Below are 54,756 nucleotides of genomic sequence, written 5' to 3'. Positions count from 1 at the left end.
CTCGGCATGCGTCGCGGCAGCGACCCGATCCACGACACCAGAGTCGCTATCCGCCGCCTGCGCAGCACCTTGCGCGTATTCGGTAAGCTGCTCGACCAGAACGCAACCGGGCACGTCGAGGGTGAGCTCAAGTGGTTCGCCGGACTGCTCGGCGAGGTCCGCGATTGTCAGGTGCAGCGCGCCCACTTCACCGACATGCTCGCGAAACTGCCACCGCAGCTCGTGCTCGGACCCGTTGCCAGCCGGATCAACACCGACTTGCAGTCGCACCAATTGCGGTCGCGCAAAGTGGTCGCAGAGGCGATGGATTCGCAGCGCTATCTCGATCTGCTCGCGACGCTTCAGCAGTGGCGTACCGATCCGCCGCTGATCAAAGCACCGAGACTTGCGACTCTGCGCAAGCGGGCGCGCCGCGCCGCGCGCAAGGCTGATCGACGTCTGGCCAAGGCCGTCGAGTCGGGCGATGACGCGCTGCTGCACCGTGCCCGCAAGGCCGCCAAGCGGGCACGCTATGCCGCCGAACTGCGGGCACCCGTGCACAAGGATGCGGCGCGAACGGCCAAGCACTACAAGCAGTTCCAACGTGTGCTCGGCGATCACCAGGACAGCGTCGTCGCAACCGCGACGCTGCGAAGGCTGGCACTCACGGCGGGCACCACCGCGGACGAGAACGGCTTCACCTACGGTCTGCTCTACGCCCGCGAGCAGCAGGGCGCGGAGGCCGCCCGAAGGCGCGTGCGCGAACTGGTCGGCTAACGGTATTTGTCGGCCAACGCACACACCCACTCCGCGGCCGCACCGGCGTCGTCCGGCGGAGCGCCTACGATGACGAGTTCGTCGACGCCGAGTTCGGTGAGCCCAGCGACGTCGTCGACCTGCAGATCGCGCAGCGCCACCGCCAACCGGAGTTCGGCACGCCCGCGGCCGCGCTCGGCACACAACCGGTCCAGGACATCGATCCGTTCGGCGACTTCGTCCACTCCGTCGAGATTGAACCCGTACCAACCGTCGCCCCATGCCACCACCCGACCAAGCGCGGCGTCGGAATTCCCGCCGACGATGATCGGAATGCCATTGCCTGCAATAGGTTTGGGGTTGACCCTGATCGCGTCGAACCGGACGAACTCACCGTCGAATGAGGCGATGTCGTCACGCCACAAGGCGCGCATCGCCGCGACGTACTCCGCCCTGCGCGCCGCGCGCCGCTCGAACGGCACGCCGAGTGCCTCGAACTCTTCTCGGGACCATCCGATGCCGACGCCGAGGGTGAACCTGCCGCCGCTGAGGGTGTCCAGCGTGGCCGCCTGTTTGGCAATGAGCACGGGGTTGTGTTCGGGTAACAGCAATACCCCGGTCGCGATGCCGATTGTCGATGTGGCGGCGGCGGCGAATCCCAGCCCGATCATCGGGTCGATCCAGTCCGCCTCCGCAGGCACCGCGATCTGTCCGTCGTCGGAATACGGATAGCGTGACGACGAGCGGTCCACCATCACGACGTGTTCACCCGACCACAGCGTCGCGAAACCGGACTGTTCGGCCGCCACCGCAACGGAGTCGATGACAGCGCGGGTTGCTCCGGATCCGATCCCGAGGGCGTGTAATCCCAACCGCATCGGGCGATCGTCTCACGCGGCGAGCAGCTAAAGACCTGCGATCAGGCGGCCGATGCCAAGAGCCGGACCAGCACCGCGACGTGACTGAGCTCCAGGTCGCGGGTGGCGGTGACCAGAGTGACCCGACCGGCGCGCACCATGTCACGCAGTTCCGCCAGTGCCTCGGCGCCTTCCCCGGTCGCCAACTCCGCTTCGTATCGCGCGGCGAACTCGTCGAACCGTGCGGCGTCGTGGGAGTACCACTTGCGGAGCTCGGTCGACGCCGCCACCTTCGGCAGCCACCGGCCCACCCGCGGATCGTCCTTGTGGAAGCCGCGCGGCCACAGCCGATCGACGAGGACGCGCTGACCGTCGTCGGGGTCTGGGGCGTCGTACACGCGCGCGACCCCGATGCGGCGACGAGCACTCATGACGTGGAATCGTAGAGCCATGCACATCGATCGGACCGCGGAACTGCAGCGCTGGCAGGACTCCGGCGCGGTGTGGCAGGTCATCACCCGCAGCCAACACAGCGTCACCGTCGGATTGCTGCGCTGCGACGGAGGTGAGGAGGTCGACCGGTTCACTTCCGATGACCCCGGGTTGCTGGCCTTCATCGGCGATCGCTGGAGCAGCGCGGAATGACGATGGATCTCGGCAAGCTCGCGTTCGTTGCTGCCGACGACGCGCCCGACCTTGTCGCCGACGCGGTGCGACCACACCTGCGCGACGGACTGCTCGTCAGCGCGATCGATCCCGACCTGGCCGACACCGCGGCATTTTGCGAGCACTACGACATCGGCATGGACGTCTCGGCCAACTGCGTCGTGGTGGAGGCGCGTCGGGCCGACCGCACCTGGTACGCGGCCTGCGTCGTGCTCGCGACCACCCGCGCCGACGTCAACGGCGTGGTCCGCAAACACCTTGGGGCACGCAAGATCTCATTTGCGTCGATGGATGACGCGGTCGCCCACACCGGCATGGAGTACGGCGGCATCACGCCTGTCGGGTTGCCACCGGATTGGCCGATCCTGGTCGACGCCAACGTCGTCGATCAACAGCGAGTGGTCATCGGCAGCGGCATTCGCGGTTCGAAGCTTCTCGCTGACACCAGCGTCTTGGCGTCACTGCCGAACGCCGAGGTGCTGGACATCGCGATGCGCCGAACGTGAGCTTGTGCGCGAAATTTTGGCTGATAGTCGAGCACGACCTCACGTTCGGCCGGCGAACCAGCGAGAGCTTCGTGACGTCGTATCGACGTGGCACCCGACTGGCCGTTCCTCAGCACCGAAGCGTTGGCTCGCGGTGAGCTCAACCGCTATCAGTTGAGTACGCAGTATGACGCGGTGCTTCGCAACGTATACGTGCCGAAAGGCCAGGTATTGACGGCTGCCGACAAAGCGGTCGCGGCGTGGCTCTGGTCGGGGCGCCGCGCGACGGCGGCGGGGCTGTCAGGGGCAGCCTTGCTGGGGTCGCGATGGATCGACGCGGCGCAGCCGGCCGAACTTGATCAACCGAGTCGATACAAGACAAAGGGCATCGTCCTGCACAGTGACGCGTTGGCGGACAACGAAAGGTGTTTCATACGCGGGATTCCCGTCACGTCACCGGTGCGAACAGCGTTTGACCTCGGGCGGCGTCGCGGGCAGACGATGGCGGTCATCCGCATCGATGCCCTGATGCAGGCCAACAACGTCAAACCCACAGAGGTCGAGTGGATCGCCGCCGCCACCGCGGAGCGCGCGGGACGATCCAGTTGCGCGAGGTATTGGACCTTGCCGGTGCCGAGTCACCGCAGGAAACTCGCACGCGGCTGATCCTGACCGACGCCGGATTGCGGCCACATCGCACGCAGATCAACATCTTCAACGACTCCGGTCGATTCGTGCACCGGATCGATATGGGTTGGGAGGACTGGAAGGTCGGGGTTGAGTACGACGGCATCCAACATTGGATCGAGCCCGCATCCGCGCCTACCTGATCGTCTGGCATGCCGAGGCGATGGACCTCGGCTGGCGCATCGTCCGCGTCAGCGGCGACATGATCCGCTATCGACGCGCGGCGCTCTGTGCGGCCGGGGCCGCCACCTAGGTGTAGAACGTGAACGTTCAGCGGCGTCGGGGTTAGACGGCGACGTCGTCGTGGTCTGTCGAGATGGCCAACTCGCGCCAGGCCTGCTGCTCCTCGGCGACGAACTGAAGCTTCTCCGCGACCGCGCCAAACGAATCACGACCCAATTGAATGCGCAGCGGTGGCCGCTCGGCTGACGCGATCTCCACGATCGCCGCGGCCGCTTTGACCGGGTCGCCCGGCTGCGCGTGGTTGGCGTCTGCGGCGTGCTGTCTGACGGCACCCGCGGTCTCGGCGTAGTCGTCGATGACCGTGCCCTCGGTGCTGAGGCTCGACGCGTCGAGAAAGTCGGTGCGGAAATAGCCCGGTTCCACGATGATGACGTCGATGCCGAGCGGACCCACTTCGCCTGCGAGCGCTTCGGAGATCGCCTCGACGGCGAACTTGGTGGCGCAATAGATGCCCCAGCCCGCCGACGACCTGAACCCGCCTATCGAAGACAGGTTGACGATGCGGCCCGACCGCTGTGCCCGCATCGTCGGTAGGACGGCGCGCAGCACATTGAGGATGCCGAAGACGTTGGTATCGAAGACCGCTCGTGCGGCGACGTCGCTGGCCTCCTCAACCGCCGACAACAAGCCACGGCCCGCGTTGTTGACCACCACATCGATGCGCCCGAACCGCTGCACGGCCGCGTCGGCAGCCGCTGCCGCCTGCGCCTCGTCGAGCACGTCGAGCGCCACCGGCAACAGCCGGTCATCGGCGTCGGGGAACCGGGCGTTGATGCCGCCGGGATCACGGGCGGTCGCAACAACCGAATGCCCGGCGGCAAGGGCTTTCTCGACGATCTCCGCGCCGAATCCGCGGTTCGCACCAGTGACAAACCAGACGCTCATGACACCACTTCCCTTCCGATTAATGAACCCGGCGTGGCGGCCACACCGGTGATCCCAGTTCACGCGACACCGTGCGTGCCGTGTCGCGCAACGCGTCGATGGCTTCCGGATCCAGCGGCCAACGTGCCGCGGGAGCCACCAGGCCGATGGCCCCTGTCGCCTCGCCCGACGAATCGAAAACCGGTGCGGCTGCGGCACATTCACCCAGCACAGCCTCCTCGACCTCCGTCGCGAGCCCTGACGAGCGGATCTTCTCCAACTGGTCGGTCAACACCGCCGAGTCGGTGATCGTCTCCCCGGTCATGCTGCGCAGTTCACCCGACTTGTAGTCGGCTTGAAATGCCAACAGCGCCTTACCCAGAGCGCTGGCATGCGCCGGGATCACGATGCCGACCTCAGGCATCTGACGCGTACCGTCCGGCCTCGGCTCGTGGGCCACGACCACGACCTCGTCGAACAGCAGTACCGCTGTCCGCACCGCACATCCCGTCCGTCGCGCCAGACCTTCAGCCCAGATCGCGACACGTGAGCGCAGTTCGAGTGTGTCGAGGTATACGTTGCCCAGCCGCAGCGTGGCGGGCCCGAGTCGGTAGCGGCCCGAGTCGAACTCCTGCTGCACCATGCCGTGCGCCAGCAGGGTCCGGACCAGACCGTGGACGGTGGACGGCGCCAGGCCGATGGCGGTCGCGATCTCGCCGAGGCTCATCCGACGGCCGCCCTGCAGCACCGTGAGGATGCGCAGCGCGCGATCCACCGCCTGGATCATGCCTCCACCTTTCCTTGAGAGCCCCGGAATGACCTCTTGTGATGACCGAAGCATAAGCGTATGGTCCAGATCACATTCGACATTATCGAATGCTATCCGAGATAGTCGACCACCGGACGGAGAACGTGATGGACGAACCCTCGCTCACCCAGAAACTCGCCGCCGAAGCGTTCGGTACCGCGTTCTTGGTGTTCATCGGCGTCGGATCGGTGCCCGCGACGATCATCGTCAATGGGGATGCGCCGTTCACCATGGCCGATCTCGGCATGATCTCGTTCGCGTTCGCGACCGTCGTGGTGGCAACGATCTACGCGCTCGGCCACATCTCCGGCAACCACATCAACCCCGCGGTCACACTCGGACTCGCGGCGACCGGCAAGTTTCCGTGGTCCCGCGTGCCGGCCTATATCGCTGCACAGGTGATCGGGGCGATCGTCGGCGCGGCGGCGATCATCGGCGTGCTCGGCACGGCCGCCCGCGACGCCGGCCTGGGAGTAGCGACCTATTCCGGGAACGTCAGTGCGGTACAGGCCTTCTTCGCGGAATTCGTGGGTACGTTCATTCTCGTGTTCACCGTCTTCGGCGTGATACACCGCAAGGCCTCGGCCGGATTCGCCGGTGTGGCCATCGGTTTGGTGGTGTTCGCGGCGATCATCCCGGTGGCACCCACTACGGGCGCGTCGATCAACCCGGCCCGCACATTCGGCCCGATGCTCATCCAGCAGATCGCGGGCGGCTCCGTCTCCTGGAGTCAGTTGCCGGTCTACCTCGCGGCCGAATGCCTTGCCGGTGTGCTCGCCGCGTGCGCCTACGTCGCGATCTCGAAAACCCGGGCCGACGAGACACCCGCCGCTGTCCCGGTTCCCGCCGACGCCACGACCGCTGCCTGAGGAGACCGGATATGAAGAAGCTCATCAACGATCCCGCCGACGTCATCGACGAAGCCCTGCGCGGGATGGCAATGGCGCACCCCGAACTGCGCATAGACCACGCCAACCGGATCGTCTACCGCGGCGACGCACCGGTGTCCGGCAAGGTGGGGTTGATCTCCGGCGGAGGATCGGGTCATGAACCACTGCACGGCGGCTTCGTCGGGCAAGGCATGCTCGACGCCGCCTGTGCCGGTGAGGTTTTCACCTCGCCGGTGCCCGACCAGATGCTGGAGGCCACCAAGAACATCGACGGCGGAGCGGGTGTGCTGCACATCGTCAAGAACTACACCGGCGACGTGATGAACTTCGAGATGGCCGCCGAACTGGCCGACGCGGAAGGCATCACAGTCGAATCGGTGGTCGTCGACGACGACGTCGCCGTCCAGGACAGCACCTACACCGCGGGGCGTCGTGGCGTCGGCGCCACCGTTCTGGTGGAGAAGATCGCAGGCGCCGCGGCAGACGAGGGCCGCAGCCTGTCCGACGTCGCAGACGTCGCCCGCCGCGTGAACTCGACGTCACGCAGTATGGGTGTCGCGCTGACGTCGTGCACGGTGCCCGCCGTCGGACATCCGACCTTCGACCTGTCCGACACCGAAATCGAGGTCGGTATCGGCATTCACGGTGAGCCAGGCAGACAGCGGATGCCCATGCAATCCGCGCGGGCGGTGGCCGAACTCATGCTCGAACCGGTGCTCGCCGATCTCGACTTCTCGGGCGATGACGGCGTGATCCTGTTCGTCAACAGCATGGGCGCCACCCCACTGATCGAGTTGTACGTCATGTACTCGGAGTTCGCCGCGATTCTCGATAAGGCGGGGGTGAGAATCGCGCGGTCGCTGGTGGGTCCGTACATCACCAGCCTCGACATGGCGGGCTGCTCTGTGACGTTGCTGCGCGCCGACGACGAGATGCTGCGGTTGTGGGACCACCCCGTCAGCACGCCGGCACTGCGGAGGGGATGCTGAATGGATCTGGCCCAGCTCACGTCGTGGATTCGGGAATACGCACGGCTGATCAACGAAAATGCCCAAGCGCTCACCGATCTCGATGCCGCCATCGGCGACGCCGACCACGGCATCAACATGGATCGCGGCATGACCGCTGTACTCACAGCTCTTGATGACGCGGCACCTGCCGATATGTCCGCGCTCTGCAAACAGGTGGGCATGACGCTGGTGAAGTCGGTCGGCGGCGCCAGCGGCCCGCTGTACGGCACGTTCTTCCTGCGGATGGCCGGTGCGCTCGGAGCCGACGAGCGAGTCGACGCGGCGACGTTCGCGAAAGCGCTGCGCGCAGGCGTCGAGGGCGTGGTGCAGCGGGGTCGCGCCGAGGCCGGCGACAAGACCATGTTCGACGCTCTGGCACCCGCGCTCGACGCGCTCGACGCCGCGTTGGCCTCAGGAGAAGGCCTCGCGGTCGCGCTCGCCGACGCCACCGTGGCGGCCGAAAACGGCCGTGATGCCACCGAATCCATGGTCGCCCGCAAGGGCCGTGCCAGCTACCTCGGTCAGCGCAGTGTCGGCCATGTCGATCCGGGCGCCACGTCGGCGGCGATGCTGATCGCGGCGGTTGCGTCCGCCTTCGCCGCAGGCGGGTGAGCCGGTGACCGTCGGGATAGTCGTTGTCTCGCACAGCCGGGCGTTGGCGCGAGCCGCGGTCGCATTGGCGCAGGAAATGTTGCACGGCAAACAGATTCGTATCGCTGTCGCCGCAGGTCTCGATGACACCACCTTCGGGACGGATGCAGCGCAGATCGTCGATGCCATCATGTCCGCGGACCAGGGCGCGGGCGTGGTGGTGTTGATGGACCTCGGCAGCGCGGTGCTGTCGGCCGAGTTGGCGCTCGAACTTGTCGACGACGACGTCCGCGACCGGGTGGTGCTGTGCCCCGCACCGCTGGTGGAGGGCCTGGTGGTGGCGGCGGTGGCGGCGGCCAACGGCGCCGACAGCGGCGAGGTGGCCGCCGAGGCCGCAGGTGCGCTGGCAGGAAAAGTGGGCCACCTCGGGCCTGCGCAGGCCGCCGTCGACGACGACGATCATGACGCCGACGAACTCGTTGGCAGCTTTGTCGTCAACAATCCACACGGCTTGCACGCCCGCCCTGCCGCCCGGCTGGTGCAGGAGGTCCGCCGTCGCGACGCACACGTCCGGATACGGAATCGGCGGACCGAGTCGAAATGGGTTGATGCAGGAAGCCTTTCGAAGATCGCCACACTGGGTGTGCGGTCCGGCGATGAGGTCGAGGTGCGGGTCTCCGGCAGTCAGGCCGCCGAGTCCCTCGACCACATCTTGTCGTTGGCTGCGCGCAACTTCGACGAGACGTCCGGCGAGGCGGTGCCCATTCCCCAGCCCGTAGCGCGGCTGACGCCGATCGGCGCCGGGTCCGGATTGGGCATCGGGCCCGCGCACACGGCACGGTCGGGCGCCGTCCACTATCCCGACACACCCGCCGGCGAACCCGCGGCCGAGTGGCGTCGGGTCAGCAAGGCGATCGCGTCGGTTCGGCGCACCATCAGCCAGTTGCGCACCCGCACCGCTCGTGACGTCGGAGAGACCCAGGCCGCGATCTTCGACGCTCACCAACTTCTGCTCGACGACGCCGCATTGCTCGACAGTGCCCGCGGCCGGATCGACGACGGGGTGTCCGCCGTTTCGGCGTGGTCGACCGCGGTAGAGGAGCTTGCCGCCGAGTTCGCGGCATTGCCAGATCCCTACCTGCGGGCCCGGGCCGACGATGTTCGCGCCGTCGGCGATCAAGTCCTGCGGGCGATGGTGGGCGGTGCCGAGAATTCGCCCGGGCCGACAGGCGTGGTGATCGCGGCCGACCTGACGCCGGCGGAAGCCGCCGAGCTTGATCCCTCACGCGTGAATGCGGTGTTGCTTGCCTTCGGCAGCCCACATGGACACAACGTGATCCTGTTGCGGGCGAAGGGCATTCCGGTGATTGTCGGCGCAGGCCCGTCAGTGCTCGCGATCGCCGACGGCACGGTTGTCGCGGTGGACGGAGGTAATGGCGAGTTCATTGTCGACCCGCCGCCGGATGCCCGCCGGGCGTTCCAAGAGCGGGTGGACGCACTGGCGCAGCGCCAGCGGCAGGCCCATGCGCACGCCGCCGAACCGGCGACCACGCGTGACGGCGTCACGATTCCGGTCGGCGCCAACGTCGGTTCAGTGGACGACGCGCGTGCTGCCGCCGCGCACGGTGCCGATCTCGCCGGACTCGTCCGCACCGAATTCTTGTTCCTCGGCAGACAGGATGCGCCGGACGTAGAGGAACAGGTCGCCGTCTACCGCAAGATCGCCGAATCTCTCGAAGGACGGCGAATCACGTTGCGCACATTGGACGTCGGTGGCGATAAACCATTGGAGTTTCTGCCCGCCCCCGCCGAACTGAACCCTTATCTCGGCGTGCGCGGCATCCGGATGTCGCTGGCACATCCGGATCTGCTGGCCGATCAACTGTTGGCGATGGTGCGGGTAGCGCAGCAGACACCCGTCAGCATCATGTTCCCGATGATCGCCACTCTCGGCGAATTGCTGTCAGCTCGTGAACTTCTCGATACCGCGATGAGTCGCGCGGGTGGCTGCCCGCCGACCGGATTGCAGGTGGGAATGATGGTGGAGGTGCCTGCGGCCGCCCTCAAGGCTGCCGCGTTCGCCCGTCACGTCGACTTCTTGTCCATCGGCACCAACGACTTGACGCAGTACACGCTGGCCGCTGACCGCAACAACGATGCGGTTTCGTCCATCGGCGACGCCTTCGATCCCGCACTGCTGCAACTGATTCGAGCAACCTGCCGGGGAGCGGCAGGCAAAGCGTCGGTATCAGTGTGCGGCGAGTTCGCGGCCGACGAGCGCGCGACGGCCGTGCTGCTCGGATTGGGCGTCGATGGGCTATCCGTCACTCCCCCAGCCATTCCCGCCACGAAGGAAGCCGTCCGTGCGGCAGACATCGTCGAGGCTCGACGGATCGCAACAGAAATGCTGTCCAGCGACAGTGCGTCGGCCGTGCGGACACGGTTGGGTCGAGACGGCTAAGGCAGGGTCAGAAAGCTGCCGTTCCACCACACGCCCCATGTGCTGAGATCCGTGTTCCACACCACCGGCAGCCACGGCGCCCAGAACGGTGGCGGCGGGGCGGGCGGTGCCCACATCGGCACCACCGCGTCCTGAGGTATCGGGCCGTCGTGTCCCGGTACCGGAACGGGTGGCGGTGGTGTCGGTTGCGGCGGATCGGCTTGCGCCATCCCAGCGCCGAACGTGGCCGCCGCAAGGCTCACTACGCCAACGAGGGTCGCTTCGGCCGCGCTTCGCTTCCGCTTCACACGTACTCCTTCGCATCGGCTAACCCCTCGAACGCAAACGGCTACCCCACGGATACTGTGAACTAAACCGCGGAGTGCTGAAAATGCGCCGAGATGACCGACACGTAAATCAGTGAGCTCACAGAGCGGTTCCAGTGATCATTACGGTCGGAGCGCAACGATCCCGATATGAAGACGAAACGAACGGCTAACAGTCGTCGCGGTGTGAAGTTGGTGGGAGCCATCTGCGCCGCAGCAGCAGTGATCGGTGCAGGTGTCTTGACCGTCGTTCTCGACAACGGTAACTCGGGGCACGTCAACACGCTGGCCGGATCCGGGGACGGATCGTCCGGCGGCGTCTACGTCCAGCCTTCCGTGAGCAATATGAACGTGGGAGCAACGGCCACGTTCACGACACCTGCGACGGTGGAGCCCACCACCGAAGCTGTCCCTCCGGTCAAGGCGGGCTAGCGATGAGTTGGGCGCGCCCTGTATGCCGGGCGGGCGCTGTCGCGACAGGCCTTGCCGCGGTGGCTATTTCGGTTAGCGGCGTGGCTACCGCGGCTACCGATGTGACCGGACAGAAGTACTCCGACGCGCAGAGTTCACTGAGTAGCTCTGGCTTCAAGCCCGTCGTGGAATCCGTTGTCGGCGACCAGAAGTCGTGGCCCGACTGCGTAGTGACCCATGCGCAGAAGCGGACGGTCCAGCCACCACCCAACAGCAGCGGCTCGGCGACCAACGAGATGCTGGTGTCGTTGAATTGTGAGGCAGGAGTTGCCTCGGCGACCACACCCGGCAATTCGGCCGCCAGCCCAGAAGGCAAGGCTGCGGCTGCCGCCGCCGCCAAGCAGGCCAGCGGCGGTTCCGGCTAGCCCGCCCGCCCAACCAGGTCGGTGAACGCTTTGGCCGCCGCATCGACGCCGGCCTGATCCTCGGTGCCCACCAGATCGAGAAGCAGGCCGCGCATGACCGCCAAACCGAGGCGGCCGAGCGCGGGATCCGCAGCGTCTGCCAGCCACAGGTCAACGGCTCCTGGCAACATGCTGGAAAACGGCGCCTCGCCCTGGACGCCGCGCGCGTAGCACTCGAAGAACAGCCGCTCGAACGGGCGTAGTTCGGGCCGGCGAAGGTTGGCCCACATCGCCGCGACGGCCGCCGCGGGTTCGGTTGGCAACGTCGGTAACAGCGCGCGTTGACGACGCTCGACCTCGTCGACGATCGCCAGCAGCAGTTCGTTTCGTGAACCAAAGTGGTGCAGCAGCATGCGGTGGCTGGTGCCGACGGCTGCGGCGATGTCGCGCAGCGAGCGGTCCCCGATCCCGCGCTCGGCGCACTCCTTCACCACCGCGTCGAGCAACTCCTGACGCCGGACCAGATCAGGCGGTCGGGCCATCTACGCGCCGCTGCTCGCTTCGGGCCTTGAGCCCAGTCGCCTCCAAATCCAAGTAGCGCCTTGTCATCCCACGCATGAGCACGCCGACCAGTGCGCCGATCGGTCCGCGCTGATCCAGCTGCTGGCGGACCTTGGTGCGGCCGTCGGACTCGGCGTTGACCTCATGGCGTGCCACCGTGCTCCCGCCGGGCGAGCGCTGCACCCAGGTCCACGACTCGCCAGGAGTCAACTCAGTGACCTCCCAGACAAGCTTGGGCATCCGCGGTTGTTTGATCTCGAAGCGCTTGCCGACCGCCAATCCGGGCCCGTCGAGCGCCACGATTTTGGTAACCGAGGGAGTCCATTCCGGCCAGCGTTCGACATCGCTGAACACCTCCCAAACCACCTGGGCCGGCGCATCGATGTCGACCCCACAGTCAGTAATCATGTACCAGATGGTACAGCTAGATTTCCTCCGCGAACAGACGCAGAAGCCCACAAAATCGGGTGTTCTGGAACCTTCTGCGTCTGCTCGCGGGTAAGCAGCGGTCAGCCATGCAACGCGCGGTACGCGCCGATGGCTGCCTCGTGCAGTGGGATGACACCGGTCTGAATCATCGACGGCGGCCCGAGGTACTGCAGGCCGCGAACGTAGGGAGGTACCAGGCGCGCTGCGTCGGTCGCCAACACGTCGACGACTGCGGCCACCAAGTCGGCCGCGACGTCGTGCCGGACCAGAAGCAGATCGGGCACTCCGATGGAGCGGATGCCTGGCGGGACGTACCCGCCGGCAGGCACTCGGTGGACGAAGTACGGGTAGCCGGCACGCCGGCTCATCGGCCCGGCGATCGCACCGATGTCGAGCATCCGAAGCGGCAGCTCCTCGTCGAGTTCGGCGATCGCGGGCGTCGGCACTCCACCAGACCACACCAGCGCGTCGATGCTTCCGTCCGCCAGGTGGGCCAGCCCCTCCTTCAGTCGATAGTTCACCATCACAACGACGCCGCCAAGACCTGCGGTCTCGAAGAGCAACTCGCTGGTCGCCGCGGCGCCCGATCCGCTGGGGCCGATCGAGACACGTTGACCCTTGAGGTCGGAAAGTTGTTTCGCGGCAGCGGTTTCCCGCACGATCACCTGCAGGTAGTTTTCGTAGACACGGGCCACCGCCTTGGGCGCGGTGTCCGACGTGCCGGTCGCTCGATCCTGCTCGGCGACGTCGGCAAGAGCGAGACCGAGGTCGACCCGTCCCGCGCGCAGCAGGGCGAGGTTTTCCACCGTGCCCTCAGTGGCCAGCACGTCGACGGTGATACCCGGATAGCGGGTGTTGAGCTGCTTGGCGAGGAGTTGCGCGAACGCCAGGTACAGCCCGCCGGGATCCCCGGCCGCCAGCCGCAGATGCCCGCTCGGTTCGGTCCGGATGGTACAGGCTGCGGCCAGCGTGGCCGTCGCGAGAAGGAATGTGCGACGGCTCATTTCGACCGATTTCCTACTCATGCGACTCACCTGTTCGCGGCAGACGGTAGCGGACCAGCAGGCCGCCTTCGGGAGCCTTTTCGACGGTGATCGCCCCGCCGTGTCCCGCGACGATCTCAGCGGCGATCGCCAAGCCCAGGCCGGTGCCCGAACCGTCGTCCTTACCGCGCCAGAATCGTGTTGCGGCCCTTGATATGTCGCTGTCGGGCAGCCCGCAGCCGTTGTCACTGACCACCAGGTCGACGGTCGCGCCTGCCCGTTCAACCGACACCTTGACGGTGACGCCCTCCCCCGCGTAACGCAGCGCGTTCTCCAGTGCGACGTCGAGCAATTGCTCGACATCATGTCGGGCGAGCGCGACGACGGGCCCGGGATGCTCCGAGTCATCATGCAATTGCTGGTCTTCGCTCGCGAGAATCGGCTGCCAGTACGCGACGCGTTCTGCGATCACGTCAGTGAGGTCCGTCGACTCCGCCGCCGTGGACAGCCCGGCTTGCCTTGTGCCGCTGACCTGCTCGGCGCGCGCCAGGCGCAGCAGTTGTTCCATCAGGTTCTCGAAGCGGTCCAATTCAGCGGTCATCGACATGTACGTCGACCCACCCGCGTCGGTCACGTAGTCCTCGAGAGTGTCTGCACGCAACCGGACAGCGGCGAGCGGATTGCGCAACTGATGGGCCGCGTCGGCGACCAGACGCCGCTGACGCTCCAGCGAGGCACGCACCACCTGAGCCATCGTGTTGAACGCCGACGTGAAGTGGCGCAGTTCCGGCGGTCCCGCCACGTTGGCCGGCGGCCCGGCCACCCCCTCGGTCATCTCCGCGACGGCGCGCTCGAGTCCGTCGAGCGGACGCAGTACCCACCTCGTGAGCGACCACGCGACGACGGCGGCCAATACCAGAAATCCGAGACAGCCAACGGCCACCCACAGCCACCCGATGCCGACATCGCGTGCTGCGGCGGCAGGGTCGACGGCCAGGACGACTGCACCGACCAGTTCGCCGTCGCTGCGAATTCCGGTCGCGGCGAGAAGGTGGCGTCGATCCCACGGCAGTACGCGCGTCCATCGCTCCGCGGGCGCGTCGACGAGGGCGTGACTGGCCGCCGTCGCGACATCGGACTCAGTGACATCCAGTGCGTGTGACGCCAATGGCCTGCCGTCGGAATTGACGATCAGCAAGCCTTCGCCGTACACCTCGTAATAGCGGTCGACGAGGCGTTGCAGTGGCGCGTCGGGCACCGCCGCCGCATCGGCCAAAGCCGACAGCTGCCTGTCCCGTTCTGCGGCAAGCGTCGCGGTTCTTCGGTCCGCGAGGCTCAATCCCAACGGCACGGCCAGTGCGGCGATCGCCAGCAGCGACAGCACGACCAGTACCGCACGAACCCGCAACCCCATGTCAGGTGTCCAGCCGGAAGCCGAAGCCGCGCACCGTTTGCAGTGGCAGTCCCACCAGCTTCGCCCTGAGCTGTCCGATGAAGAAGTCCAGCGACCTGGACCTGCCGACCACCGCCGTGCCCCACACCTCCAGCATCAGTTCTTCGCGGCTGACCGCTTCACCCTGGCGGGAGGCGAGTGTGGCGAGAATCTGGAACTCAGTTCTGGTGAGCGCCTGCGGTTCTCCCTCGAGCGTTACCTCGCGACGTTCCCGGTCGACGGTGACGGGTCCGGCGACGACCGGGCCGAATGTGGGCGCGGCGTCGCCGCTGCGGCGGATACGTCGCATCACGGCGTCAATTCGGGCCATCAGCACGGCTTTTCGGATCGGTTTGACAAGATAGTCGTCCGCTCCGGCGCGAAGACCGAGCACCACCGCGCCGTCGCTGTCCCGGGCCGTCATGATGATCACCGGCACCGCCGACGCCCGCCGCAACGTGCGCAGCACATCGAGGCCGTCCATGTCCGGCAACCCCAAGTCCAACAACACCAGATCGCAGCCCTTGACGCGGTGAAGCGCGTCGCCACCGCGGGCGGTTCGGACGACCGACGCGCCGGCCTGGCGGAGAAGCTCGGCGAGAGCCGACGCGACCCCCTCGTCGTCCTCGACTAGCAGCACCTGCATGGCGCTGATGCTAAGCAGGGTCGGCCAGAACCTCATCGACTTTGGCCTGTCCGGGTTCGGCTGCCCGCAAATGCCGCGTCTCGCGCTCAAGCTGCGAGCTGCGCGACGACTCGCCCATGAAGACGTAGACCAACAACGAGATCAAGCCGCAGCCCGCGACGTAGAAGAAGAACCAGTGCTCGTGACCGATGTTCTTCAGGCCAAGCGCAACGTACTCCGTCGTACCCCCGAAAATGGCGACGGTCAGCGCGTACGGCAGGCCCACACCCAGCGCGCGGATGCGGGCCGGGAAGAGCTCGGCCTTCACCACGGCGTTGATCGACGTGTAACCCGACACGATGAGCAGGCCGATCATCATCAGCGCGAACGCAGGCAATGGCGAGCTGGCGTGTGAGACAGCAGCAAGCAACGGGACGGTGCACACCGCCGCACCGATACCGAATGCGATCAGTAGCGGGCGGCGTCCGATCCGATCCGACAAGGCACCGAACGCAGGCTGGACGCACACGAAGATCAGCAGTGCAACGAAGTTGATCCACGTCACCTGTTCCTTCGGCAGGCCCGCGGTGTTGATCATGAACTTCTGCATATAGGTGGTGAACGTGTAGAACGCGATGGTGCCGCCGAGCGTGAGGCCCACGACGGTGAGGCACTCCCGTGGATAGGAGAGCAATACCCTCAGGCTTCCCCGTTCAGAGTTCTCGGGGCTTTCGCTGACGGCGAGCTTGTAGTTCTCCGACTCATCCATCGTGCGCCGCAGCCACATCACGGTCACCGCGGCCGCCGCCCCGATGACGAACGCGATGCGCCAGCCCCAGCCGTGCATCTGCTGCGGAGTGAGCACCTGCTGCAGGACGATCTGCACACCCAGCGCGAGCAGCTGGCCGCTCGTGAGCGTCACGTACTGCAAGGAGGAGTAGAAGCCGCGTCGGTGCGGAGTCGCAACCTCACTCAAATAGGTTGCGGAGGTGCCGTATTCACCACCGAGGGACAATCCCTGCAGCAGTCGCGCGGCGACGAGCAGAATGGGCGCCAGAGCACCGATCTGCGCGTAGCCCGGCAGGACCGCGATGCCCAGAGAACCGATGCCCATCAGCGTGACCGACAGCGTCAAGGCGGCGCGGCGGCCGAATCGGTCCGCGTACCTGCCGAATATCCAACCGCCGAGCGGCCGGACAAGGAATCCGACCGCAAAGACGCCTGCGGTGTTCAACAGCTGCGCGGTTTGATTCCCCGAGGGGAAGAACACGCTCGCGAAGTAGATGCTGAACGCCGCATAGGCGTACCAGTCGTACCACTCGATCAGGTTTCCGAGCGACCCCCGAATCACGTTGGCGGCCACCGGCCTCTGTTTCGTATCCATGTTCCCCCAATCCCCTCATTACTGGTTGGTGTTCAATTCCACACGCCTGCACGGATATTGGTGACGACGCCGTGTATCTCCGCGACGCGTGTGTGATCGAGTCCCCACGGTTGTTCCACGCCGACACGCTCGTCGAGATCCCACAGCACACATGTTTCGCCGGGTCTCGCGACGAACTCCCATGCGATGACCGTCCTACGCAGTTGCTCATCCATCGGATCCGACGCCGCCGCAATGGCGTCGGGTGCGCCGCCGACCGGATGGTGATGCATGAACTGTCCATACGCCTTGAGGCAGAACGCCTGATACCGGGCGGTACACAAGATCAGGCCGTGCCAAGCCTCGTCCACCGCATGCGAGGGCATCCCTATCATCTGCTTGTCATGCAGCCCCGCGGCGCAGCAGCGCAGCCATTGGCGCAGACCGGTCTCGATGAGGTCGCGTGGCTCCCACGGGCACGTCTTGAACATCCCGGGGATCAGCTCGAGTTCTGCCACCGCCCGATGAGCACGATCAAGTCGCTTGTTGTATCGCATCTGTCCCACCTCCCCCCTAACCGCCGCAACCGCCGCAGCCACCGCAGCCTCCGCAACCGCCTCCGCAGCCGCCACAGCCTCCACTGGCGCCCACCGCGCCAAGGCTCATCCAGGCGCCAGCCTTGGTAGCCCGTGAATGCGTGGGGTCCGAATCCTCCCCGGCCGACCAGACGGCCGCGGAATGACGCCTCAAGACTTGAATGTCTTTGCGATAGCGTGCTTCCGCCGTCACCGGTTCCCGATGCCGCGCCCGCCACACCAGTACGCCGAGTGCAAGCGCCACCCCCAGCGCCACGATCACGGTCAGCAACATGATGGGCCCCCTCCGTTGGAGATGCTCCGATCATGTGAGCCCAGCCGCAGGACCTGAAAGGGAAATGGCCGCAGTGGGGTGTTTCCTTGCACAATCCACAGGTTCGGTAGGCCGCGATCAGCGGAATCTGTGGATCGTGCAAGGAAACAGGGCGCTTGACCCCTCTTCACTTATGCGGACGACCACACCGGTCACACCATGGCTGTAACAACGGCATGGGGGGAACCATGGCAATGGAAACGACACACCAGCACGAGACGGTCTACCGCTACCGTGCGACAGCCCACGACAGCCTTACCGATTGGATCGACAAGGCTGCACACGCCACCGCTTCACGATGGTGCGGCGGTCATTGCGTCGTTGCCTCGATAGGCCACTTTCACCTAGACAGACCCATCAGAGTCGGCGAACTCGTCGACGTGCACGCCACTCTCGTCTATACCGGGTGCTGTAGCATGCACATCCTCGTCACCGTCTATTCAAGCGGTCAAACCGCGCAGTGCCCAGTCATTTTCGTCGCTGTCGACGACACGGGTAGTCCTGTCGAGGTGCCAAAGTGGGTGCCCGTGACGATGCTCGACCTCCAACGGCAGCGACAGGCCAGGGTGCGGATCGGGATGCGCAAACGCATCGAAGACGCGATGACCGCCCTGAACCACTCCGTGGCGGGTGGCACGACACTGCGTTTCGGTACCGGCGATTGCGACGTCGACCCCAACGGCCGAGTGCGCGCCGGTCGCGTCATGCAGTGGATCGACGAATCCGCGCGCGCGTGCGGAGCCGATTGGACAGGCGCCGAAGCCATTACGGCCTACGTGACCGGTATCCGTTTCTGGCGTGCCATCGGTCCTGGCGACACGGTGAACGTCAACGCACGAGTCATTCACACGGGACCGCGCAGCGTCCATACCAGCATCTACGTCACCACCTCGCGGTGCCCCGACCCTGTGGCGCTCGGAGCGCTCGTCGTCGTCGCACTCGACGAACGCGGGCAGGCCCGGCGTGTGCCCGCGTGGCAACCGCGATCCGCCGAGGACCGCCGATTCGATGAGCTCGCGCGGCACCTGATCGAGCTACGACAGTCCAACGAACCCTTCACCACCGCGGTCGCCTGACCCGGCACGCATGAAGTCAGAACCACCCCTCGGGGGCGCGGCCGGACAGCGCTTGGGTCAACTGCCGCGCCGAGGCGCGGACCGCGTCGACCAGAGCAGGCAACTCGGTATTCGGGCGGTCCTCGCGACGTGTCGCGCTGAACGCGGCGACCGGACGGCCCGCATGGTCGAACGCGCACGCCGCCACCGACTGCAGGCCGTCAGTGATCATGCCTGCCTCCTCGGCCCACCCCTGCTCGTGTTCAACCCGCAGGAGTCGCCGCAACTCGGCAAGTGAGTTGGGCCCACGTTCGGTGCGACGGATGAACGACGCCGACGAGGGAAACAGCGCCCGCACCTGAGCCGCCGACAGGTGGGCGAGGATCGACCGGCCGTTCGCGGTCAGATGGGCGGGCAGTCGCACACCGACGTCCGTGACGAGCGTGACGGGGACGCCAGCTGTCTGCGGTTGCTCTTTCAGCAGATAGACACTCTCCGCGCCGTACAGGATCCCGAGGTGAGCCGTCTCGCCGACCGCCGCGGCCAAGCGCCTGAGAATTGGCCGGGCGATGTGTTCGAGCGGTTCGTGGCGCAGATATGCCGACCCGACCTCGAACGCCGAGAATCCGAGCGCGTACGCACGCTGATCGGGCAGGTGCACGACGAACCCACGGTCGATCAGCACCTCGAGCAGGTGGTAGGCCGACGAGCGCGGCATGTCGAGATCGCGGATCAACGCCGAGCCCTGCACCGGTCCCGGCCGCGACGCAAGGTGCAGCAGCACATCGAGGGCCCTGCCGACCGCTGGTGACGTGCTGGACATCGCCTACCTCCGCACTTCGCTTGCCGAGACTGCGGAGAGATCGCGGTTTTCGGCGAGACGGCGATCTGGCCGCAGTCTCGGCGCAACGGCATACTCCCCGACGTCTCGGATACGAGACACTATCCCGCGATTGTGCCTACCGCAACCGCGCCGCGTGCGGTGTGCTGATAGCACCACAGAGTTTGGACCAGCGGAAAGAGAACACCATGACGTCCACCGCGCGCCTTGTCCGCGCCCCGCACGGCACCGAGTTGTCCTGTAAGGGTTGGCCACAGGAGGCCGCGCTGCGGATGCTGATGAACAACCTCGATCCCGAGGTCGCCGAACACCCCGAGGATCTGGTCGTCTACGGCGGCACCGGCAGGGCCGCCCGCAGTTGGGAGGCCTTCGACGCGATCGTCAGGACCCTGCGCAGCCTCGAGAACGACGAGACCATGCTGGTGCAGTCCGGCAAGCCGGTCGGCGTGTTCCGCACTCACGAGTGGGCGCCGCGGGTGCTGATCGCGAACTCGAATCTGGTTGGCGACTGGGCGAATTGGGAGCAGTTCCGCAAGCTCGAGGCCGAGGGCCTGATGATGTACGGGCAGATGACCGCGGGTTCGTGGATCTACATCGGCACGCAAGGCATTCTGCAGGGCACCTACGAGACGTTCGGCGCGGTCGCCAAGAAGCGGTTCGACGGCACCCTGGCGGGCACGATCACACTGACCGCCGGCCTCGGCGGCATGGGCGGCGCACAACCGTTGGCCGTCACGATGAACGACGGCGTGGCGATCTGCGTGGACTGCGACGAGACCCGCATCGACCGCCGTATCGAGCACCGCTACCTCGACACCAAGGCCGTCGACATCGACGAGGCGCTCCGGTTGGCCATCGAGGCCCGCGACGCCAAGCGACCGCTGTCGATCGGGCTGTTGGGCAACGCCGCCGAGGTGCTTCCCGAGATGTTGCGCCGCGATGCGCCGATCGACATCGTCACCGACCAGACCTCGGCGCATGACCCGCTGTCGTACTTGCCGATCGGCATCGACTTCGATGACATGAAGAAGATGGCCGACAAGGATCCCGTGTACTTCACCGAACAAGCGCAGCAGTCGATGGCCAAACACGTCGCCGCCATGGTCGGCTTTCAGGACCGCGGCGCAGAGGTGTTCGATTACGGCAACTCGATCCGCGATGAGGCCCGAAAGGCCGGCTATGACAGGGCTTTCGACTTCCCTGGCTTCGTGCCCGCCTACATCAGGCCGCAATTCGAAGAGGGCCTCGGCCCGTTCCGGTGGGCCGCGCTCTCTGGTGATCCGAAGGACATCGCCGCCACCGACCGCGCGATTCTCGAGCTTTTTCCGGAGAACAAACACCTCACCCGGTGGATTGAGATGGCAGGCAAGATGGTGTCGTTCCAGGGGCTGCCGGCACGCATCTGCTGGCTCGGCTACGGTGAACGCCACCGCGCAGGGCTGAAGTTCAACGAGATGGTGGCGTCTGGTGAACTGTCCGCCCCCATCGTGATCGGCCGCGATCACCTCGACTCCGGATCCGTTGCGTCGCCGTACCGGGAGACCGAGGCGATGCTCGACGGATCCGACGCGATCGCCGACTGGCCGCTGCTGAATGCTCTGGTGAACACCGCGTCCGGCGCGACGTGGGTGTCGATTCACCACGGCGGCGGTGTCGGCATGGGCCGGTCCATTCACGCGGGCCAGGTGACCGTCGCCGATGGCACCGCGCTCGCAGCGGAGAAACTCACAAGGGTGCTGACCAACGATCCCGGCATGGGCGTGATCCGTCATGTCGATGCCGGCTACGAGCACGCGACAGAAGTAGCCATCGAGCGCGGTGTGCGGATTCCCATGCGGGAGAACGCGTGACGACATTCGACGCGCTGTGGCCGACGATCTCGGACGTCGGTAGGCATACCTCCACCGGCGGCTATCGCCGTTACGCGTGGTCGGATGCCGACATGATGCTGCGCGAATGGTTCACCGGATGCGCTGCCCAGCGCGGGATGGACGTCGAGGAGGACCGCAACGGAAATCTGTGGGCGTGGTGGATGCCGCCAGGCTGGACTGGAGATCCGACCGACGCGTTCGTCACGGGCTCACACCTGGATTCTGTGCCCGACGGCGGCGCCTTCGACGGGCCACTGGGCGTGGTGTCCGCGTTCGCGGCCGTCGACATCATCCGCGAGCGCGGCATCGTGCCACGCGTTCCCATCGCGGTCACCGCGTTCTCCGACGAGGAGGGCGCGCGGTTCGGTGTGGCATGCGTCGGGTCCCAATTGTCGACCGGCGCACTTGCCGCCGACCGGGCCCGCGGGCTGCGAGACATCCACGGTGTCACGTTGAACGAGGCGATGGCCAAATTGGGCCGCAACCCCGAACATCTCGGTCCCGATCCTCGGATCGGCGACCGTGTCGGGGTCTTCGTCGAACTGCACGTCGAACAGGGCCGCGCGCTTGACCTGATCGACCGTCCCGTGGCGGTCGCGTCGGCGATCTGGCCGCACGGCCGGTGGGAGTTCACCTTCCGTGGTGAAGCGAACCATGCAGGCACCACCAGGCTCGCCGACCGGCGCGACCCGATGCTGGCGTTCGCATCCTCCGTACACGCCGCGAGATCACTGGCCGCCGCGCGGGATGCCGTCGCGACCTTCGGCAAGGTGATCGTTGCACCCAACGGTGCCAACGCGATTCCGTCGTCCGTGCAGGCCTGGCTGGACGCCAGGGCCCCCGACGAGGCGACGCTGCGGTCGCTGGTGGACGAGATCGGTACCGAGGCCCACCGGCATGCCGCCGCCGATGGCATCGACCTGGCGGTCGAAGCCGAATCGGTCACCCCCATCGTCGAATTCGCCGAGGCGCCGCGGGCCCGACTGCAACGTGCGCTCGGCCATCTCGGGGACATCCCGGTACTGCCCACCCAGGCTGGCCACGACGCAGGCATCCTGGCCGCCGTTGTGCCTACAGCGATGTTGTTCGTACGCAACCCGACCGGTGTGTCGCATTCACCGCAGGAGTTCGCGGAAGCCTCCGATTGCAACACCGGAGCGCTGGCCCTCGCGGACGTGATGGCGGATTGGGTGACATCGTGACCGACACGTGGTGGTGTGAACACGCCTGGCTGGGCGGCGACACGGTCACCGGCGGTGCACTTTTCACGGTCACCGACGGGCGCATCACCGGAATCGAGACCGACATGGCGGCGCACCCGGACTCACACCGGTTGCGTGGCCTGGTCATCCCCGGGTTGGCGAACGCGCATTCGCACGCCTTCCACCGCGCACTGCGCGGCCGCACCCAACATGACCGCGGATCGTTCTGGACATGGCGTGATCTGATGTACCGCGCCGCCGATCGACTGAACCCCGACAGTTACCGCCGATTGACCCGCGCGGTCTACGCCGAGATGCTGCTCGCCGGAATCACCTCGGTCGGTGAGTTCCACTACCTGCACCACGACGCCGGCGGCACTCGCTACGCCGATCCCAACGCCATGGGGCACGCCGTGATCGACGGCGCTGCCGACGCCGGCATCCGACTCACGCTGCTCGACACCTGCTACCTGAGTTCCGGACCGGACGGTGCACCGCTGGCCGGCCCCCAGCAGCGATTCGGCGACGGCTCGGGCGACGGGTGGGCGGACCGCGTCGAATCGATGCGCCAGCAGGTTGACAGTCCTTCTGTCCTGCTTGGCGCTGCGCTGCATTCGGTCCGCGGCGTTCCCCTCGAGCACATGCCCGCCGTCGTCAAATGGGCTGAGATCCACGATGTTCCGCTGCACGTGCACTCATCGGAGCAGACGCGCGAAGTGGAGCAGAGCCTGGCGGTGCATGGCCGCACCCCGATAGCGGTGCTGCGTGACGTTGACGCACTGGGGCCGCGAACCACCGCCGTACATGCCACCCATCTCTCGGCCGACGACATCGCCGATATCGACCGCACGTCGACCGGGGTGTGCTTCTGTCCCACCACCGAACGCGACCTCGGCGACGGCATCGGCCCCGCACCCGCACTGCTGGCAGGCCGTGGGATGTTCTGCCTTGGCTCCGACAGTCACGCGGTGATCGACCTCTTCGAAGAGGCCCGCGCGGTCGAACTGAACGAACGCCTCGCCTCGCGTACACGCGGCACCATCGCGGCCGATCGGTTGTTGCGGGCGGCCACCTACGATGGTCACCGCGCGCTTGGCTGGGCTGATGCGGGCGAATTTGCGGTCGGTGCGCGGGCGGACTTCGTTGCCGTGCAGATGGATTCGATTCGCACCGCAGGCGGCGGCGCCACGGTGCAGAATCTTGTGTTCGCCGCGGCCACATCCGACATCACTGATGTCGTGGTCGATGGTCGTGCCGTCGTGGTCGACCGCAAGCATGCCGGGGTCCCCGACGTCGAAGCCGAACTGTGCTCCGCCATCAGCGAATTGATGGACTGCCGATGACCGTTCTCTACACCGATATCCGGGAATTGGTCACCAACGACCCCGCCAACGCCGACGGCGATCCGCTCGGCATCATCGCCGACGCGGCCGTTGTCGTCGACGGCCCGCAGATCGCGTGGGTGGGCCGACGTGCCGAGGCGCCCGACGCCGACGAGCGGGTCAGTTGCGAAGAGTGCAGCGTGATTCCCGGATTCGTGGACAGCCACGCTCATTTGGTCTTCGCGGGCGACCGATCGGCCGAGTTCGCAGCGCGGATGAGCGGCGAACCCTACGGTGCGGGTGGGATCGCTTCGACGGTGGCCGCAACCCGGGCGGCCGATGACACCGCCCTGCTCACCTGGGTGCAGCGCCTCGCCGATGAGCTGCTACGAACAGGGATCACCACATTCGAATGCAAGAGCGGCTACGGGCTCACCGTCGACGACGAGGCCCGCTCGCTGCGCGTCGCGCGGGCTGTCACAGAAGAGACGACGTTCCTTGGCGCGCACGTCGTTCCGGCTGAATTCCGTGACGACCGTCGGGCGTACATCGATCTGATCACCGGCCCCATGTTGGGCGCTTGCGCACCGCACGCCCGCTGGGTGGATGTGTTCTGCGATCGAGGCGCCTTCGACGTCGACGAAGCCCGCCACATCCTCACGGCGGGCATGGCCGCTGGTCTCGGCGCCCGACTGCACGCCGGCCAGCTGGGGCCCAGCGCGGGTATCCGGCTCGCCGTCGAACTGGGCGCGGCGTCGGTGGATCACTGCACGTATGCCACCGACGATGACGTCGACGCGCTGGCGGACGCCGCCGACACCACCGTCGCCACACTGCTGCCGGGAGCCGAGTTCTCGACGCGCGCACAGTATCCCGATGGTCGGCGACTGATCGACGCGGGCGCAACGGTGGCGCTGGCCACCGACTGCAACCCCGGCAGCTCATACACCACCAGCATGCCGTTCTGCATCGCCATCGCGGTACGGGACATGAACTTCACACCGGCCCAAGCGTTATGGGCCGCCACCGCGGGCGGCTCGGCCGCGCTGCGCCGCGACGACGTCGGTGTGCTCGCCGTCGGGCGGCGCGCCGACTTCGTCCGGTTGGCCGCCCCGTCGTACATCCACCTGGCGTATCGCCCCGGTGTGCCGCTCGTCCGCGATGTGGTGCGGGCCGGACAGCACCTCTTCGAGAAAGTCGAGTCACGATCGTGAACAACCAAACCGTCGTAGTCGGTGTCGGCCCCGTCACCCCCGACGAACTGGTGTCCGTCGCCCGAGACGGTGCCACGGTGAACCTTTCCGATGAGGCACTGGACGCGATCACCAAGAGCCGGGCTCGCATCGAGGACCTCGCCCACGACCCGAAGCCGGTGTACGGGGTGTCCACCGGGTTCGGGGCCCTGGCCAGCAGGCACATCCCGCACGAACTGCGGACGCAGTTGCAGCGCAGCCTGATTCGCTCACACGCCGCAGGCTCAGGTGCAGAGGTCGAGCGCGAGGTCGTCAGGGCCATGATGCTGCTTCGGCTGTCCACTCTGGCCACCGGTCGCACGGGTGTGCGGCCCGAGGTCGCCCAGACCTACGCCGCGATGTTGTCCGCGGGGCTCACCCCCGTGGTCTACGAATACGGCAGCCTCGGCTGTTCCGGCGACCTCGCGCCGCTCGCGCACGTCGCGCTGGCCGCGATCGGCGAGGGCGCCGTGCGCACGGCCGAGGGGGAACTTCTGCCCGCCGCTGACGCGTTGGCACGGCACGGCATCGAACCCCTCGTGCTCGCCGAAAAGGAGGGGCTGGCGCTGATCAACGGCACCGACGGCATGCTCGGCATGCTGGTGCTGGCGCTGCGCGATCTGGACGGGCTGCTCAAACTGGCGGACGTCGCGGCGGCGATGAGCGTCGAAGGACTGCTCGGCACCGCCCGAGTCTTCGCGGAGGATCTGCACGCCCTTCGCCCGCACCCTGGGCAGGCGGTGGCGGCGGGAAACATGCGCCGGGTGCTTGCCGACTCACCGATCGTCGCCAGTCACAGCGGGCCGGACTGCTCGCTGGTGCAAGACGCGTACTCGCTGCGGTGCGCGCCTCAGGTGGCGGGCGCGGCGCGCGACACAGTCGAGCACGCCCGCACCGTCGCGGGCCGCGAATTGGCCAGCGCGGTGGACAACCCCGTCGTCACGCTGGACGGACGCGTCGAGTCGAACGGCAATTTCCATGGGGCCCCGGTCGGCTATGTGCTCGACTTCCTCGCGATCGCGGCGGCTGACATGGCGAGCATCAGCGAACGCCGCACCGACCGATTCCTCGATGTAGCGCGCAGCCACGGGCTGAAGCCGTTTTTGGCCGACGATCCCGGCGTGGACAGCGGCCACATGATCGCGCAGTACACGCAGGCCGCGATCGTTTCGGAACTCAAGCGTCTGGCCAACCCTGCGAGTGTCGACTCGATTCCGTCGTCAGCCATGCAGGAGGACCATGTCTCGATGGGATGGTCGGCCGCCCGGAAACTGCGCAGGGCCATCGACGGGCTGCGCCGCGTGCTCGCGATCGAGGTCTACACCGCGGCGCGCGGCATCGAGTTACGCGCGCCGCTGGCGGCGTCGCCCGCGACCTCGGCTGTCATCGCCGCGGTCAGGACAGCCGTACCCGGGCCAGGCACCGACCGCTACCTGGCACCGGAGATCGATGCAGTCGTCGCCCTGGCGGCGTCCGGGCAATTAGTGGCGGCCGCGGAGGGAGTCACCGGCCCATTGGGCTGAGGGCTACCGAAGGATCAGAACACGCTCCACCCGTAGTACTCGGCCCGAAGCTCCTTGATGGTGCGCAGGAGATTCTTGTCCCGCATGGACCGGGCCAGCTCTTCGGGTGTGGGCAGGCGCAGTTCACGCCCCTCGAAGACAGACAGCCCGCTGCAGTTGGCGCATACGGAGATGTCACCGTCGTGGGGGGTGTTCGCAGGATTTCTCGGGTCGCGATACGTATTCACAACGTGCTTGCAGAACGGACAGCGCCGCGCCTCAACGACCTGGACATTCATCTGACCAACAGTAGGCCGGTTGACCAACCCTGCAAATGCCTTGCGCGAAACCAAAAATGTATTCTTTGCATGTGAAACGACTTGTCGCAAGCGTCAAAATCGGTTGCGGCAAAGCCGATTTCGCATGCGTCAGTTTGTCGAACAGCGCCGCGGGCGACGAACAGTCCAAATAGCGAAACTTCATCTAGGTCGGCGTCGACGTGCCGGTATCCAAAATCCGCCCGACAGCCTCGCCCACCGAGCAAGCGAACTTGTGGTCGTCGACGCCCTCCAGTCCCGTCGAGGCACGGAGGAAGTCACCGAAAAGGACCCAACCGAGTTGCAGTGCCACGGTGTGCGCGGCGGCAAGCCGCGCATCGAGCTCATCGGAGTGCCGCGCACGAACACTGCTCAGCAGGATCTCCATCGTCGGGAATCGCTTCTGTAGTTCGCCGATCGAATAGCCGTCCAGCGACGTCCTGGCGATAACGCGCAGTTGACGGTTGACCGCAGCGGCGATCGCGCCGCCGTCGGCAGCGGCCGACACGAGCCCCGCGAGGTGCTCGCCGAGGTGGTCGAGGACGGCCGCGACGAGTCGGTCCTTACTCCCGAAGTGCCGATGGATGAGCCCGTGGTTCACTCTCGACCGCGCCGCGATGTCGCGGACCGACGTTGCCGCGGGCCCGCGTTCGGCAAACAGGTCGGCGGCGGACTCCAGCACGGCTGCGACGACCTCCGCCCTGCCCAGCGGCGGATTCGACCGTTGCATGTCACCCCTTGCCCCGGCTGTAGTCATGTGACTACGGTACCGAGCAAGGCGTTTGCGGTCAGCGGACGCCCTGCGAAAGGACTCGCCCCGTGGCAACGACGCCATACAGATACGGTCGGTTCATCGGTAGGGTCGGCGGCTTAGCGGTCGCACTGGGCATCGGGGCGGCGATCGCCAACAGTCCGGCGATCGCGGCCGCCGACGACGGTCAGTCGAGTTCCTCGGACAGCGGGTCATCCACCAGTGCGTCAGCAACGCACGACGACGGGGCCGAGCAGAAACCGGCAGCGAAGACGCAGACAACGGACTCGACGGACTCGAGCGTCGAGAAGCCCGCCGCCCGACCCAAGAAGAAAAAGACCGCCTCCGCGCCGAAGACGGAGTCGACGACGGCAGAGACTGCGACCGCGTCGACCGACGAACCCGCGACCGGGACCACGGCAGCCGTGACCAAGAAATCTGTTGTCCGCGATCGCACCCCTACGCCGGACACGCCCGCGCAGACGCTTGCCGTGGCGTCCACCGTCGGCGCGGCCAGTCGCGAGACCACCGAAGCCAACGTCTCGCCCACCACCACGACAGAAACCGCGACTGCACAGACCTTGGCAGTCAGTCCGCTGGGCACCCCTGAACAGCTGGCCGCCGAGCGGCGCGCGACCCAAACCGTGAACACGCTGCCCGTGCAACTGATGAAACTGGTGCTTGAAATCGGCTGGAGAATAACGGCACAACAACAGTTCAAACTGGTCGGCGGGCCTGATCAGGCGAACCTCGATCCGCTGAACGAAGCCGTCAATGAATATGCCATGGGCGCAGCCTTCCAGCAGCAATTGCTCAACCCGATGACCCCGACGGCCGTCATGCAAGTCGCTCCGCCACACACCTGGTACGGCCAGGACGTCAACGGCTCGCGCATCCTCTACGACAACCCGGACACCATCTACCGCTTCATGGCGGTCAACAAGACCTCGACGTACGTGATCACCGGACGGTTCACCGGTGACGATCCCGCCGAGACCACGTTCAGCGTGCTCACTGGATTGTCGGGTAACACCGCGTCGGTGCTCAACGGCAAAGACCTTGTGCGCAACGCGGACGGCTCATTCACCATCACCGTGAGCGGGGCACCGACCGGGCCGGGCCCCAATCACATTCAGATCACCGACGACACCACGTTGATCGCAGTGCGAAACACGTTGTCCGACTGGAACAGACAAGATCCGATGAGCCTGTCGATCGAGCGGGTCAGCGGGCCGCCGAACAGCCTGTTCGCCCAGTTGGGCGGGTTCGCCATCCCGTTCATCGGGCCGACCGTGACGAAGAGTCCGGTGTTGACGACGCTGGTCTCGCTGGTTCCGCCGCTGCCGGTGATGCCTCCGCTGTTACGCGGGACCGTCACCGCGGTGATCATGGCGCTCGGGCTGCAGATGGAAGCCACGTACATCAAGGTCGCGACCTTCGATCCGGCGACGGGCGAGCCCAGGCAACCGAACGTGTTCACGAATCCGACGCAAAACGCTCAATTCCTTTCCACGCAGATGCAGAGCGCCGGCTATTTCCAACTCAACGACGACCAGGCGTTGGTGCTCACCATCGATCCCGGCGACGCCGGTTATTTCGTCGTGCCGGTGACCAACGACTGGACCATCACCAACAATTACTGGGACGAGCAGACCAGCCTGAACATCTCGCAGGCCGTCAAGAATGAAGACGGCACCTACACAATCGTGGTCTCACCACGGGATCCGCAAATCTACAACTGGGTGTCGACGGGTGGGCTGAACCAGGGCACTATCTCCATCCGGTTCCAGGACTTGCCAGAGAAACCGCAGCATCTACCGACCGTGAGTTCGCAGGTGGTCAATCTCGACCAGTTGCCCGGCGTACTGCCTGCGGGCACCGTCCCCGCCGGCGCGACGGTTCGGCAGGCGCAGATCGCGGCGCGAAAGTCAGGCTTCGACAACCGATTTGCGCCCTATCCGCAGGCGTAGATGCTCGCGGCGGCGAACCAGAACACTGGGTAGCCACGGCCCGATATCGACTGCGTCGATCCACTGGGTGCGGTCGAGTACCGCCCGTAAGACGATGTGTGCGTCCAGCCGGGCAAGTGCAGCTCCCACACAGAAATGCAGTCCCTTGCCGAAAGTGATGTGTCCCTTGCCACCTGGCCGATCCAGACGAAACTCGTTTGGCGAGCCGAACTGGGCGGGGTCGCGGTTGGCGGCGCCCCACAACAACAGCAGCCGGGCCCCAGCGGGTAAATCGGTGCCTTGAAGCGAGGTATCGGTGACGACGTGCCGGTAGTGACCGCGGAATGGAGGTTCATACCGTAGCGTCTCCTCGATGAACGGCCCCAGCAGGTCACCGTTTTCGCGGACCTGCCGTTGGATGTCCGGACGGGTCGCCAAGATCTCCATCGAGTTGCCGAGCAGCGAACCCGTCGACTCCCCGCCGGCGCTGAACAGGATGATCATCATCAGCTGTGCGGTGAGCTGGTCGAATTCACCTGCCTCGCAGGCACTCGCGAGGGCGCCCATCAAGGTGTCCGGTGGATCATCGGCGACCTTCAAGAACTGGTCGCGGATGTAGTTGCCCATTTCCATGCCTGCGGCGCCCGCCGCGACGAGTCGCTGCTCATCGACGAGACCGTCGAGCAACTGGGTGCTGGCATAGGCCCATCTGATCAACTGGTCGACGTCGTGGGCGGGCACCCCGATCAACTTCGCGACAACCATCATCGGCAGCTTGTTGGCCAACGCGCCGATCCACTCGACACACCCGTCCTGGAGCCCGTCGGCCCATAACTGCTCGAACCTGTCGGCGATGAAGGTTTGCATCACGCGAATCTTCTTGGCCGCCAACTGAGGTATCAGCAGCTTGCGGTGCAAACCATGGCCGGGATCATCGGCAGTGGCAAGTATGTGGGTCGGTCCACCGAGCCCGTCCAACTCGAACGGGACCACGCGGCCCTCGGGCGTGAACATCATCACCGCGGTCAGGTTCGACGAGAAGTCTTCGGGACGGTTGACGACGTCGTTGATCGCGGCCCAGTCGCAGACCACATAGAAGCCGGAGTCGCCCACCCGATGCACCGGTCCCTCGGCGCGGAGACGGTCATACAACGGATACAGATCCTAGATCGCATCCCCACCAAAGAACGCGACCGGATCGTCGAGCAACCTCATTCGTACAGGTTGACCAGTGTGGCGGCGGGCGGTCAACGGGTCGAACAACGGACGATAACGGCCCCTACCGCGGCGCGCGCCCAGTTGTCTCACGCCGCCGCACCGACCTGCGGCGACAGTGAGAACTTCGGGATATTTGTCTCAGTGCTGAGATAAATTCGAGCTCGTGTCGCGAGACGACTGGCTCTTCGCCGACGGCAGGCGGTCGGCCGCAGCCGAGCGCATCTACGCTGCAGCCACCGAGTTGATCTACCGGGACGGGATGGGCGCCTTCAGCGTCGATGCGCTGGCCGCACGGACGCACTGTTCGCGCGCCACCATCTACCGCTATGTCGGCGGCAAGAAAGACATTCGCGAAGCGGTGCTGGCGCGGGCCGGCGCCCGGATCGTCGAAACCATTCGCGTCAGTGTCGAGGGGCGTACGGGCGCCGACCGGGTGTTGACCGCGATCGAGGTGGCGGTGGCGGAGGTCCGTGCCCATCCGGCGAGCCAACTGTTCCTTGACTCGGCGCGCAGCGGTGGATGGAACCTGCTGACCACATCACAGGCCGTGGCGCACTTTGCGTCAGAACTGACCGGCGTTGCCGGCGACGATCCACCAGCCGCGCAGTGGATTGTGCGCCTGGTGATGTTGCTGCTGCTGTTGCCCGGCACCGATGCGGGCGTAGAGCGCGAGATGTTGCAGCGGTTCGTCGCACCGGCGTTCGCCGGCGACGTCGAGCGTCAGACCGCAAGCAGTCGCTCGAAGAATTCGCGGTAACGCTTCAGCGCCTGCCGAAGATCCTCGGTGGACGCATCTTCACCGCGAGCCCACTGCGCCTCCAGCCGTGACCGAGCTTCACTGAACCCGGTGGTCAGCTGTTGAACGACGTCTGCCACCAGCGCATCGGCCTTCTGAACGCAGTCTTTGGGGTCGTCGACGAAACCCGCCTGGACGTCGTCCCAGCGGGTTCGCAGGCCCGAGCGGTCGTTCTCGGCGAAAAGAGACCCGCCCGTTGAGTTTTCGGTCCCACCAGCCGACGGTTGCGGCTCCACTGATGGTTGTTGCGGGGATTCGGCCGAAGCGGTCATCGCCCCGGGTTGGGCCGACGACGGGTCGGCACCTGAAATCTGCGACGAAGGTTGGTCAGTTGGGGCTGATGTGGTGGGGTTGAGTTGCTCGTCGTGGGTTGTCATTCCGCGCCTCCTCTGGCTTGTCCTTCTCGTGTTCCACATCGGTTTCCAGCAGCCTCTCGAAGAGGGCGCGGTAATGGACGAACGCCTGACGTTGCGCCTCGACACCTATGTCGCCTTGCTCTTGTGCGAGGTGAAGGGTGTGCGCCGCCCGGTAATGTTCGACGACGTCGGGGTGATCGACTGACACGTCGGCGACCCGCTGATCGAAGTCGTCAACCGGATAGCCGCGTTCCCGCATCACCATGGTCACCAAGCGGTCTGCCTCGCCCACCGCCGCCGACGGATCGTCGACGAATGCACTCTGCACCGACCGCCAGTGTGCGTCGTACTTTGCACGCGCCTGCGGTGCCAGCGCGACGATGTCGAGCTTCTGCCGCCTGCGTTCGCGTGCGACGAGTTCCTTCTCGGCAACCCGTTGATCACCGACCTCGCCGACGGCGCGTTCGTATTCCGGGCCAAAATGTCGTTCGAGTCGCTCTGATCTCTTGCGACGCGCCGCCGACATGGCAAGAAAGACGATGAGCACGATGACGACCAGGACCACTGCTGCTATGACTATCCAACTCCACGCGGGCATCTGTTTCGACCTCCTGTGTCTTCGGAGGCGGATACCACGCGCGAGGTCTGCGGAAACGTCAATTCGCACGGCCGTCGGCAGGCGGTTTGCCGCCGCAAGGATCCGCAGTCATTCGTCCGGATGGTTCGGGCACGACACGTCGACGTAGACGGTCGTGAACGCCCCGGGCTTCGGCGATGTGTCGCCCGGGTTGTCGACGTCTTGCACTGTGCACACCGCCAGCGGCACGGTGTCATACCCGTTCAACCAGTTGATTACGACGTTGTAGCCCTGCGCTTTCAAATCGCTGATCACCGAGTCAGCAGCTCCCCCGGTGTCGACGGGCTCAGCAGTCGCCGGTGCGGCGAGCGGCAGCGCGCAGCCGAGGACCACCGATGAGACGGCCAGAAAGCGCAGCGCCATATCGTTCACGGTTCCCGCAAAAACCGTGTGCAGACTGATGTTTGGCTGTGAAGCTCGTGGGTTGCGCCTCCGTCACGGCCGTACCTCCCACGCACCCCGGTACAGCACGCCCGTCACCGCCAAGTCCGAGTTCAGCACCACCAGATCGGCGGCAGTCCCGGGCCCGAGGCAGACATCCGGCAGGCCCAGCGCGCGCGCCGGGTTGACCGACGCCTGGCGCACTGCCGACATCAGCGCCTCGTCGCGGGCTAAACCGCTGTGCGCCACGGCGAATCGGAACACCAAATCCATGGTGGCGGTACTTCCGGCAATGGTTTCCGTTCCCGCGACTCTGGCCACCCCGTCGACCACGTCCACCCGGACCGGTCCGAGGTGGTAGACCCCGTCCGGCTTACCGGTCGCCGCCATCGCATCGGTGATCAGCGATACCCGGTCGGGCCCCACGCTGTGCGTCACGTGTCGGTAGAGCGCGGGGTCGACGTGCACGCCGTCGGTGATCACCTCGACCGTCACCCCAGGGTCTTCGAGCAGCGCGATGACCGGACCCGGTTCACGGGTGTTGATCGGCCGCATCGCGTTGAACAGGTGGGTGCCCACGGTCGCGCCCGCGGCCAGCGCCGCCCGAGTCTGTTGGTAGGTCGCCTCCGTGTGACCGACCGCGGCCACCACCCCGCGAGCGACGATGTGTTCGATCGCAGCGATTGCCCTGTCACGTTCCGGCGCCACGGTGATCATCCGAACACCGCCTTGGCCCGCATCCAGCACTCGGTCGATCTCCGCGAGGTCGGGGTCACGCATCAGCGTGGGTTGATGTGCACCGCAGCGCTTCGTGGACAGCCACGGACCCTCCAGGTGAATCCCCGCGATGATGCCCGCCCGCACGTCGTCGGCCAATCCCGTTACCTGGCGCAGCAATTCGTCCGGTCCGGCGGTGACCAAGGAGGCGATGAGCGTGGTGGTTCCGTGCTTGCGATGCAGCCTCGCGGCGGACGCCGTGTCCGCCGCGGAGGCGGTCGAGAAGTTGGCGCCGTCGCCGCCGTGCACGTGGGTGTCCACAAACCCCGGAACCACCGTGACCGCACCCAGGTCATGATCGGCGCGGCGCGGCGCGGCGCCGCCGCCGAGCGCAGCCACGGTACCGTCGGACACTTCGATCCACCCGGGCCGCAAGATTTCTCGTCCCGTCAGGATCGTCTCGGCCGTCAAGAGCACTCAGATGCCCTGCCAGTCCGGCTTGGCACGGTAGGTCTCGCGATAGTAGCCCGCGAGCTGAAGCCGATGTGCCGCAGCGTCATCCAGCAACGCCGTCACGTGCGGATGATGCTGCAGGATCGTCGCGGGCCACATCGCGCTCACCGGTCCTTCGACCAGGTGGTGGACGGCTTCCGCCTTGCCACCGCCGGTCGCCACCAGCACGACGTGTCTGGCTTCCATGATGGTCGCCAGGCCCTGCGTCAGACAGTGGCTCGGCACGGCGTCGACGTCGCCGCCGAAGAAGCGGGCGTTGTCGATTCGGGTCTGTTTGGTCAGCGTCTTGATGCGGGTGCGCGAGGCCAGCGAGGACCCCGGCTCGTTGAACCCGATGTGACCGTCGGTGCCGATGCCGAGGATCTGCAGGTCGACCCCGCCCCCGTCGTGAATGGCGTTCTCGTACTCGGCACACGCGGCGGGGATGTCGTCAGCGAGACCGTCGGGTCCCAGCACCGCACCAGGGCCGAAGTCGACCCGCGATACGAACACCCGGTCGATCACATTGCGATAGCGCTCAGGGTGGCCGGCGGGTAAACCGACATACTCGTCGAGAGTGAAACCGCGCGCCTTCGCGAACGACATCAGACCGGCATCGCAACGCGTCGCCAGTTCGTCGTAGATCATCAGCGGCGATGATCCCGTGGCGAGGCCGAGCACAGCGGCCGGTTTGCGGCCCAAGAGTTCGCCGATGGCGTCGGCCGCAATTGCGCCGATCTCCCCCGCATCCGGCAGGATGACAACTTCCATCTACTTGTTCGCTGTGAAAAGGATTGCCCCGGAGGCAATCTGCGCGCCCTCGAAGACCGCGTCCGACGGCGTGACATTCGAGGACTCGCGTTCGTCCATCACCACGACTGGGACAATGGGATTGAGTCCCTTGGCTTCCACCGCCGGCACGTCGTAGGTGATGATCAGCTGACCCGCGCTGACCTCGTCGCCCTGACTGACGTGCGCGCTGAAGCCCTCGCCGTTCAAGCCGACGGTGTCCAGCCCAAGGTGGACCAGGACACCGACATTGTCAGCCGTCATGACGATGTACGCATGGGGCATCAACTTCAAGACCTTCCCGCTGACCGGAGCGACGGCCTCGACCACCCCGCGTGGCGGATCGACGGCGGCACCGAAACCCACCATGCCCTGGGAAAAGACAGGATCGGGAACGTCGGGCAGGGCAACGGCTCGCCCCGCAACCGGGGCAAGGACTGACGTCGTACTCACGCACCAACAATACGAGCGTGCGGGCAACACGGTCTCAAGTTCACCGGTTCTCGTCTAGGCTTCCGGTCAGCTTCGGCGAAGGAGGGTTACAGGATATGAGCGAGGCAGCGAAAACCGAAGGGACGACGGGAAAGTCGGGTCGGCGCATCCCCGGCTTCGCGCAACTGCAGCGACTCGGCAAGAGCTTGATGCTTCCGATCGCGGTGCTGCCCGCCGCCGGCATCCTGCTACGACTCGGCCAGCCCGACGTGCTCGGCAAGATTCACGCCCCGGTGATCAGCTCGTTCTTCCAGGCGATGAGCGCCGCGGGCGACGCGCTGTTCAGCAATCTCGCCCTGCTCTTCGCGGTCGGCGTCGCGATCGGATTCGCCAAGAAGGCGGACGGTTCGACCGCGCTGGCGGCCGTGGTCGGCTACCTCGTGGTGCAGGCGGTGTTCAAGACGATGTCACCGATCGTGTTGGCCGGCCAGGTCGACAAGGCAGGCGACCAGGCCCAGATCAACTACAGCGTATTCGCCGGCATCGTGGTCGGCCTTGTCACCGCATGGCTGTTCGATCGCTATCACACCATCCAGTTGCCGTCCTATCTCGGATTCTTCGGCGGCAGGCGGTTCGTTCCGATCGTGGTGTCGTTGGTGTGCCTGTTCCTCGCGTTCGCCATGAGCTACTTCTATCCGATCTTCGACGCCGGCCTGACCGGGCTCGGCAAGTTCATCGGCGGCTCCGGCGCGTTCGGGGCGTTCGTATACGGATTCGTCAATCGCATGCTGATTCCGTTCGGCCTGCACCACATCCCCAACTCGTACATCTGGTTCCTCTACGGCGACTATCAGGCGCCCGACGGCAAGGTCGTCACCGGCGAGTTGACCCGGTTCGCAGCGGGCGATCCCACCGGGGGCCACCTCACGTCGGGCTTCTACCCGATCCTGATGTTCGGACTGCCCGCCGCTGCGCTGGCGATGATCCATGTGGCCAACAAAAGACAACGCAAGATCGCGGTCGGCATCCTGGCGGCGGCCGCGCTGACCGCGTTCCTGACCGGGGTGACCGAGCCCCTCGAGTTCGCATTCATGTTCGTGGCGTTCCCGCTGTACGTGATCCACGCGGTGTTGACCGGCCTGTCGCTGGCGATCGCGTACCTGCTCGATATCCACCTCGGCTTCTCGTTCTCGGCGGGGCTGATCGACTTGCTGCTCTGGGGCGGTGCCCCTGCGGCCAAGAACATCCCACTGCTGTTGGTCATGGGCGCTGTGTTCTTCGTCGTCTACTACTTGTTGTTCCGATTCGCCATCACGCGGTGGAATCTGAGGACGCCCGGACGCGAACCGGAAACCGAATTCGAGGCAGAAGAAGAAGCCAACCTCGGCGAGGGCTCCACCTCCGCGACCGCCGTGACGGCAGGCGGGTCCGCGATGGCGACGAAGACGGCGCCTGCACCAGTCGACAGCAAGGCAGAACAGGTCATCGCCGCGTTCGGCGGCCGGGACAATCTTGTCAATGTCGACGCGTGCATCACCCGTCTGCGCATGGAGGTGGCCGACCCGAACAAGGTGGATCAGGAGCGCCTGAAGAGGCTCGGCGCAGCGGGCGTGATCGAGGTCGGCAACAGCGTGCAAGCGGTGTTCGGCACGGATGCCGAGGCACTGAAGAACGACATCAACGACATCCGCTAGTCGCCGGGAAGGAACAAAGCGGCAGCACCGGCGGCGATGAGGGCCAGTGCCGAAATCATCACCGCAACCGCGGTCCAGCCGTACCCGTCGAAGGCCAGCCCGCCCAGCCAGCCGATGACACTGGAACCGGCGTAATAGAACAGGTTGTACAGCGACGAGGCCTGCGCTTTACCGATGGGCGCCGAGCGACCTGCCCATCCGGCGGCGATGGAGTGGGCGCCGAAGAAGCCCGCGGTGGCAATGACCAGACCGGCCAGAACCGCAATGATGTTGGTGCTCAACGTGATCGCAATGCCGACGACCATGATCGCAATGGACACCAGCAGAACAGGCTTGCGCCCGAACCGCGACGCCTCCCCTCCCGCGCGCGCCGATGTCCAGGTTCCGGCGAGGTACGCCAGGAACACCAGACTGACTGCGATCGGCGGCAAGCCAAAGGGCGCCGCTGCCAACCGAAACCCAAGATAGTTGTAGAGCGCGACGAATCCGCCCATCAACAGGAAGGCCTGCCCGAACAGCGTGAGTTGGCGGCGCGACCCCAGATTGGCCGACAACCGACGGGCCAGGCTCCCTTCGGGATTGGCGCGCGCCCGGTTCGCGGGGACGAAGCCGCGGGGCTGCGGGGCCAGTTTCACGAAGCCAACGGCCGCGAGTCCGCACAACACCGCGACCGAGAAGACACCCACACGCCAACCCGCGATCTCGGCGACCGGACTGGACACCAACCGGCCGGTCAAGCCGCCGATTGTGGTGCCTGCGACGAAGGTTCCCGCCGCTCGCGCCGCATGGGCGGGATCGATCTCCTCGGTGAGGTATGCGACCGCGATGGCGGGCACGCCCCCGACGATCAGGCCTTCGAGAAAGCGCCCGGCCAGCAGCAGGTGGAAGCTCGGTGCGAACGGCACCAACACGCCGACCGTGGTCGCCCCAATCACCGAGAACGCAATCGCCTTCACACGACCGATACGATCCGCGAGCGACGACCACGGGATCACCCCCACGGCAAGCCCGACAGTGGATGCTGAAATCAACAACGCCGCGCCCGCCGCACCGACACCGAGGTCGGCGGAGATCAGCGGCAGTACGGCCTGAGGCGAGTAGAGCTGCGCGAACGTCGCCACGCCCGCGCAGAACAGCGCGGCAAGTAGCCGACCGTACGCCGATGAGCCGCGCGTGTGCCCATTCCATACCGGCGCGGCTGCGCTTTCTGTTGACATTTCCAGCACGCTAAGCCCGGCGGCATCATGTGTCTAATACATGATGTTTGCTGTAATGATGCGTCGCTTGCATCATTCGACGTCATCGCGACGGTCGGCTCCCGCCGACCTGAGAAATGTGACGAACCGCCGACCCGGCGGGGCCAATTCGCGGTTCCTGTCCCACACCAACCCGACCTCACGTTTGGCGCCCACATTGGTCAGCGGCACGTGAACGACCTGCGATTCGTCGGCAGTGCGGGGAACCGGCACGACGCCGACGCCGAAGCCTGCGGAAACCAGCCCCTCGATCGTGGAGATCTCGGTTGCCTCGAAGACGATGTCCGGGTCGATACCTTCCTCTGCCCAGAGCTCATCGGTCAGTTGACGCAAGCCCGCCTGCCGTACCAAGGCCACATACGGCTCCGATGCCGCCGCCGACAACCGCACCCGAGTGCGAGACGCCAACCGGTGCCCGCGCGGCACCACCAGACACAACCGCTCTTCGTACAGTCGATGCCACACGAGTTCCGGCGCCTCGGGCCGCGGTGACGTGATACCGATGTCCGCTTGACCGTTGACGACACGTTGGGTGATTTCGCGCGCGGGGCCCTGAAACAAGTCGAACGAAATCCGTTGCGCCGACGCCCGAAAACGCCGAAGCTGTTCCGGCACAAACCAACTGGCAAGCGAATGCAGGAACGCCAGCCGGACCCGTCCGGTGTCGGGGTCGCGCAGCGCGCTGATGCGTTCGACGGCCGACTGCACCTCGCCGAGGCTGCGGCGAGCATGTTCGAGCATGATCTGCCCGTACGGATTGAGGCGTAACCGGCGATTGGCCCGGTCGAACAGCGGGGCACCGACTTGCGCCTCGAACCGCGCCAACGCCCGGGACAACGTCGGTTGGCTGACGCCCAACTCCGCGGCGGCCTCGGTGACATGTTCGATCTCGGCGAGCGCGACAAACCATTCCAATTCTTCGAGATGCACGCGTTGACGATAACCAAAACGCATGAATCACCCGCTGTGCTCTTCGCCAGGAAACCGGTGTACGAACGGAGAAGACAGAAAGGAACATGCGATGTCCACCTGGCTCATCACCGGCTGCTCGACCGGACTCGGCCGCGCCCTCGCCGAGGCGGTGATCGACGCGGGCCACAACGCCGTCGTCACGGCCCGCGATGCGGCGAAAGTCGACGACCTGGCCGACGCCGCGCCCGACCGCGTCCTTGCCGTCGCACTCGACGTGACCGACCCCGGCCAGGTGAGTGTCGCGGTGCAGCAGGCCGACGAGCGGTTCGGCGGCGTCGACGTGCTGGTCAACAACGCGGGCTACGGGTACCGCGCCGCCGTCGAGGAGGGCGAGGACCCGGCCGTTCGCGCGTTGTTCGAGACGCATTTCTTCGGCACCGTGGCGATGATCAAGGCGGTACTGCCCGGCATGCGAGCACGGCGCTCGGGTTCGATCGTCAACATCTCCTCGATAGGTGCCCAACTGACGCCGGTCGGCTCCGGTTACTACGCCGCAGCCAAAGCCGCTGTCGAAGGTGCGAGCGGCGCGCTGCGCGCTGAGGTTGCGCCCCTTGGCATTTGGGTCACCGTCGTGGAGCCTGGCGCGTTTCGCACCGACTTCGCCGGGCGTTCCCTGACTCAGTCGGCCACGGTGATCGACGACTATGCCGACACCGCCGGGCGGCGTCGCAAGGAAAACGACACGATGGACGGCAATCAGGCGGGTGATCCGGCGAAGGCGGCCGCTGCGATCATCACCGCCGTCGAATCGGACGAGCCCCCTGCTTTTCTGCTGCTCGGGCCCGACGCGCTGGCCGCATATCGCCACATCGCCGACGGCCGCGCCACCGAAATCGCGAAGTGGGAAAAGCTGACCGCGGGCACGAACTTCGATTCCTAATCCGATCCGCCGCCGCCTCAGCAAGCGTTTAATGACCGGACATGAGCGGCTATCGGACTTTGATCGTCGGGACGGACGGGTCGGACTCGTCGATGCGTGCGGTCGAAAGGGCGGGTGCCTTCGCGGCGCAGGAGAACGCCAAGCTGATCATCGCGAGTGCGCACATCCCCCACGTGGACAGGGGTAGCTGGTCACACGCGCCCTCGCACGACCACGTCACCGACCCCCGGGCCGCCGACAGCCTTGGTGGCGAGGGCTACAAGTTGCACGGCGACGCGCCCGTTTATGGGATCCTGCGCGATGCCCGCGACCGGGCAAAGGACGCCGGTGCTCACGACATCGAGGAGCGCGCGATCGAGGGCGCCCCGGTCGAGGCACTCATCCGCCTCGCCAAACAGGCGAATGCCGATCTGCTCGTCGTGGGCGACGTCGGGCTCAACTCCGTGGCGGGGCGACTGCTGGGCTCGGTTCCTGCCGACATTGCCCGCAAGGCCAAGATCGACATCCTGATCGTGCACACCGCCGACTAACTCCTGGACGCAAGGACACCAAGCTGGTGCGGGACAATCGCAGCCAGCATGACCGACACCGAGGACTCATCCACCGGTAGCCGACGCCGACACATCGCGCGACTCGTGCTGTTCGCGGGATTTCTGCTCGTCCTGTTCTATCTTGTCGCGGTCGGCCGCGTCATCGACGTCGAAGACATCCGGCGCACGGTCGCCGCCACCGGCCCCGCCGCGCCACTGGCCTACATCGTGGTGGCCGCTGTACTCGCCGCCGTGTTCGTCCCCGGCCCGATTCTGGCCGCGGGCAGCGGCGTGCTGTTCGGGCCCGTGCTGGGCGTGTTCGTGACGCTCGGCGCGACGGTCGGAACGGCGCTCATCGCCAGCCTCATCGGCAGACGCGCTGGCCGGGACAGCGCGCGGGCGCTCCTTGGAGCCGAGCGCGCCGACCGCCTCGACCAGTTGATCGACCGGCGAGGCCTGTGGGCGGTGGTCGGTCAGCGATTCATCCCCGGCATTTCCGACGCATTGGCCTCTTATACGTTCGGAGCGTTCGGAGTTCCGTTGTGGCAGATGGCCGTAGGCGCATTCATCGGGGCCGCCCCGCGGGCGTTCGTCTACACCGCGTTGGGCGCGTCGATCGGTGACCTCTCCTCGCCGCTGGCCTACTCGGCCATTGCCGTCTGGTGCGCGACACCTGTCGTCGGTGCCTTCGTCACGCGCCGCGGTTACGTGAGGTGGCGGGACCGGCGCCGGGAGCAGGACCCCACGCAGTAGGCGTGTCCCCACGCTTGACTGTGACGGCCCTCACAGTAATATGACCACTGGTCATACAAGGCGCGAGGAGGTGCCTGTGCCGACAGTGACGTGGGCTCGGCTCGACCCGACTCGTCGGGCGGCGGTGATCGATGCCGCAGAGGCCGAGTTCGGGGCGCACGGGTTTTCCGGCGGCAGCCTGAACGTCATCGCCCGGCGTGCGGGAGTCGCCAAAGGCAGCCTGTTCCAATACTTCGCGGACAAGCGCGATCTCTACGCTTTCATCGCCGATGTGGGCAGCCACCGGGTCCGCACCTATATGGAGACCCGCATTTGCGAACTCGACCCCGGCAGACCGTTCTTCGAGTTCTTGACCGACCTGATGGACTCGTGGGTGGCCTACTTCGCCGATCATCCGAAGGAACGATCGCTTCACGCCGCGGCGAGTTTTGAAGTCGACACCGACGCGCGCGTCAGCGTGCGCAGCGTCATTCACCGGCACTACCTGGAAGTGCTGCGGCCGTTGGTGCGCGACGCCCAGGTCCGCGGCGACCTTCGGTCCGAGGCGGATACCGATGCACTGCTGTCGCTGCTGCTGCTGATCTTCCCGCATCTGGCCTTGGCTCCGTATGTGCGCGGAATGGATCCGATCCTCGGCCTCGACGAGCCAACCCCCGAGCAGCCGGCGCTGGCCGTGCGCAGGTTAGTCGCGGTGCTGCAGAGCGCTTTCGCCCCATCACCGTCGATGACGTCAACCACCGCTTGATCTACAGGAGGTCATTGCCATGACAAGAACCCGTTCACATTCGCTCGCTGCGGGTGGACTCAAGTGGGACAGCCTGCCGCTGAAGCTCTTCACGGGAGGCAACGCCAAGTTCTGGGATCCGGCCGACATCGACTTCTCACGCGACCGCCAAGACTGGGAGTCGCTCACCGATCTCGAGCGGGAGTGGGCGACCCGGCTGTGCGCGCAGTTCATTGCGGGCGAGGAAGCCGTCACTCAAGACATCCAGCCGTTCATGGCGGCGATGCGGGCCGAGGGCCGCCTCGGCGACGAAATGTACCTGACGCAGTTCGCGTTCGAGGAAGCCAAGCACACGCAGGTGTTTCGGATGTGGCTCGACGCCGTCGGAATGACCGGCGACCTGCAACACTTCCTCGACGACCTGCCCGCCTATCGGACGATCTTCTACGACGAGCTTCCCGAATCGCTCGACACCCTGGCGACGGACCCCTCGCCGGCGGCTCAGGTCCGCGCTTCGGCCACGTACAACCACGTCATCGAGGGCATGATGGCGCTCACGGGTTACTATGCGTGGCACCGGATTTGCGTGGACCGCGGCATTCTGCCCGGCATGCAGGAACTGGTGAAACGAATCGGTGACGACGAGCGACGGCACATGGCATGGGGTACGTTCACTTGTCGGCGACACGTTGCTGCAGACGACTCGCTTTGGGGTGTCTTCGAAACCCGGATGAACGAACTCATCCCGCTGGCGTTACAGAACACCGAAGACGCATATTCGCTCTACGAGGAGATTCCCTTCGGACTCGAGAAGGAAGAGTTCCAGCAATACGCCACCGATAAGGGGATGCGCCGCTTCGGCACGATCAGCAGCGCCCGCGGCCGCCCGATCGAGGAGATCGACATCGATTACACACCGCTACAGCTCGAGGACACGTTCGCTGACGAAGACCGAAGAGCGTTGGCCGCCTCGGCATAGCGGCGGTCAGTACGGCGCGCCGGCCGCCTTGCTGACCCGGAACACCTCGGTTTCCTCGGCGAGCCCCTTGAGACGTTGGGCGCCGAGGCTTTCGAAGTGCAAGCCAGAGCCCGCCGAGAGATCGCGTACCGTTCGGCTCGCGAGCACCTCGTCAGCTCGCGCCATGCCACCGATGCGCGCCCCGACGTGAACCGCCATCCCACTCCACTCGTCGCCGCGTTTTTCACATTCGCCGATGTGCACGCCGACTCTGACATGCATACCGAGCCCAGCGAGTGTCGGCACGAGTTCGAGCCCGCACCGGGCCGCCTTGGTCGGCCCGTCGAAAAGCGCGAACACCCCGTCTCCTGTGTGCTTGGCCCGCTGGCCGCCGTACTTCGAAAGCATCCGGTCGACCAGCCGATCGTGGGCGTCGAGTTCGTGTCGCCAGTGCGTATCACCATGGGTGGTGAGCAGTTCGGTTGAGCTGACAATATCGGTGAACATGACCGTCGAGAGCACCCTCTCGCCCTGTTCCTCTTGCGATGCGCCGCAAGCAAAGTCGACGATGGCCGACGCGAGCGCGTCATCGAGCAAGCCGTGCGGCCCAGGCGGCAGTTCCCGAAACTCGGCGCCGGGGATGGCCGCCGCCAACGCGCGGCCGGACTCGGGTGTCGCGACGAAGTCGCCGCGCCTGCAGAGCACAAGGGTGGGAACGCGGACGGTTCGCAACAACGGACGCACGTCGATGGCGGCGACCGCGTCCCACAGCATCCGCGCCATCATCGGACTCGCAGACGTGCGCTCGATGCGGCCGTACATTTCGCGGAAGCCCGGCACATCGGCAATGGAACCGAAGAAGAGGTCGGCCAATGCGCCCTCACCCCAGTGCTTTTCGATCTGCTCGTGGAATTGCTTCGAGTGATCGGAGCTGAATCCCCATGGATGATCCGGTAATTCCGGCGTGAATCGAGCAAGTGTTCCGTACAGGATCAGCGAGCGGACCCGTTCCGGGTAGGTCGCCGCGAAAAGAATGCTCATCGGGCCGCCTTCCGAGACGCCCCACAGCACCGGACATTGCGCCCCCACGGTGTCCAAGACGGCGTGCAGATCGTCCATCCGCTCGTCGAGGGGCGGGACGCGAGTCACAGGGTCCGACAGGCCGGTGCCGCGTTTGTCCCACGCAACGAACCGCGTGCGGTGCGCCAACTGCTCGAAGAATGGGGTGAACGGCACGTCGGGATCGGCGATCAAATCGACGTTGCTGACCCACCCCGGAACCCAGACCACCGTGGAGTCGGCGTCGCCCAGTATGCGATACGCAAGGCGAACGTCACCGTTGCGCGCGTAGTGCACTCCCCCGTCGATCACAGAAATATCGTGCACCCGCATGACGGCCAACCGGGCACTTTTCCGCCGTTGTCCACCGATCGGGGGATGCGCGAATCCCCCGGTGACGAGGCTGATTGCGGGAATCTCATCCGGCCGCTTGGCAGAAATACTCCTCTCATGACGATCACGCTCGATACCCCCGTCGCCGTCACCGCGTCCCCGTCGCTGCTGTCACGCATCGCTGCCCGGTTGGGTGCGCGCCATTACGACCGCCTGGTCCTGTCCGGTGCGAGCCCGAACGCCGGGAGCGCTCTAGAGGTGCATGTGGTGCGGCTGACGTCGGTCGAATGTCGCGAGCGCCTCGCCGCCGACTTGCGGCACCGCGGCACCGCGGTGTTGTGCGACCGCGTCATGTCGGCCACGCGGGTCAAGTACCCGTCGGTATGGGATGCAGCGGACCTGATCGAGCGGGTGGAGAAGCGACTGCTGGCGGGTTGCGACATCAGCCCGCGCGGTACTGCCCGGCTCCGTCGATTGCTGACCGACTGGAACGGACCGCTGCGTAATCGCGGAAGCGGTGACCTGTGCGCGGAACTGCGCGCGGTGCTGGCGGCGCTGTGAAGGTTCGGGAGGGTCGACACGCTATCGCCGAAGTGCCCACCTTGGAGCGACTTTGTCGCTGCGAGCCGGGCACATCAACATGTGCATAGATGAATTCCGCCGTGGCGCAGGGAATTCGGCACGCCAGATCAGTTAGTTGGCGCTTGGCGGTGGGATGGGTTGGTAGGGGTCATACCACCACCAGTCGGCGCGTTCACCCAACGGGCCGTTCCACGGTGGAACGTCGGGTGGGGGTCCGGTGGGTGGACGGGCCAGTGAGGCGGAGGTCAGTGGGTGGCCGTCGCTGTCGGTGACGATTAATCGGTCGGCGGGGCCGGTGAGGGTGATGCCGCCGCGGTGGTGCATGCGGTGGTGATACGGACACAGCAGCACCAGGTTGTCCAACTCGGTGCGCCCGCCGTCTTCCCAATGAATGAGGTGATGGGCGTGCAAACCCCGCGTGGCCCCACACCCTGGGACCGCGCAGGTGCGGTGGCGATGCTCCAACGCCCGCCGCAACCGCCGATTGATCGTCCGTGTCGCCCGCCCGGCGCCGATGACCTGCCCGCAGCGTTCGAACCACGCCTCACACGTGGCATCACACGTGAGGTATTGCCGGTCGGCGTCGGAGAGCAGCGGACCCAGATGCAGGGCCCCGATGCGCGCCTCGACATCGACGTGCACCACCACGGTGGTGTGCTGGCCGTGGGGGCGGCGCGCCGCCTCGGCGTCCCAGCCTGCTTCGACCAGCCGCATAAACGCTTGCTGGGCCGACGGCAACGGCGGCCGCTGCTCCGACTTGCTGTCGCTGTGGTCCTGTTTCCATTCGTTGACCAACGCATCCCGGTGTGAGGCCAACGCGGCGTCGAAGGTGGCGGCCTGATCAGCGGGCAGGGTGATCCGATACTTCGTGCACTGCTCATCAGACGCGGTCTTGGTGAACGATGCTTCCGGCGCCGGCTTCGGGCCAGGCGTCGGGCGCGGTTCCAGTTTGATCGCGGTGCGCAACTGGCTGACCGTGGCCACCGCCGCCAACTGTGCGTAGTGCTCATCGGAACCGTCACCGGCGCGGGCAGCGATCACCGCGACCTGATCCAGCGACAACCGGCCCTCACCCATCCCCGCCACACAGCGCGGAAACTCCTCGATCCGGTCGGCGATCGTGGTGATGGTGTGCGCGGTGCCCGTCGACAACCCCAGCCGCCAGCCCATCAACGCCGCCAGCGAGCGGGCTCCGGTCGCGCCCCACAACTGGTCGCGGTCGATCTGCGCGGCGATCTGCACGATGCGCCCGTCGATGGCGTTGCGCTGCCCCGCGAGCTCCGCCAACTCCTCGAACAACACCTCAAGCCGATCACTGCGGCTGCTCACCACAGCGTCGTCGGAGAATGCGGTCGAGGACATGACCCCATCCTCACCACCAAAGGCGACACCGCACCCGATCGAGCGCGAGCAACCACCCAACCTGTGGATGAGATCGCACCTGGGGATAACTGCCGCTAGCTGGAGACGGGTCGGCGCCGCGTCGCACCCCATAGCCCGACGCCGATGCCGACGACCGCGCCGCCAAGGCCGATCAGCCGCTGCGGGCGTTTCATCTCATGGTGCACGCTCATGCCGCCGAGCAGGTCGGCCGCATCAGCACCGCCCGATGCGAGGAACCAGCCTCGGGTGTCCCGGCCGCGCAGCGCCGCCGTCGCGAGCAGCCCGCCGATCAGCGCGTCGCGATAACCCATCGAGCGCAACAGCAGTCGGGCCGTTGGCGCAGGCTCATCCGGGTCGCCCCAGGCCTTGTTCGCACGAACCGGGTCGACGAGAAATGAAATGCCCGAGGCAAGTCGGATACTGCCGGTCACAAGGCCAGCACGGTCGATCGGCATAGCCCGCAGCCTAGGGTGCGCTGTCAGCCAACCGTGAACAATTCGAGCTGAATGTTGTCCGGGTCGCGGAACACCAACGTCGCGAACGGGAACGGTTGATCGCCGGACCGGACCCCCGAGTGCTCGACACCGAGCTCGTCGAGCCATGCAGTCCACGCCTCGAGCTCCGCACGCGAGGCGACGTTGAAACCCACATGGTCCAATCCCGTACGCGCTTCGTCGAATTCCCCGCCATCGTTGCCGACGTTGGTGTGCAGACCGATCACCAGGCCCGAACGCGGATCGACGAGCAACAACCCGTACCCGGTGTCCTCGCGCTCATAGTGCGGGAACGTCATCGGCACACGGTCAGCTCGAAACACCCTCTGGTACCAGGCGGCGCTGGCTTCAAGGTCACGCACCGTCACAGAGACGTGATGGATCCCGGTGATGCCAGGCGCCGAATCATCGCTCATGTCATGTCCTTTCGCGGTGCGAACACGGGAACGAAAACACTTTCCCCGTCGATCTCCTGGTGTTCGAAACGGACCTCGACAGGTAGCCCGATGTGGACCGAGTCCGGTTCACAGTCAACGATATTGGCCGCGATGCGCAGATCGGTCTGTTCCGGCAATTCAACGATCGCGATCACGTAGGGCACCGGCACCGCAGGGTTGAACGGTTGGTAGTTGACGGTGTAGGTGAACACGGTGCCGTGCCCGGAAACGGGATGTGCGAGGAGCGCACCTCCGCAGGCGGGGCAATCCGCCGAGGGCGGACTGACCCACAACGCGCACTGTGTGCATCGGTCGATGAGCAGGTGCCCGTCGGCACCGCCGGTCCAAAACGCCCGATTGTGCTCGTGAAGTTTCGGCAACATCCGCGCCGGATTCCCGGGTACGGCGGCATCGGGCATGACAAGCAAAGTACATTCCAGAAGGCTGTCATCACAAAAATAGATGTATGAGGTGAATGCTGCGGGTGAGCCACTTCGAGAAGGACGCGATCATCAGCGGCCTGGGCATATCGCGTATCGGCCGCCGCACCGGCATCCCGGGTCGCGACCTCACGCTCGAGGCTGTCACAGCCGCCATCGAGGACGCTGGGTTGACCCCCGCCGATGTCGACGGAATCGGCACGTTGGGCGATACCCCGCCCACCGAAGTTCTCGACGCACTGGGCATCGAGGCGGCGGATCAGACCGCCGGCTTCGACACCGGCGGCGTGCTCATCCCCGTCATGTCGGCGTTCCGCGCGGTATCCGAGCGCCGGGCCCGCCACGTGCTCGTCTACCGGACGGTCGCAATGCTTGGCGGTTCGATGAGTCAAACCGCCTCGCCGATGCTCAACCCCCTGGCCTCGCCTCCAGTGGAACCACGCAAGCCCGGCACCCGGCGCAAACTCAAACCGTTCGAAGACCTCGACGAATTGCTGGCCGCACACTCCTACTCGGCGGCGAACTGGCTAGCGATGCATTGCCGCCGCCACATGGAACTGTACGGAACTACCAAGGAACAGTTGGGCTGGCTGGCCATCAACAGCAGGCGCAACGCCGGGCTCAATCCGCTTGCCGCATTCCGGGATCCGATCAGCATGCAGGACTACCTGACAGCGCGGCCGGTGTCGACGCCGTTCGGGCTGCTCGATTGCGATGTGCCGATCGACGGATCCATCGCGCTCGTCGTCTCCCATGCCGAATACGCGGCGGACTGCCCCAACCGGGCCGTCAAAGCCGAGGCCATCGGCGGGGCGTACGGTTCGGGTGGCTGGTTCCATCGCGACGACTTTCCGAAGATGGCGTCGGTGGAAGCGGCGGCCGAGATGTGGTCGCGCACGGATCTGACGCCGTCCGACGTGGATGTGGTCGAAATCTACGACGGCTTCACGTTTCTGACGTTCGCCTGGCTGGAAGCGTTGGGCTTCTGCGCCGACGGCGAGGCAGGTCCCTTCGTCGAAGGAGCGGCACGGATCGCATCAGATGGCGAATTGCCGCTGAACACCTACGGCGGCCAACTGTCGGCGGGACGCATGCACGGCTACTGGCTACTGCACGAGGCGTGTCTGCAACTGCGCGGGCAGGCCGGCGACCGGCAGGTGGCTCAGCGACCGGAGGTCGCCGTCGCCGCCGCGGGCGGGGGACCCATCGCAGGATGCATGGTGTTGACATGCTGAACCCCGTTTCACGACGCGACGCCATCAAATGGGCTGCCGCTGCGCCGGTTCTGTTGAGCGTGGAGGCGCTTGCGGCGCCACGGGCGGCCGCCGCCAATCTCAGGCTGGTCGACTTCACCCACCGGTTGGTCTCACCCGACCAGATCAAGGCGGCGGGCTTCGACGGGGCGCTGGTCTACGTGTCGGAGTTGCGCCCAGGCGCCGACTTCGACTTCAAACCGGTGACCCGTGGCTACGCAGATGCGTTGCGCGGCGCGGGCCTTCACGTCGTCAGCTGCTACCAGTACGGCAAGCCCGGTTGGCCGACCCCGTCGGATTACACCCGCGGGTTCGACGGCGGCGCCGCGGACGCTCAGACCGCCCTGCGATGGCACGGCGCGGCAGGCGGCCCGGACTCGGCACCGATCTTCTTCAGCGTCGACGAAGACATCGACCAGGACACCTGGAAAAGCACTGCGGTCCAGTGGCTTCGGGGCATCAACTCGGTGCTCGGCGTGAACCGCACCGGCATTTACGGTCACGCGCGGGCGTGTGGCTGGGCGATCGGCGACGGCGTGGTCGGGCGATCGACCTCCGCAGGACACTGGTGGGTGTGGCAGACCAAGGCCTGGTCGAACGGTGAACGCGCGCCGGGGGCCGTGCTGTATCAGTCGGTGGTCGTCACCGCGTCCGACCCTGGTGTCGTGGTCGGCGGTATCAGCCTCGACGTCGACGACGTGCTAGCCCCCGATTTCGGGCAATGGGACCTCAACCGATGACCGCATCGCCAGTCTCGTTCAGCATCAACGGTATTGACGGGATTCGTATCGTCGCCGACCGCTACGGCGACCGTCTCGCGCCTGCTGTGGTGTTCTTGCACGGCGGCGGGCAGACCCGGCGGTCGTGGGGCAGGGCCGCGGCGGCGGTGGCCGAACGCGGTTGGCAGGCGATCACCGTCGACCTCCGTGGCCACGGCGAGTCCGACTGGTCAGAAGACGGTGACTACCGCGTCACCACCTTCGCGAAAGACGTGCTGGAAGTGCTGCGCTGCCTTCCTCCGCGTCCGGTGTTGGTGGGCGCGTCGCTGGGTGGTTTCACGTCGATGCTTCTGGCAGGGGAACTTTCGCCTGCCACGGTGCGCGCCGTTGTGCTCGTCGACATCGTGCCCGACATGAATCCGTCAGGCGCGTCGCGGATTCACAACTTCATGTACGACCGGATGGAATCCGGTTTCGAGTCACTCGACGAGGTCGCCGACATGATCCAGGAGTACAACCCGCACCGCCCCCGGCCGACCGATCTGGACGGCCTTCGAACCAACCTTCGACAGCGTGACGGTCGCTGGTACTGGCATTGGGATCCGAAGTTCATCGACGGCACGTCGGCGCTGCCCCCGATCGAAGTGACCGAGGTCGACCGCATGTACGCCGCCGTCGAGGCGATTCTTCAGACCCGTGTGCCGATGCTTCTCGTGCGGGGACAGATGAGCGATCTCGTCACAGCAGACCGCGCCGAAGCCTTCATCGCCCGTTTCCCTGACATCGATTTCGTCGACGTGGGCGGGGCCGGGCACATGGTCGCAGGGGATCGCAACGACCTCTTCGCCGACGCCGTCGTCGAGTTCCTCGCCAAACACGCCGAGGATCGGTGACCGCATGCGAGTCGAGCGGATCACAACGAACCTGGTGGTGCCTGACGTCGGTGCCGCGAAGGACTTCTACACGGACTACCTGGGTTTGACCACCGAGGAGTTCAACATGGGCTGGGTGGCCCGCTACACCTCCCCCGACACCGGAGCCCACGTCCAGCTCATCTCACACGATGCCAAGGCCTCCGAAAAGCCGGTCATCTCGGTGCACGCCGACGACGTGGACGCCGCCCACGACGAAACGCGGGACCGCGACCTCGAGATCGTGTACCCGCTGACCACAGAGCCATGGGGAGTGCGCCGGTTCATGGTCAGAGCACCCGACGGCAACGTCATCAACATCGTGCAGCATCGGGAGTAGCCGTCGGTCATCTGCCGTGCGAGTCGAAGAACTGCGCGCTGGCTTGTGAGGCGTCGGCGAGCCATGTGTGCCCACCACCGTCGACCTGAATGAAGTCGACCTCGCTGCCGCCAGCGCATCCCGCGGCGGTGAACCGGTGCGTGGCGCCCACGACGTCTTCAACGGGCGCACCGCAGCCATCGAGGTCACGCCACCGTTGTGCCAATGCCGGCGCCGCGACGATGTCGCTGTACCCGCCACGACCCAGCATTGTGCCGCCGCCGAACGGCACGACGGGATCGGCGGTGCCATGCACCTGCAGGACCGACACGGGCTGCGTCGGTGCACACGGCGCGGCGACGCCAAGCGTTCCGGCGACCGGCGCGATCGCGGACACCAGATCGGCGCGTTGACATGCCAGTCGCGTCGCCATGAACGCGCCTGCCGACAAGCCTGTTGCGAACACCCGTCCTCGCGGGATGCCGTGCTCACGGGACAGCTGATCGATGAGCGCCGCGAGGAACCCGACATCGTCGACGCCCTGGCGGTCGGGCGTCGACGCGCCGCGACCGTCAGCCCAGCTGTGGTCGATGCCGTCGGGGTAGGCCACCACGAACCCATGCTGGTCGGCGACGGCGTTGTAGTTGGTGATCGCCTCCTGCTCGCCGCCCGTCTGCCCGGCGCCGTGAAGGTTGATCACCAAGCCAGTGGGCTGGCCCGGCGGGACGTGCAGTTGGTAAGTCCGCGGCAGCCCGCCGATCACCAGCTCACCGGGGGCATCTCCGGCGGGCATCGCCGACGCAGGCGCATTGCCGAGCACGACACAACTCACGACGGCAGCTGCCGCCGTGATGCGTCTTGCGTACCCATTCAGCACTAATCGGCCAGAGTAGAGGATTCACCGGGTTGGCAATCCCGACCCGCGAAGTTGAGGCGGATGCCTCATGTGCGCAGTGCGGTGCCCGGCCGACCATTTCCGCATCGGTTGGGAGGCACTCATGTTCACTATCGACGAACTGGCCGCGATTCCGCTCTTCTCGGCGCTCGGGGACAAGGAATTGGAATTCCTCGCAGGCGCGGTTGAAGACATCCACCTCGTGCCCGGCGAGTACGTGGCTCACGAGGGTGACGGCCGGTTCTTGGCCGTCGTCGTAGAAGGGACGACCGAGCTGACAAAGGTGGTCAACGGCGTCGAGCAGGTGATCGGCGTGCGGGGACCCGGTGAGCTCGGCGGTGAAGTCCCGATGACGCTCGGCACGCCGTTGCCCGCCAGCATGCGAGCCGTCGACCACTCCCGCGTGCTGAAGCTGACCGTCGAAGACTTCCACACGCTCGCCGCCATGGCCCCCGACATCGCAGCATCCGTTGGCGCCGCCGCAGCGGAGCGCATGGAGATGCTCCGCAGCGCCACCGCGCAACCGCCTGAACCCCCGATGTTCGTCATCGGCCCGCGCGTCGACGCCGGCGTGCACAGCTGCGACAGCTTCCTGCGTCGCAACCAGATTCCATACGAACACCTGGACCCTGACGACTCCCAGGAGCCGCCGTATCCCGTGGTGGTGCTGCGCGACGGCACCCGGCTGATCGCCCCCACGATGCGCGCCGTCGCCACCGTCGCGGGACTGACCGTGGCACCGAGCCGGACCAATTACGACGTCGTCATCGTCGGCGGCGGCCCCGCCGGCCTGACCGCAGCCGTCAACGCCGCGTCCGAGGGCCTGCAGACGGCGCTGATCGAGTCGTTCGCCCCTGGCGGTCAGGCAGGCACTTCGACTCGTATCGAGAACTACACCGGCTTCCCCTTCGGCGTCTCCGGGGACGACTTGGCCAGGCGCGCGCTGCAACAAGCCAAGCGGCTCGGCGCCGAAATCGTCGTGACCCGCCGGGTCGAGACCATCGATCCCGCTTCGATGACCGTCGAACTGGACGGCGACGATGTGCTGCGCACCAAGTCGATCGTTCTCGCGATGGGCGTGGACTGGCGGCGACTGCAGGTGGCCGCCGTCGAACGCTTCGTCGGCGCCGGCGTGTACTACGGCGCCGCACGCAGCGACGCCGGTCTGGCCCAGGGCAAGGACATCTTTCTGATAGGCGCCGGAAATTCGGCAGGACAAGCCGCGATCTTCTTCTCCGGCCACGCCCGATCAGTCACGCTTCTGGTCCGGGGCGAGTCACTGGCGGACAGCATGTCCCACTACCTCGTCACGCAGATCGCAACGAAAGCCAACATCCGGGTCGAAACACGATCCGAAGTCGTCGCGGTACATGGGGGCGAACAACTCGAGGCCATCGAGGTCATCGACCACAGCACCGGCACGACGTCTCGACGCGCCGCTACCGTGGTCTTCATCCTCATCGGTGCGGAAGCCACCAGCGACTGGCTTCCCTCTGAGATCTTGCGCGACGAACATGGATTCATCCTCACGGGAGCCGACGCGATGAAGGCCGGCCAATGGCGCGCTGATCGCGAACCGTTCGCACTTGAAACGAGCGCCCCCGGGATCTTCGCCGTCGGCGACATCCGCTCCGGATCGGTGAAGCGCGTCGCGGCATCTGTCGGCGAAGGCGGCGTGGCCATTGCGTTGGTGCATCGTTACCTGCTTCAGGCACAACCATGACCACCGCCGTAACGCCCAACGTCATCGACGTTCCGGCTCGGCGGCGTTTCGAGATCTCAGTCGACGGAAACGTCGCCGGTTTCGTCGAGTACCGGCGCAGGCCCGGCGTAATCTCCTTGCTCCACACCGAGATCGACCCGTCGCATGCGGGCGCAGGGCTTGGCACGTTACTCGTCAGGACCGTGTTGGACAGCGCCCGCGAGCAGGGGTTGGCGGTGCAACCGTACTGCCCGTTCATCCGGCGCTTCATCGACCGCCACCCGGAGTACCTCCACCTCGTGCCGATGGAGCGGCGCGCGATGTTCGCGTTGAGCCCGAAACGATGAGGCCGCACTGGTTATCGTGAGCCGGTGAACGACGAAGGCGGTTGGAGTCAGCCACCACCGCCTTTGATCACGGTCAGCTGTGACGGTGTGCGGCGGACGTTTCCGCCAGGCCGCGACGTGATCGTCGGGCGCGACGTCCGAGCCGACATGCGTGTTCTGCACCCGGCCATCTCGCGCGCGCACATGATCCTGCGGTACCGCGATGGGTACTGGATGGCGATCGACAACGCCAGCCGCAACGGAGTGTTTCTTGGCGCGCAGCGGATTCAATCGACGGCTGCGACCGATGGTCAGGCCGTCAACCTGGGCGACCCCGACGGTCCCCGATTGGCGTTCGAACTCAGTGAACCGCCGGACAATCGGACGACGGCGCAGACGAAACGGCCCGTGATCACGGCACCGACCGAGGCCATCACCGCGTTGCGCACCCGGTGGCGAACACCCGCAAGCCCGCACGCAATCCCCATCGGACGCGCACCCGAAAACGACATTGTGGTCGCCGACATGCTGGCGTCGCGCCACCACGCGAGGCTGCT

Annotated in this window: 63 protein-coding genes (2 of these 63 cut by a window edge); 33 read left to right on the top strand and 30 right to left on the bottom strand. The window is 66.1% G+C overall.

Annotated features, from left to right (window positions below; translation table 11 throughout):
• Window positions 1-756: the 3' portion of a CHAD domain-containing protein gene (locus ACGFK1_RS00955; protein WP_393424241.1), read on the top strand. The gene continues 663 nt to the left of window position 1, outside the view; 756 of the gene's 1,419 nt are visible here — the last part of the coding sequence; its start codon lies beyond the left edge, outside the window; its stop codon occupies window positions 754-756.
• Here ACGFK1_RS00955 and ACGFK1_RS00950 read toward each other — a convergent pair.
• Window positions 753-1,613 (bottom strand): LLM class F420-dependent oxidoreductase, encoded by an 861-nt coding sequence (locus tag ACGFK1_RS00950; RefSeq protein ID WP_393424238.1) that lies wholly within the window; start codon window positions 1,611-1,613, stop codon window positions 753-755. The genes ACGFK1_RS00955 and ACGFK1_RS00950 overlap by 4 nt on opposite strands.
• A gap of 41 nt (window positions 1,614-1,654) precedes the next feature.
• Complete coding sequence (locus tag ACGFK1_RS00945; RefSeq protein ID WP_393424235.1) at window positions 1,655-2,023, bottom strand: DUF488 domain-containing protein; 369 nt, start codon at window positions 2,021-2,023, stop codon at window positions 1,655-1,657.
• Window positions 2,024-2,042: 19 nt separating this feature from the next.
• On the opposite strand from ACGFK1_RS00945, the gene ACGFK1_RS00940 reads away from it, so the two are divergent.
• The 4 genes from ACGFK1_RS00940 to ACGFK1_RS00925 all read left to right on the top strand — a co-directional run bounded on the left by ACGFK1_RS00940 (window position 2,043) and on the right by ACGFK1_RS00925 (window position 3,683).
• A complete protein-coding gene (locus ACGFK1_RS00940; RefSeq protein WP_393424232.1) occupies window positions 2,043-2,237 on the top strand; it encodes a hypothetical protein in 195 nt (64 codons plus the stop codon).
• A complete protein-coding gene (locus ACGFK1_RS00935; protein WP_393424229.1) occupies window positions 2,234-2,764 on the top strand; it encodes a YbaK/EbsC family protein in 531 nt (176 codons plus the stop codon). Before ACGFK1_RS00940 ends, ACGFK1_RS00935 begins: the two co-directional genes overlap by 4 nt.
• A gap of 87 nt (window positions 2,765-2,851) precedes the next feature.
• Window positions 2,852-3,409: a hypothetical protein gene (locus tag ACGFK1_RS00930; protein WP_393424226.1), complete on the top strand. Its 558-nt coding sequence runs from the start codon at window positions 2,852-2,854 to the stop codon at window positions 3,407-3,409.
• 133 nt (window positions 3,410-3,542) lie between these two features.
• Window positions 3,543-3,683, top strand: a complete 141-nt coding sequence (locus tag ACGFK1_RS00925; RefSeq protein WP_393424223.1) for a hypothetical protein — start codon at window positions 3,543-3,545, stop codon at window positions 3,681-3,683.
• A 32-nt stretch (window positions 3,684-3,715) separates the two neighbouring features.
• Here ACGFK1_RS00925 and ACGFK1_RS00920 read toward each other — a convergent pair whose 3' ends face one another.
• Window positions 3,716-4,558 carry an oxidoreductase gene (locus tag ACGFK1_RS00920; RefSeq protein ID WP_393424220.1) on the bottom strand — a complete coding sequence of 281 codons (843 nt, stop codon included), beginning with the start codon at window positions 4,556-4,558 and terminating at the stop codon, window positions 3,716-3,718.
• A 19-nt stretch (window positions 4,559-4,577) separates the two neighbouring features.
• A complete protein-coding gene (locus ACGFK1_RS00915) occupies window positions 4,578-5,324 on the bottom strand; it encodes an IclR family transcriptional regulator (RefSeq protein WP_393424218.1) in 747 nt (248 codons plus the stop codon).
• A gap of 128 nt (window positions 5,325-5,452) precedes the next feature.
• Here ACGFK1_RS00915 and ACGFK1_RS00910 point away from each other — a divergent pair, with 128 nt between their 5' ends.
• From ACGFK1_RS00910 to ptsP, 4 genes are read left to right on the top strand one after another with little or no spacing between them, the layout of a single operon-like run.
• Entirely contained in the window at window positions 5,453-6,214 is a 762-nt protein-coding gene (locus ACGFK1_RS00910) for an MIP/aquaporin family protein (RefSeq protein ID WP_393424215.1), read from the top strand.
• Between the two features lie 11 nt (window positions 6,215-6,225).
• Complete coding sequence (gene dhaK / locus ACGFK1_RS00905; protein WP_393424212.1) at window positions 6,226-7,224, top strand: dihydroxyacetone kinase subunit DhaK; 999 nt, start codon at window positions 6,226-6,228, stop codon at window positions 7,222-7,224.
• Window positions 7,225-7,857: a dihydroxyacetone kinase subunit DhaL gene (gene dhaL, locus ACGFK1_RS00900; RefSeq protein ID WP_393424209.1), complete on the top strand. Its 633-nt coding sequence runs from the start codon at window positions 7,225-7,227 to the stop codon at window positions 7,855-7,857.
• A gap of 4 nt (window positions 7,858-7,861) precedes the next feature.
• Window positions 7,862-10,297: a phosphoenolpyruvate--protein phosphotransferase gene (gene ptsP, locus ACGFK1_RS00895; RefSeq protein ID WP_393424206.1), complete on the top strand. Its 2,436-nt coding sequence runs from the start codon at window positions 7,862-7,864 to the stop codon at window positions 10,295-10,297.
• On the opposite strand, the gene ACGFK1_RS00890 is transcribed toward ptsP, so the two are convergent.
• A complete protein-coding gene (locus ACGFK1_RS00890) occupies window positions 10,294-10,584 on the bottom strand; it encodes a hypothetical protein (RefSeq protein ID WP_393424203.1) in 291 nt (96 codons plus the stop codon). The genes ptsP and ACGFK1_RS00890 overlap by 4 nt on opposite strands.
• Window positions 10,585-10,788: 204 nt before the next feature.
• Between ACGFK1_RS00890 and ACGFK1_RS00885 the strand changes: the two genes are divergently transcribed.
• Complete coding sequence (locus ACGFK1_RS00885; protein ID WP_393424200.1) at window positions 10,789-11,034, top strand: hypothetical protein; 246 nt, start codon at window positions 10,789-10,791, stop codon at window positions 11,032-11,034.
• Window positions 11,035-11,114: 80 nt separating this feature from the next.
• Window positions 11,115-11,438, top strand: coding sequence for a hypothetical protein (locus ACGFK1_RS00880; protein ID WP_393424197.1), 324 nt, complete (start codon window positions 11,115-11,117; stop codon window positions 11,436-11,438).
• Here ACGFK1_RS00880 and ACGFK1_RS00875 read toward each other — a convergent pair.
• From ACGFK1_RS00875 to ACGFK1_RS00845, 7 genes are all read right to left on the bottom strand, one after another.
• Entirely contained in the window at window positions 11,435-11,959 is a 525-nt protein-coding gene (locus tag ACGFK1_RS00875; protein ID WP_393424194.1) for a TetR/AcrR family transcriptional regulator, read from the bottom strand. The genes ACGFK1_RS00880 and ACGFK1_RS00875 overlap by 4 nt on opposite strands.
• Window positions 11,943-12,386 (bottom strand): SRPBCC family protein, encoded by a 444-nt coding sequence (locus tag ACGFK1_RS00870; protein ID WP_393424191.1) that lies wholly within the window; start codon window positions 12,384-12,386, stop codon window positions 11,943-11,945. Before ACGFK1_RS00870 ends, ACGFK1_RS00875 begins: the two co-directional genes overlap by 17 nt.
• A 101-nt stretch (window positions 12,387-12,487) precedes the next feature.
• Window positions 12,488-13,432 (bottom strand): TAXI family TRAP transporter solute-binding subunit, encoded by a 945-nt coding sequence (locus ACGFK1_RS00865; protein WP_393424188.1) that lies wholly within the window; start codon window positions 13,430-13,432, stop codon window positions 12,488-12,490.
• Window positions 13,425-14,804, bottom strand: coding sequence for a sensor histidine kinase (locus tag ACGFK1_RS00860; RefSeq protein ID WP_393424185.1), 1,380 nt, complete (start codon window positions 14,802-14,804; stop codon window positions 13,425-13,427). The genes ACGFK1_RS00865 and ACGFK1_RS00860 overlap by 8 nt, the downstream gene beginning before the upstream one ends.
• A 1-nt stretch (window position 14,805) precedes the next feature.
• Entirely contained in the window at window positions 14,806-15,468 is a 663-nt protein-coding gene (locus tag ACGFK1_RS00855; RefSeq protein ID WP_393424182.1) for a response regulator transcription factor, read from the bottom strand.
• A gap of 10 nt (window positions 15,469-15,478) precedes the next feature.
• Window positions 15,479-16,831, bottom strand: coding sequence for an MFS transporter (locus ACGFK1_RS00850; RefSeq protein WP_393424179.1), 1,353 nt, complete (start codon window positions 16,829-16,831; stop codon window positions 15,479-15,481).
• Between the two features lie 32 nt (window positions 16,832-16,863).
• Window positions 16,864-17,367 carry a hypothetical protein gene (locus ACGFK1_RS00845; protein ID WP_393424176.1) on the bottom strand — a complete coding sequence of 168 codons (504 nt, stop codon included), beginning with the start codon at window positions 17,365-17,367 and terminating at the stop codon, window positions 16,864-16,866.
• Window positions 17,368-17,895: 528 nt separating this feature from the next.
• Between ACGFK1_RS00845 and ACGFK1_RS00840 the strand changes: the two genes are divergently transcribed.
• Window positions 17,896-18,795 carry an acyl-CoA thioesterase gene (locus ACGFK1_RS00840; protein WP_393424173.1) on the top strand — a complete coding sequence of 300 codons (900 nt, stop codon included), beginning with the start codon at window positions 17,896-17,898 and terminating at the stop codon, window positions 18,793-18,795.
• Window positions 18,796-18,811: 16 nt separating this feature from the next.
• Here the strand turns inward: ACGFK1_RS00840 and ACGFK1_RS00835 are convergent, their stop codons facing one another.
• Window positions 18,812-19,597 carry an IclR family transcriptional regulator gene (locus ACGFK1_RS00835; protein ID WP_393424170.1) on the bottom strand — a complete coding sequence of 262 codons (786 nt, stop codon included), beginning with the start codon at window positions 19,595-19,597 and terminating at the stop codon, window positions 18,812-18,814.
• 206 nt (window positions 19,598-19,803) lie between these two features.
• Between ACGFK1_RS00835 and hutU the strand changes: the two genes are divergently transcribed.
• From hutU to hutH, 5 genes are read left to right on the top strand one after another with little or no spacing between them, the layout of a single operon-like run.
• Window positions 19,804-21,465 (top strand): urocanate hydratase, encoded by a 1,662-nt coding sequence (hutU, locus tag ACGFK1_RS00830; RefSeq protein ID WP_393424167.1) that lies wholly within the window; start codon window positions 19,804-19,806, stop codon window positions 21,463-21,465.
• Complete coding sequence (locus ACGFK1_RS00825) at window positions 21,462-22,688, top strand: allantoate amidohydrolase (protein WP_393424164.1); 1,227 nt, start codon at window positions 21,462-21,464, stop codon at window positions 22,686-22,688. The genes hutU and ACGFK1_RS00825 overlap by 4 nt, the downstream gene beginning before the upstream one ends.
• Window positions 22,685-24,031, top strand: coding sequence for a formimidoylglutamate deiminase (locus tag ACGFK1_RS00820; RefSeq protein ID WP_393424161.1), 1,347 nt, complete (start codon window positions 22,685-22,687; stop codon window positions 24,029-24,031). Before ACGFK1_RS00825 ends, ACGFK1_RS00820 begins: the two co-directional genes overlap by 4 nt.
• Window positions 24,028-25,224 carry an imidazolonepropionase gene (gene hutI / locus ACGFK1_RS00815; protein WP_393424158.1) on the top strand — a complete coding sequence of 399 codons (1,197 nt, stop codon included), beginning with the start codon at window positions 24,028-24,030 and terminating at the stop codon, window positions 25,222-25,224. Before ACGFK1_RS00820 ends, hutI begins: the two co-directional genes overlap by 4 nt.
• Window positions 25,221-26,765 (top strand): histidine ammonia-lyase, encoded by a 1,545-nt coding sequence (hutH, locus tag ACGFK1_RS00810; RefSeq protein ID WP_393424155.1) that lies wholly within the window; start codon window positions 25,221-25,223, stop codon window positions 26,763-26,765. The genes hutI and hutH overlap by 4 nt, the downstream gene beginning before the upstream one ends.
• Before the next feature lie 14 nt (window positions 26,766-26,779).
• Here hutH and ACGFK1_RS00805 read toward each other — a convergent pair whose 3' ends face one another.
• Window positions 26,780-27,043 (bottom strand): hypothetical protein, encoded by a 264-nt coding sequence (locus ACGFK1_RS00805; RefSeq protein WP_393424152.1) that lies wholly within the window; start codon window positions 27,041-27,043, stop codon window positions 26,780-26,782.
• A gap of 184 nt (window positions 27,044-27,227) precedes the next feature.
• Window positions 27,228-27,818, bottom strand: a complete 591-nt coding sequence (locus ACGFK1_RS00800) for a TetR/AcrR family transcriptional regulator (protein ID WP_393424149.1) — start codon at window positions 27,816-27,818, stop codon at window positions 27,228-27,230.
• A gap of 62 nt (window positions 27,819-27,880) precedes the next feature.
• Between ACGFK1_RS00800 and ACGFK1_RS00795 the strand changes: the two genes are divergently transcribed.
• Window positions 27,881-29,782, top strand: a complete 1,902-nt coding sequence (locus ACGFK1_RS00795) for a DUF1214 domain-containing protein (protein WP_393424146.1) — start codon at window positions 27,881-27,883, stop codon at window positions 29,780-29,782.
• Here ACGFK1_RS00795 and ACGFK1_RS00790 read toward each other — a convergent pair.
• Window positions 29,741-30,922 carry a cytochrome P450 gene (locus ACGFK1_RS00790; protein ID WP_393426239.1) on the bottom strand — a complete coding sequence of 394 codons (1,182 nt, stop codon included), beginning with the start codon at window positions 30,920-30,922 and terminating at the stop codon, window positions 29,741-29,743. The genes ACGFK1_RS00795 and ACGFK1_RS00790 overlap by 42 nt on opposite strands.
• A gap of 220 nt (window positions 30,923-31,142) precedes the next feature.
• Between ACGFK1_RS00790 and ACGFK1_RS00785 the strand changes: the two genes are divergently transcribed.
• On the top strand, window positions 31,143-31,736 hold the full coding sequence (locus ACGFK1_RS00785; RefSeq protein WP_393424143.1) for a TetR/AcrR family transcriptional regulator: 594 nt from the start codon (window positions 31,143-31,145) through the stop codon (window positions 31,734-31,736).
• Here the strand turns inward: ACGFK1_RS00785 and ACGFK1_RS00780 are convergent.
• From ACGFK1_RS00780 to ACGFK1_RS00755, 6 genes are all read right to left on the bottom strand, one after another.
• Window positions 31,700-32,152: a hypothetical protein gene (locus ACGFK1_RS00780; RefSeq protein ID WP_393424140.1), complete on the bottom strand. Its 453-nt coding sequence runs from the start codon at window positions 32,150-32,152 to the stop codon at window positions 31,700-31,702. The genes ACGFK1_RS00785 and ACGFK1_RS00780 overlap by 37 nt on opposite strands.
• A complete protein-coding gene (locus ACGFK1_RS00775; protein ID WP_393424137.1) occupies window positions 32,103-32,729 on the bottom strand; it encodes a hypothetical protein in 627 nt (208 codons plus the stop codon). Before ACGFK1_RS00775 ends, ACGFK1_RS00780 begins: the two co-directional genes overlap by 50 nt.
• Before the next feature lie 108 nt (window positions 32,730-32,837).
• Entirely contained in the window at window positions 32,838-33,131 is a 294-nt protein-coding gene (locus tag ACGFK1_RS00770; RefSeq protein ID WP_393424134.1) for a hypothetical protein, read from the bottom strand.
• Between the two features lie 72 nt (window positions 33,132-33,203).
• Complete coding sequence (gene nagA / locus ACGFK1_RS00765) at window positions 33,204-34,343, bottom strand: N-acetylglucosamine-6-phosphate deacetylase (protein WP_393424131.1); 1,140 nt, start codon at window positions 34,341-34,343, stop codon at window positions 33,204-33,206.
• Window positions 34,344-35,129, bottom strand: coding sequence for a glucosamine-6-phosphate deaminase (gene nagB, locus ACGFK1_RS00760; protein ID WP_393424128.1), 786 nt, complete (start codon window positions 35,127-35,129; stop codon window positions 34,344-34,346).
• Entirely contained in the window at window positions 35,130-35,600 is a 471-nt protein-coding gene (locus tag ACGFK1_RS00755; RefSeq protein ID WP_393424125.1) for a PTS glucose transporter subunit IIA, read from the bottom strand.
• 95 nt (window positions 35,601-35,695) lie between these two features.
• On the opposite strand from ACGFK1_RS00755, the gene ACGFK1_RS00750 reads away from it, so the two are divergent.
• Window positions 35,696-37,273, top strand: coding sequence for a PTS transporter subunit EIIC (locus tag ACGFK1_RS00750; protein WP_393424122.1), 1,578 nt, complete (start codon window positions 35,696-35,698; stop codon window positions 37,271-37,273).
• Here ACGFK1_RS00750 and ACGFK1_RS00745 read toward each other — a convergent pair.
• Window positions 37,270-38,490, bottom strand: coding sequence for an MFS transporter (locus ACGFK1_RS00745; protein WP_393424119.1), 1,221 nt, complete (start codon window positions 38,488-38,490; stop codon window positions 37,270-37,272). The two genes, ACGFK1_RS00750 and ACGFK1_RS00745, sit on opposite strands and share 4 nt — an antisense overlap.
• A 72-nt stretch (window positions 38,491-38,562) precedes the next feature.
• The gene (locus tag ACGFK1_RS00740) at window positions 38,563-39,459 is read right to left on the bottom strand and encodes a LysR family transcriptional regulator (RefSeq protein ID WP_393424116.1); all 897 of its coding nucleotides are present in this window, start codon (window positions 39,457-39,459) and stop codon (window positions 38,563-38,565) included.
• A gap of 91 nt (window positions 39,460-39,550) precedes the next feature.
• On the opposite strand from ACGFK1_RS00740, the gene ACGFK1_RS00735 reads away from it, so the two are divergent.
• The 5 genes from ACGFK1_RS00735 to ACGFK1_RS00715 all read left to right on the top strand — a co-directional run bounded on the left by ACGFK1_RS00735 (window position 39,551) and on the right by ACGFK1_RS00715 (window position 43,367).
• Window positions 39,551-40,381, top strand: coding sequence for an oxidoreductase (locus tag ACGFK1_RS00735; protein ID WP_393424113.1), 831 nt, complete (start codon window positions 39,551-39,553; stop codon window positions 40,379-40,381).
• Window positions 40,382-40,422: 41 nt separating this feature from the next.
• On the top strand, window positions 40,423-40,911 hold the full coding sequence (locus ACGFK1_RS00730) for a universal stress protein (protein WP_393424110.1): 489 nt from the start codon (window positions 40,423-40,425) through the stop codon (window positions 40,909-40,911).
• A 48-nt stretch (window positions 40,912-40,959) separates the two neighbouring features.
• Window positions 40,960-41,664 (top strand): TVP38/TMEM64 family protein, encoded by a 705-nt coding sequence (locus ACGFK1_RS00725; RefSeq protein WP_393424107.1) that lies wholly within the window; start codon window positions 40,960-40,962, stop codon window positions 41,662-41,664.
• Window positions 41,665-41,740: 76 nt separating this feature from the next.
• Complete coding sequence (locus ACGFK1_RS00720; RefSeq protein WP_393424104.1) at window positions 41,741-42,409, top strand: TetR/AcrR family transcriptional regulator; 669 nt, start codon at window positions 41,741-41,743, stop codon at window positions 42,407-42,409.
• Window positions 42,410-42,428: 19 nt separating this feature from the next.
• Window positions 42,429-43,367 (top strand): R2-like ligand-binding oxidase, encoded by a 939-nt coding sequence (locus tag ACGFK1_RS00715; RefSeq protein ID WP_393424101.1) that lies wholly within the window; start codon window positions 42,429-42,431, stop codon window positions 43,365-43,367.
• A gap of 6 nt (window positions 43,368-43,373) precedes the next feature.
• On the opposite strand, the gene ACGFK1_RS00710 is transcribed toward ACGFK1_RS00715, so the two are convergent.
• A complete protein-coding gene (locus ACGFK1_RS00710) occupies window positions 43,374-44,717 on the bottom strand; it encodes an adenylate/guanylate cyclase domain-containing protein (protein WP_393424098.1) in 1,344 nt (447 codons plus the stop codon).
• 138 nt (window positions 44,718-44,855) lie between these two features.
• Here ACGFK1_RS00710 and ACGFK1_RS00705 point away from each other — a divergent pair, with 138 nt between their 5' ends.
• Window positions 44,856-45,299 carry a hypothetical protein gene (locus tag ACGFK1_RS00705; RefSeq protein WP_393424095.1) on the top strand — a complete coding sequence of 148 codons (444 nt, stop codon included), beginning with the start codon at window positions 44,856-44,858 and terminating at the stop codon, window positions 45,297-45,299.
• 132 nt (window positions 45,300-45,431) lie between these two features.
• On the opposite strand, the gene ACGFK1_RS00700 is transcribed toward ACGFK1_RS00705, so the two are convergent.
• From ACGFK1_RS00700 to ACGFK1_RS00685, 4 genes are all read right to left on the bottom strand, one after another.
• Window positions 45,432-46,682 carry an HNH endonuclease signature motif containing protein gene (locus tag ACGFK1_RS00700; RefSeq protein ID WP_393424092.1) on the bottom strand — a complete coding sequence of 417 codons (1,251 nt, stop codon included), beginning with the start codon at window positions 46,680-46,682 and terminating at the stop codon, window positions 45,432-45,434.
• 95 nt (window positions 46,683-46,777) lie between these two features.
• Window positions 46,778-47,158 (bottom strand): DUF4267 domain-containing protein, encoded by a 381-nt coding sequence (locus ACGFK1_RS00695; protein ID WP_393424089.1) that lies wholly within the window; start codon window positions 47,156-47,158, stop codon window positions 46,778-46,780.
• Between the two features lie 23 nt (window positions 47,159-47,181).
• The gene (locus ACGFK1_RS00690; protein ID WP_393424086.1) at window positions 47,182-47,613 is read right to left on the bottom strand and encodes a VOC family protein; all 432 of its coding nucleotides are present in this window, start codon (window positions 47,611-47,613) and stop codon (window positions 47,182-47,184) included.
• Window positions 47,610-48,017 carry a Zn-ribbon domain-containing OB-fold protein gene (locus ACGFK1_RS00685; RefSeq protein ID WP_393426236.1) on the bottom strand — a complete coding sequence of 136 codons (408 nt, stop codon included), beginning with the start codon at window positions 48,015-48,017 and terminating at the stop codon, window positions 47,610-47,612. The genes ACGFK1_RS00690 and ACGFK1_RS00685 overlap by 4 nt, the downstream gene beginning before the upstream one ends.
• A 101-nt stretch (window positions 48,018-48,118) precedes the next feature.
• Here ACGFK1_RS00685 and ACGFK1_RS00680 point away from each other — a divergent pair, with 101 nt between their 5' ends.
• The 4 genes from ACGFK1_RS00680 to ACGFK1_RS00665 are packed head-to-tail and all read left to right on the top strand — an operon-like array spanning window position 48,119 to window position 51,297.
• On the top strand, window positions 48,119-49,309 hold the full coding sequence (locus tag ACGFK1_RS00680) for a thiolase family protein (protein ID WP_393424083.1): 1,191 nt from the start codon (window positions 48,119-48,121) through the stop codon (window positions 49,307-49,309).
• Complete coding sequence (locus ACGFK1_RS00675; protein ID WP_393424080.1) at window positions 49,303-50,067, top strand: DUF1906 domain-containing protein; 765 nt, start codon at window positions 49,303-49,305, stop codon at window positions 50,065-50,067. Before ACGFK1_RS00680 ends, ACGFK1_RS00675 begins: the two co-directional genes overlap by 7 nt.
• The gene (locus ACGFK1_RS00670; protein ID WP_393424077.1) at window positions 50,064-50,939 is read left to right on the top strand and encodes an alpha/beta fold hydrolase; all 876 of its coding nucleotides are present in this window, start codon (window positions 50,064-50,066) and stop codon (window positions 50,937-50,939) included. Before ACGFK1_RS00675 ends, ACGFK1_RS00670 begins: the two co-directional genes overlap by 4 nt.
• Before the next feature lie 4 nt (window positions 50,940-50,943).
• The gene (locus ACGFK1_RS00665) at window positions 50,944-51,297 is read left to right on the top strand and encodes a VOC family protein (protein WP_393424074.1); all 354 of its coding nucleotides are present in this window, start codon (window positions 50,944-50,946) and stop codon (window positions 51,295-51,297) included.
• Between the two features lie 7 nt (window positions 51,298-51,304).
• Here ACGFK1_RS00665 and ACGFK1_RS00660 read toward each other — a convergent pair whose 3' ends face one another.
• Entirely contained in the window at window positions 51,305-52,069 is a 765-nt protein-coding gene (locus tag ACGFK1_RS00660; protein ID WP_393426234.1) for an alpha/beta hydrolase family esterase, read from the bottom strand.
• 205 nt (window positions 52,070-52,274) lie between these two features.
• Here ACGFK1_RS00660 and ACGFK1_RS00655 point away from each other — a divergent pair, with 205 nt between their 5' ends.
• The 3 genes in view from ACGFK1_RS00655 to ACGFK1_RS00645 are tightly spaced (at most 24 nt apart) and all read left to right on the top strand, a layout consistent with a single transcriptional unit that may run on beyond the window.
• A complete protein-coding gene (locus ACGFK1_RS00655) occupies window positions 52,275-53,894 on the top strand; it encodes an FAD-dependent oxidoreductase (RefSeq protein WP_393424071.1) in 1,620 nt (539 codons plus the stop codon).
• Entirely contained in the window at window positions 53,891-54,220 is a 330-nt protein-coding gene (locus ACGFK1_RS00650) for a GNAT family N-acetyltransferase (RefSeq protein WP_393424068.1), read from the top strand. The genes ACGFK1_RS00655 and ACGFK1_RS00650 overlap by 4 nt, the downstream gene beginning before the upstream one ends.
• A gap of 24 nt (window positions 54,221-54,244) precedes the next feature.
• Window positions 54,245-54,756 carry the start of an ATP-binding cassette domain-containing protein gene (locus ACGFK1_RS00645; protein ID WP_393424065.1) on the top strand. Its footprint extends 1,840 nt past the window's final position, so 512 of the gene's 2,352 nt are visible here — the first part of the coding sequence; the start codon lies at window positions 54,245-54,247; its stop codon lies beyond the right edge, outside the window.

This window comes from Mycobacterium sp. NPDC048908 (genome assembly GCF_043197955.1).
GTDB lineage: Bacteria > Actinomycetota > Actinomycetes > Mycobacteriales > Mycobacteriaceae > Mycobacterium.
The sequence above is the reverse complement of the archived record's forward strand: the minus strand, read 5'-3'. Positions and strand labels throughout refer to the sequence as shown.

Coding starts and splice junctions, on each gene's coding strand:
- ACGFK1_RS00655 (WP_393424071.1), top strand. CDS start 52,275: ATGTTCACTATCGACGAACTGGCCGCGATTCCGCTCTTCTCGGCGCTC.
- ACGFK1_RS00695 (WP_393424089.1), bottom strand. CDS start 47,158: ATGCCGATCGACCGTGCTGGCCTTGTGACCGGCAGTATCCGACTTGCC.
- ACGFK1_RS00725 (WP_393424107.1), top strand. CDS start 40,960: ATGACCGACACCGAGGACTCATCCACCGGTAGCCGACGCCGACACATC.
- ACGFK1_RS00775 (WP_393424137.1), bottom strand. CDS start 32,729: ATGCCCGCGTGGAGTTGGATAGTCATAGCAGCAGTGGTCCTGGTCGTC.
- ACGFK1_RS00860 (WP_393424185.1), bottom strand. CDS start 14,804: ATGGGGTTGCGGGTTCGTGCGGTACTGGTCGTGCTGTCGCTGCTGGCG.
- ACGFK1_RS00920 (WP_393424220.1), bottom strand. CDS start 4,558: ATGAGCGTCTGGTTTGTCACTGGTGCGAACCGCGGATTCGGCGCGGAG.
- ACGFK1_RS00665 (WP_393424074.1), top strand. CDS start 50,944: ATGCGAGTCGAGCGGATCACAACGAACCTGGTGGTGCCTGACGTCGGT.
- ACGFK1_RS00660 (WP_393426234.1), bottom strand. CDS start 52,069: ATGCCCGCCGGAGATGCCCCCGGTGAGCTGGTGATCGGCGGGCTGCCG.
- ACGFK1_RS00870 (WP_393424191.1), bottom strand. CDS start 12,386: ATGATTACTGACTGTGGGGTCGACATCGATGCGCCGGCCCAGGTGGTT.
- ACGFK1_RS00915 (WP_393424218.1), bottom strand. CDS start 5,324: ATGATCCAGGCGGTGGATCGCGCGCTGCGCATCCTCACGGTGCTGCAG.
- ACGFK1_RS00945 (WP_393424235.1), bottom strand. CDS start 2,023: ATGAGTGCTCGTCGCCGCATCGGGGTCGCGCGCGTGTACGACGCCCCA.
- nagB (WP_393424128.1), bottom strand. CDS start 35,129: ATGGAAGTTGTCATCCTGCCGGATGCGGGGGAGATCGGCGCAATTGCG.
- ACGFK1_RS00950 (WP_393424238.1), bottom strand. CDS start 1,613: ATGCGGTTGGGATTACACGCCCTCGGGATCGGATCCGGAGCAACCCGC.
- ACGFK1_RS00770 (WP_393424134.1), bottom strand. CDS start 33,131: ATGGCGCTGCGCTTTCTGGCCGTCTCATCGGTGGTCCTCGGCTGCGCG.
- ACGFK1_RS00705 (WP_393424095.1), top strand. CDS start 44,856: ATGACGATCACGCTCGATACCCCCGTCGCCGTCACCGCGTCCCCGTCG.
- hutI (WP_393424158.1), top strand. CDS start 24,028: ATGACCGTTCTCTACACCGATATCCGGGAATTGGTCACCAACGACCCC.
- ACGFK1_RS00835 (WP_393424170.1), bottom strand. CDS start 19,597: ATGTCCAGCACGTCACCAGCGGTCGGCAGGGCCCTCGATGTGCTGCTG.
- ACGFK1_RS00780 (WP_393424140.1), bottom strand. CDS start 32,152: ATGACAACCCACGACGAGCAACTCAACCCCACCACATCAGCCCCAACT.
- ACGFK1_RS00670 (WP_393424077.1), top strand. CDS start 50,064: ATGACCGCATCGCCAGTCTCGTTCAGCATCAACGGTATTGACGGGATT.
- ACGFK1_RS00850 (WP_393424179.1), bottom strand. CDS start 16,831: ATGGATACGAAACAGAGGCCGGTGGCCGCCAACGTGATTCGGGGGTCG.
- ACGFK1_RS00840 (WP_393424173.1), top strand. CDS start 17,896: ATGGGGGGAACCATGGCAATGGAAACGACACACCAGCACGAGACGGTC.
- ACGFK1_RS00940 (WP_393424232.1), top strand. CDS start 2,043: ATGCACATCGATCGGACCGCGGAACTGCAGCGCTGGCAGGACTCCGGC.
- ACGFK1_RS00805 (WP_393424152.1), bottom strand. CDS start 27,043: ATGAATGTCCAGGTCGTTGAGGCGCGGCGCTGTCCGTTCTGCAAGCAC.
- hutU (WP_393424167.1), top strand. CDS start 19,804: ATGACGTCCACCGCGCGCCTTGTCCGCGCCCCGCACGGCACCGAGTTG.
- ACGFK1_RS00650 (WP_393424068.1), top strand. CDS start 53,891: ATGACCACCGCCGTAACGCCCAACGTCATCGACGTTCCGGCTCGGCGG.
- ACGFK1_RS00685 (WP_393426236.1), bottom strand. CDS start 48,017: ATGTTGCCGAAACTTCACGAGCACAATCGGGCGTTTTGGACCGGCGGT.
- ACGFK1_RS00735 (WP_393424113.1), top strand. CDS start 39,551: ATGTCCACCTGGCTCATCACCGGCTGCTCGACCGGACTCGGCCGCGCC.
- ACGFK1_RS00750 (WP_393424122.1), top strand. CDS start 35,696: ATGAGCGAGGCAGCGAAAACCGAAGGGACGACGGGAAAGTCGGGTCGG.
- ACGFK1_RS00800 (WP_393424149.1), bottom strand. CDS start 27,818: ATGACTACAGCCGGGGCAAGGGGTGACATGCAACGGTCGAATCCGCCG.
- ACGFK1_RS00690 (WP_393424086.1), bottom strand. CDS start 47,613: ATGAGCGATGATTCGGCGCCTGGCATCACCGGGATCCATCACGTCTCT.
- dhaK (WP_393424212.1), top strand. CDS start 6,226: ATGAAGAAGCTCATCAACGATCCCGCCGACGTCATCGACGAAGCCCTG.
- ACGFK1_RS00910 (WP_393424215.1), top strand. CDS start 5,453: ATGGACGAACCCTCGCTCACCCAGAAACTCGCCGCCGAAGCGTTCGGT.
- ACGFK1_RS00715 (WP_393424101.1), top strand. CDS start 42,429: ATGACAAGAACCCGTTCACATTCGCTCGCTGCGGGTGGACTCAAGTGG.
- ACGFK1_RS00855 (WP_393424182.1), bottom strand. CDS start 15,468: ATGCAGGTGCTGCTAGTCGAGGACGACGAGGGGGTCGCGTCGGCTCTC.
- dhaL (WP_393424209.1), top strand. CDS start 7,225: ATGGATCTGGCCCAGCTCACGTCGTGGATTCGGGAATACGCACGGCTG.
- ACGFK1_RS00875 (WP_393424194.1), bottom strand. CDS start 11,959: ATGGCCCGACCGCCTGATCTGGTCCGGCGTCAGGAGTTGCTCGACGCG.
- ACGFK1_RS00700 (WP_393424092.1), bottom strand. CDS start 46,682: ATGTCCTCGACCGCATTCTCCGACGACGCTGTGGTGAGCAGCCGCAGT.
- ACGFK1_RS00745 (WP_393424119.1), bottom strand. CDS start 38,490: ATGTCAACAGAAAGCGCAGCCGCGCCGGTATGGAATGGGCACACGCGC.
- ACGFK1_RS00935 (WP_393424229.1), top strand. CDS start 2,234: ATGACGATGGATCTCGGCAAGCTCGCGTTCGTTGCTGCCGACGACGCG.
- ACGFK1_RS00675 (WP_393424080.1), top strand. CDS start 49,303: ATGCTGAACCCCGTTTCACGACGCGACGCCATCAAATGGGCTGCCGCT.
- ACGFK1_RS00865 (WP_393424188.1), bottom strand. CDS start 13,432: ATGAGTAGGAAATCGGTCGAAATGAGCCGTCGCACATTCCTTCTCGCG.
- ACGFK1_RS00730 (WP_393424110.1), top strand. CDS start 40,423: ATGAGCGGCTATCGGACTTTGATCGTCGGGACGGACGGGTCGGACTCG.
- ACGFK1_RS00845 (WP_393424176.1), bottom strand. CDS start 17,367: ATGCGATACAACAAGCGACTTGATCGTGCTCATCGGGCGGTGGCAGAA.